Here is a 55,675-nt window from a genome sequence, read left to right as displayed (position 1 = left end):
TCTGCCGCCGCCAGCGCCCCGGGGTGCACTCCCAGATGCCGGTCTCGACGCCGTCGCTGCGCTCGACGCAGGTGACCGAAGTCACCGACACCGGCTCGCCCAGGGGGACCGCGACCGGAGTCGAGGTCTCCAGGGCGACCGTGGCGGTGTTCTTGAATTGCGTAATGCTCATGGATTGCACTCCAGCGGATGAATGATCCGGCGCCCCAGCGCCGGCTACTGCATGAAACTTTCCATGAAACCGGCCAGGCGGCTGGCCAGCTTGCGGCGCCAGGGGGCGGCATTGGGGTTGGCCAGCACCTGATCCTCGTGGACGAAACTACGCACGATCGCGTTGTAGCCCAGCCAGCGGCAGGGCTCGGGCTCCCAGGCACGGAGCGCGGCCAGCCCGCCTTCATGGATCACCCAGGGCTGCCGGACACGCGCGGTATCCTCGCGCAGGATCAGATCGGCCAGGGTGCGCCCGCCCAGGTGACTGGCCCCCACGCCCTCCCCGCCATAGCCGCCGGACAGCGCGATACCGTTGGCACGATCGCAGAGCATGTGCGGCCGGAAACGTCGCGGCATGCCCAGGTTGCCACCCCAGGAATGGCTGATACGGACCTTTTTCAACTGCGGGAACAGCTCACCGAACAGGTAGCGACGCAGCTCGATTTCCTGCCCGCTGAGGTTGAAGTCATGCCGCAGCCGGCCGGCGAAGCGATAACCGCCGCGGGCACCGAAGACCAGTCGATTGTCGGCCGAGCGCTGGCCGTAGGTGACCTGGCGGCTGCCTTCGCTGAAGGCCTGGCCGCGGTCGAGGCCGATTTCCTCCCAGGTGGCCGCCGGCAGCGGTTCGGTGGCCACCAGCAGGCTCTGCACCGGTAACTGGTAGCGGCCCAGCGGTGGCAGGGTCACCGAATAGCCCTCGACGGCCGGCACCACCCAGTGGCTGCGGACCTGGGCCTTGGCGGTGCGCAGCCCCCCGGGGCGCCAGTCGGTCACCGGCGTGTTTTCGTAGATCGGCACCCCCAGCCGCTCCACCGCACGGGCCAGCCCGCGGGCCAGCCGGGCCGGCTGGATCGTCGCCATGTGCGGCGAGAAGATCGCCCCGTACGGCCGGGCGATGCGAATCTGCCGGGCCAGCTCGCTGGGGCTCAGCCAGGTGTAGTCGGCTTCGTCCAGGCCCTGGCGGTGCAGGCCCTGCAGGTAGGCCCGCAAGCTGTGTTCCTGCTCGGGATAACGCGCGGCACAGTAGAGCACCCCGCCCTTGCGATAATCGCAGTCGATGGACTCCTGATCGATGACCGCTTTCACCTCGTCGGGAATGCCGTGCAGCAGATCGAAGGCGTCGCGCCGTTGCTGCGGCGACAATCCGGCCAGCAGGCGATCCTCGCCCAGCAGGTTGCCCATCAGCCAACCGCCATTGCGCCCCGAGGCCCCGAAGCCGGCGGTCTGCGCCTCGATCACCACCACCTTCAGCTGCGGGGCCTGGCGCTTGAGGTAGTAGGCGGTCCACAGCCCCGTGTAACCGGCACCGATGATCGCCACATCGACGTCCAGGTCCCGCTCCAGGCTGGGCCGTGGTGTCAACGGCTCATCGAGCTGATCCATCCATAAACTGATATTTCGCCAGACCGGCATGCAGCACTCCGCAACCTGTAACAGATGGCTGCGATGCTAGTCCGGCTGCTCAAGGCGTGTCTTGCGCGCGTGCACGCAAGGAAATTTGCCGGACATAGGCCTTGGGCGACAGGCCGGTGTGCTGGCGGAAACAGCTGTAGAAGGCCGAAAGCGAGTTGAAACCGGCGGCGAACGCCAGGTCGTCGATCCGCGCCGACGGCCCGGCCTGCTCCAGCGCCGCGAGCAGATGCCGCAGGCGGGCCTGGTTCACATAACGGTAGAAGCTCTGGCCGAGCACCTGGTTGAGCAGGTAGGAAATCTGGTTGCGGCTGTAGCCACTCTCCCTGGCCACCCGTTGCAGGTCGAGGCCGGGGTCGAGATAGGGTTGCTGGCGCTCGAAGTACTGCTGCAGGTCGTCCGCCATGAAGCTCAGTTGCCGGGGCGAAAGGCCCAGGCGGCTGGTCGCCGGACGCAATGGGCTCGCCTCGGGGCTGGCGGCCTGCTCATGCACCAGCGAGGCGTATTCATTGACCCGCCAGATCAGCCCGTCACGGACGGTGATCGCCTCGCTGGAACGAAACGACACCAGCCCCGCGCCACCGCGCAGGGTGAGCTTGTACTGGATGAACGCCGTGTTGCCGTCGAGACGGATCCGGTCGCTGTGTTCCAGCGCCTCACCGCAATCGCGGGGCATGCTGGCCTGTACGTAGTCACGCAACTCGCCCAGGCCCATCACGCGGTTCTGGAAGAAATCGTGGTACTGGACATCCGGGTGATACAGGGCCATGACGCCGTCCAGGTCGCGATGTTTCCAGCGCAGGTGGTAGCGCAGGACGATTTCGCCGGTGGCCCGGGTCTGCAGTGGACCGTCATCGTCGTCGAACATGGAGCGCTCGCAAGTGAAGGTTTCATGACATCGATCAAGTTACAGGAAAACAATCGCCCCACAGGCCGAAAAAACTCCCTGCGGGTGATGGACGGGTGCTATTTTTAGCACTCGGCTTTTTAACACAAGGCCAGGTCGGACCATGAGGTCCTGCCGTTCCTACCCGCGAGCACAAGGAAGCGCTCAATGACACAGGTGGGCAACATGAGCAAATTCTTCAGCAAGGTCACGTTTCCCAATGCCTGCCAACTGATGCGCTGGCATTTTCATCCGATGGGTTTCGAAGCCAGCATGGACGCGCCGGGCAGCATGGTCGCCCGACTGTTCGACCGGGCCAGCGGCGAGACCCTGATCGCCATCGCCGGCATCCCCTGTGCGACGGTGATGAATGCGGCCGATGTGGAACGCATCATCGAGGCGATCGAGGCCGAGCTGGAGTCCTTTGTACCCCCCCAGAACCTGCAGGTCCTGGCCTGATCAGTCACACGCTGTCGCCTCAACGACAGCTATCGCCAGCAGGCCGGCTCCCACGGGGTACAGCCGTGCCGGTGTGCCTACCTTGTCAGTGACACCACCGTTCACCTGGCGCGCCAATCGGCAAAAAACGCCTTGCCCGCCGCGATCCGATCGGACGCCTTCGGCGCATTCGCCGCCTGGGCATCCGGAGCGTCCAGAAACCAGTAGCAGTGCTTCACCGCCCGGGTGATGCCCACATAGGCCAGGCGCAGGATCTCGTCCTTCTGCGCGCTGTCATACGGCTCGGCATCGCCGTCCCGGCCCAGCCCGGCCATCCGGTAGACCTGGTTCTTGTACGGCGAACGCGTCAGGTGCAGGCAATCACCCAGGAGAAACACCGCATCCGCCTGCAGGCCCTTGGCGCTGTGGTAGGTCAGTTGCTTGAGCCGCCGCTGCTCGAAGGGCAAGCTAGAATCAGCATTAACTACAGCCTGAATATGTTTTTCAATCAACAACTTATCGCTACTTTTTCGAAACAGCATCAAGATACTGTCGCCGTTCCGATAGTGCTCTGCCAGGCGCCTGCCCAACTCCGCATCATCGCGCTCGAACACCTGCACCGGCCCCCCTTCCCTGGGCTCGCCGGCAGCCTTGGCCTTCTTCCCGGCGATGGCCGGCGCCGCGCGCACGATATGCTCGGCGGCATCGATGATGTGCTGGTGGCTGCGGAAGTTGTCGCTGAGCATCACCCGCGTGGTCGACGGCGATGGGAACTCCTTGCCGAACTCCATGAAGTACTTGGGCGAGCTGCCCCGCCAGCCGTAGATCGACTGCCAGTCATCGCCCACGCACAGCAATGAGGAGTGCTGGGCGCCACGCCCGACATGCAGTGCCGGACCGCGCCGGCGAATCTCCCGCAGGCTGGCGCGCAGCCAGGAAACGATCTGCGGCGAGACATCCTGGAACTCGTCGATCATCAGGTGCGACAGCGGTCGCAGCAGCTCGTCGCTGAGCAGCGCCTGGTTTTCCGGGCTGTTTTCACCAAACAGCGAGAACATCCGGTTGTAGGTCATGATCGGCGGCGACTGCGCCAGCAGGTGCGCTTCCAGGGCCTTCCAGAACAGGCTCAGGGCTTCGAAGAAGAACCGGTCCGGATCATCCCTGGCAAAGCTCATCCGGCCGACCGCCACGCTGACGTCCAGGCCAAGGTTCTCGATGAACCCGGCCGCCATGACAAAACAGTCGAGCAACGGCGCCGAGGCCAGCTCACCCTTGACCTTGTAGTCGAATCCCGGGCCGGCACTGGCATTATCGCCCAGGGACGCCAGTACGCGCTTGGCCGACTCATAACTATCCAGCCATATCAATGACTTACGACAGAAAGCTTGAAACAGGGTGCGCTTTACAGCCCACTCCGCACGCACCGTCAGGCGCGATCCCGGGCGGGTGATCTGCGGACTTTCGCGCGGGTCGAAGCCCAGCACCACCCAGGCATCCAACTGCTCGATGTAGCCGTGGCAATGGAACGGCGAGCCGTTGATCTCCAGGGTCTCGCGGTTCGGTTCGATGCCCTTGATCGGCCAGGCACCGGCGCGGAACCACAGGTCCTCGATGGTATCGCACAGTTCCTCATCGCGCCGGGAAGCCAGCTCGGTCACCGCCATGCGCTTCTGCACGTCAGGATGGTCCTGCTCCAGTTCCTTGAGCTGCAGGGCATGCTTGTACAGCGGCGCCAGAATCTCGCGAAAACGCGGATTGTCCCGCTGCAGGCGGTGGTAGCAGGCGTTGAGGTGTTGGCGCTGGGCGTCGTTGATCCGCAGGTCGAACGGGTTGCTGTCGCTTGCTTCGTCGTCGCCGGCCGTGCGTGTCCCCAGGTTCTCGAACGCCTGCAACTGGCCGAAACCCGGCAGGCCGCGAACCATCGGCAGGATTCGCGAGTGGAAAGTGCGCACCACCTCCCTGGCCTCGCGCAGGCCGAGCGGGCGCCCCCACAGGGCGAAGACCTCGATCAGCTTGGCAATGAAATCCTTGCGCGACTCGCGGGTGAAGGTCACCACGGTCAGCGAGTCGAGCTCGAAGCCCAGGTAATGGGTCAGCAACAGGATGCGCAGCACCAGCGAAGTCGACTTGCCCGCGCCAGCCCCGGCGATCACCGCAGTCGACGGGGTATCGCTGAAGATCATCTTCCACTGCGCCGCGCTGGGTTGCCCATGGGCAGGCAACCGTCGGGCGACGTCGGCCTTGATGCGTTTCTTCAACTCGCCGCTCAGCGGCAGGCGCCAGTCGTCGAACAGGTTGTCATCGACCCCGGGCGCCCGGTGCTCCGCAGGACGGGTATCACGGATCAGCAGAACCTGGCGGCCTTGCTCCAGGCCCTCGGCGTGCCCTTCCCGATAGCCGTACTCGACACCGGCGCTGTGGCCGCTGCGAAAGCCGTCCGCCTGGCCCTGCAACCAGGACGCCACGTGCTGCGCCCGCAGGCGGCTCAGGCCACCGCCCAACAGACGGGCCAGCAGGCGCCTGAACAGCGGCAACTGGGCCAGGGAGGAAAGTTCGGCAGGCGGTTCGGGGCTGTATTGCGACACGCTGACTCCAGGTCTGGGACTGTCCGGGCGAAAGGCCTATGGTCGCCCGATTGGACCAGCAGTTCTAGTCAATTGCTTTTCAATCAGCCATTTAGATGACGAAGTGAAAGAACAGACATCACTCTGCCACTGACCAATAATCGATTAAATCGATCATTATGAAGAACAATTTACGCTTTTTATCGATATTGCTTTGACCGATGATGAGTCCATCAACCACCGGTCATCGCGACACCAGCCCGCGACGAACCTGAACAGGAGCAGAATCATGCTGCAACTTCGACCTTTCAACAGCCTGGGCGGGGCCCATCATGGCTGGCTGAACGCACACCACCACTTCTCGTTCGCCGAGTACTACGATCCGCAACGCATGCACTGGGGCAACCTGCGGGTCTGGAACGACGACGTGATCGCCCCCGGCACCGGCTTCCCGACCCATCCGCACCGGGACATGGAAATCATCACCTATGTGCGTGAGGGCGCGATCAGCCACGAGGACAACCTCGGCAACAAGGGCCGTACCGAGGCCGGCGATGTGCAGGTCATGAGTGCCGGCACCGGCATCGCCCACAGCGAGTACAACCTGGAGTCGACACCGACCAAGATCTTCCAGATCTGGATCATCCCGCAACAGGCCGGTGCGGCGCCTTCCTGGGGCACCCGGCCGTTTCCCAAGGGCGAGCGTGGCGAAGGCTTCGTGACCCTGGCCAGCGGCCGGGAGGGTGATGAGCAGAGCTTGCGGATCCGCGCCGATGCACGGCTGGTGGCGGCCAACCTCAAGGCTGGCGAAAGCGCCGAGTACCCTCTGGGCAGCGCTCGCCGCGCGTACCTGGTGCCAGCCACCGGGGTGATCGAGGTCAACGGCCTGCGCGCCGAGGCCCGCGATGGCGTGGCCGTGGCCGAGGAAGAGGTGCTGCGGGTCACCGCGCTGCAGGACAGCGAGATCATCCTGGTGGATGTGGCTTGAGGCGGCGGTGACTGTACCGACGCTTTCGCGGCTGAATCCGACGCCCACAGGTTCTGTGCAGTACACAAAATATGTGTGCGCCCCGATCCACTGTGGGGGCCGGATTCAGCCGCGAACGGGCACAGGCATCAGGCCGGGGAAATCGCCCCGTCCACCAGCACCTGCGCCTCTTCCACCAGGCGCTTGAGGTGATCGTCGCCGATAAAGCTCTCGGCGTAGATCTTGTAGATATCCTCGGTGCCCGATGGCCGCGCGGCGAACCAGCCGTTCTCGGTCATGACCTTCAGACCGCCAATCGCCTGTCCGTTGCCCGGCGCATGGCTGAGAATCTGCCGAATCGGCTCCCCGGCCAACTGGGTCGAACTCACCTGCTGCGGCGACAGCTTGCCCAGCAGCGCTTTCTGCGCCGGCGTGGCAGCGGCATCGACCCGTACGGAGAACGGTTCGCCCAGTTCGTCGGTCAGGCCACGGAAGATCTGGCTCGGATCACGACCGCTGCGCGAGGTCATCTCCGCCGCCAGCAGCCCCGGAATCAGGCCGTCCTTGTCGGTGGACCAGACACTGCCGTCCTTGCGCAGGAACGACGCACCGGCACTCTCCTCGCCACCAAAGCCCAGGGAGCCGTCGAACAGCCCGTCGGCGAACCACTTGAAGCCCACCGGCACTTCGTACAGGCGACGGCCCAGGCGCGCCGCCACGCGGTCGATCAGGCCGCTGCTGACCACGGTCTTGCCCACGGCCGCCTCGGCGCGCCATTGCGGACGGTTCTGGAACAGGTAGTCGATGGACACCGCCAGGTAGTTGTTCGGCGCCAACAGGCCGCCAGAGGGGGTGACGATGCCATGGCGGTCATGGTCGGGATCGCAGGCGAAGGCGACGTCGAAACGCTCCTTCAGGCCGATCAGGCCCTGCATGGCATGGCTGGAGGATGGGTCCATGCGGATCTTGCCGTCCCAGTCGACGCTCATGAAACGGAAGGTCGGATCGACCTGGGTGTTCACCACCTCCAGGTTCAACTGGTAGTGATCGGCGATCGCCGACCAGTAGCGCACGCCGGCGCCGCCCAGCGGGTCGACGCCCAGGCGCAGATTGGCACTGCGGATGGCATCCATGTCGATGACATTGGCCAGGTCCGCCACATAGCTGTTGAGGTAGTCATGGCGGTGGGTGGTGGCGGCCTTGAGCGCGCGCGCGTAGCTGATGCGCTTGACCCCGGCCACCTGGTCGGCCAGCAGCTCGTTGGCCTTGGCCTCGATCCACTTGGTGATATGGGTATCGGCCGGGCCGCCATTGGGCGGGTTGTACTTGAAGCCGCCGCTTTCCGGCGGGTTGTGGGACGGGGTGATCACCACGCCGTCCGCCAGGCCACGGGTGCGACCGCGGTTGTAGCAGATGATCGCGTGGGACACCGCCGGCGTCGGGGTGTACTCGTCGCCCTGGGCGATCATGGTTTCCACGCCATTGGCGGCGAACACTTCCAGGGCACTGGCTCCCGCCGGGGTGGACAGTGCATGGGTGTCGATACCGACGAACAGCGGACCGTCGATCCCCTGGGCCTGGCGATACAGGCAGATGGCCTGGCTGATGGCCAGGACGTGCCATTCATTGAAACTCAGCTCGAACGAGCTGCCCCGATGTCCTGAGGTACCGAAGGCGACACGCTGGGTGGAGATCGTCGCATCGGGTTGGCCGGTGTAGTAGGCCGATACCAGTCGCGGGATATCTACCAGCAACTGTGCCGGTGCCGGTTTGCCCGCAAAAGGACTGAGTGTCATGCAAAACCTCTGGAAGTGAAGGGTACGGGGAAAGCGCGCAGTTTACTGGCAGTTCGACACCGCCGGTAAGCTATCTATCCCGTGGCGGGAAAGATTTTTATGAGAGGCACCCCCTTCGGGCAAAGGGGGCGCGGGAGGGAGAGTCGTGCAGCGCGAATCCGGCGTCAGGACGCCCTCGCCCGCTCCTGCTGATGGCCGCCACCCTGGCTGTATTGCAGGTCATGGCGCAGCTTGGCGATCAGCTCCGAAATGGCGCGGCTGCTATCGAGCTTCGAGGCGCAGATGCCGGTGACCATCAGGTCCACCCGCTCGGATTTCCTGTCGAACACCTTGACGGTGAGGGATTCATCCGCCCCGACACTGCACTGGCAGCGCGTCGGCAGAAAGCTGCTTTCAATGATATTGCGTAATTCAAGCGACGATAGCGATAGCATGGCGACTCTCTCCGTTATATGAGACTGCCAGTTTCGAAGCCGGGACGGTCATCGACCGCCTGCGGAGGGTTCACACATCACAAGCCCTGCAAGCGCCACCGCCCTGTCCTATCCTGAAAGGCGGGTGCACCAACACAGACTAGGCCGTTTCCCCGCCATGCGTGAGCGCTGTTCGTCCGACAGGCGCACCACTGGTCGAGTTAATAGCGAAATGCCGCTATTCGGCCGGCAAGAAAAAACCTTTGCCGAGGCGGCATTTGCCCTTATCTTCGCCAGTTGTTTGCGGTTGCACCGTGAAAACGGTGCGGACCACCCGCGTTGTATCTTTCCACCGAGGGCACGACCCCTCCTGACCCCAGGGCACAGAAAGCTCATGAATTCGACGACCATCGCCGCCACCTTCCTGCTGGCCATGACCACAGCCGCCAGTGCGGTCGCCGCCGACAAATCGGACCTGGCGCCCTTCCCCAAGGCGGAAGACGGCTTCACTCGCACGGTCATCCGTGTGCCGAAAATGACCAAGGACTCCGACCACCGGGTCGAGATCATCGCCGGCAAGGTCCTGCCCGTCGACTGCAACCAGAAACGCCTGACCGGCAACCTCGACGAGAAAAACCTGGAAGGCTGGAGCTATGCCTACTATCGCCTGGAAAGCGTCAGCGGCCCGGTTTCCACCCTGATGGCCTGCCCGCCCGGCACCAAGCCGAAAAAGGACTTCGTTCCGGTCGTCGGCAACGGCTACATGCTGCGCTACAACAGCAAGCTGCCGCTGGTGATCTACGCGCCGGACGATGTGCAGATCCGCTACCGGATCTGGAGCCCGTCCAAGCTGATCAAGAAAGCCGTCAGCGAATGACCCGCAGAGCCAGCCGATGATCACCTGCCACGTCAAATACGTCATCGATCCGTATCAACTGGCTGAGTTCGAGGCCTATTCCAAGGCCTGGATCGGTATCGTCCAACGCCTGGGCGGTACCCACCACGGCTACTTCCTGCCCAGCGAGGGCGCGAGCAATATCGCCTATTGCCTGTTCAGTTTCAGCTCGCTGGCCGAGTACGAACGTTATCGCCAGGCGGCCCTCAGCGACCCCGAGAGCACCGCCCTGGTCGCCTCGGTGGTGGAGAAGAAGTTCATTCTCAGCTACGAGCGCAGCTTCATGCGCCCACTGCTGTCCTGAGCCAGCCCGCTCAGGCAGGAATCGCCTGCGGCCTGACCAGGGCCGCACGCTCGACCACATGGCGCAGGCTGTCGAAATTGATGTTGGCACCGGAGTTGATCGCCACCAGCGTCTGCCCCCGGGCCCCACTACCCGCCACGTACTTCCTGATCCCGGCCACCGCCAGCGCGCCCGACGGCTCGGTGATGGAGCGGGTATCGTCATAGATGTCACGGATGGCGCTGCACAACTCGTCATTGCTGACCGTGATCACCTCGTCGACATGCCGCCGGCAGATCTCGAAGCCGTACGCACCGATCTGTGCCACCGCCACCCCGTCGGCGAAGGTCCCGACCTGCGGCAACACCACCCGCTCGCCGGCCTGCAAGGCCCTTTGCAGGCAATTGGAATGCTCCGACTCGACCCCGATGATCCGCACCTGCGGTCGCAGGTATTTGACGTAGGCGGCGATCCCGGCGATCAGGCCACCACCACCGACCGGGACGAAGATCGCGTCCAGGGTTCCCTGGTGCTGGTTGAGCAGTTCCATCGCCACCGTGCCCTGGCCGGCAATCACCTCGGGATCGTCGAATGGCGAGACGAAGGTGTAGCCTTTTTCCTGCGCCAGGGCCAAGGCATGCGTCAGGGCGAAGGGAAAGCTGTCGCCGTGCAGTACCGCCGTGGCTGCACGGCTGCGCACACCCTGCACCTTGAGCTCGGGCGTACTGGTGGGCATGACGATCGTCGCCTTGATCCCCAGGGTACGCGCCGCCAGGGCCACGCCCTGGGCATGATTGCCCGCCGATGCGGTGATCACCCCGCAGTTGCGCTGGGCTTCGCTCAGTTGCACCAGCTTGTTGTAGGCACCACGGATCTTGAAGGAAAAGGTCGGTTGCAAGTCCTCGCGCTTGAGCAGCACCTGGTTGCCCAATGCCTCCGACAACGCCGGGGCCGGTTGCAGGGGCGTGCAGATCGCCTGATGGTAGACCGGTGCCGCAAGAATCCTGCGGACATAGCGGCCCAGCAGTTCGTCATCGACGTTGGCGTGTTGGCTGGCGGTATCGGTGTTCATCTGGCTCTCCGGGTTGGCACTTGACCTCGGAGGCAGAAACGACAAACCCGCCTCGGAGGCGGGTTTGGGTAAACAGGTGCAGCTCAGCCCGCCGGATAAGGAATGGCGATAATAATAATGCTTGGCTGAGGCAGAACGTGGACGTAGGTCATGGCCCGAAACTATCCGGGAGCGATGGACAAGTCAATGGGGAAAATTCGCCGTGGCTTGCCTGAGATATACGAAACATATACGCTTCGTATATCAACTTCCTCAAGAGAACCCCATGGGTATCGTCAAGATCTCCGATGAACTGCATGAACAGGTCCGCATGGCCAGCGCCGCCATGGACCGCTCGATCAACGCCCAGGCCGAGTTCTGGATCAAGCTCGGCCTGCTGGCTGAACTCAACCCGCAACTGGGCTACAACGAGTTGGTCAATCGTCTGCTGCTGAACCGGGACGATCTCATCCGGGGGCGCAGCTGATGTCCGTCGGCCTGATCAAGAGCGAAACCGAACTGGCGCTGATGCGCGAGGCCGGGCGCCTGCTGGCGCAGGTCTTCAGCATGCTCGACGGCCTGGTGACCGCCGGCCTGTCGACCCTGGAACTGGACCGGCGGGTCGAGACCTTCATCCGCCAGGAGTTGCTGGCCCGCCCGGCGAGCAAGGGCCAGTACGACTACCCCTACTCCATCAACACCTCGATCAACGAAGTGGTGTGCCACGGCATGCCCGACGCCCGGGCGATCCTGCACGAGGGCGATATCGTCAATATCGACATCACCCTGGAAAAGAACGGTTTCATCGCCGATTCCAGCAAGATGTACCTGATCGGCGCCGTCAGCCCAAAGGCCCGGCGTCTGGTGGACAAGACCTTCGAGGCGCTCTGGGAAGGTATCCGGGTGGTACGCCCCGGCGCACGCCTGGGCGATATCGGCCATGCCATCCAGAAACACGCCGAAGGCAATGGCTACAGCGTCGTGCGCGAATACTGCGGGCACGGCATCGGCCGGCAGATGCACGAGGAACCGCAGGTGCTGCACTTCGGCCGACCGGGTACCGGCCTGGTGCTGCGCGAAGGCATGGTCTTCACCATCGAGCCGATGCTCAACCAGGGCAGCCCACGCACTCGTGGCCTGAAGGACGGCTGGACCGTGGTGACCCGCGACGGCAGCCTGTCGGCGCAGTGGGAGCACACCGTGGCGGTGACCCGTGACGGCTTCGAGGTGCTGACCCTGCAACCGGAACTTCAGGATTGTCCGACACCTCAGTGAAACCTCACGCAAACGCGATCAACTGACGCGGTCAGCCTTCCCGGCCAGACGATTGAGCCCCACGACCATCAACCCCGCCCCCGCCAGCATCGCCAGCAGGAACAACGGGTAGGATACCCACCACGGCGTGCCGGCGGTCATCATGCTGTATTCGGACATGCCACCGATGCTGGCGATCAGGTTCAGCGGCAGGAATACCACGTTGATCAGGGTCAGCTTGCGCAACAGGCCATTGGTGCTGTTGTTCATCAGGTTGCCACGGGCATCGATCAGCGCGGAAAACACGTTGGAGTAGATTTCCGCCTGCTTGTAGCACTGGTTGTTCTCGATGATCAGGTCGTCGATCAGGCCGATCGCCTGTTCGCCGAAGGCCTGCTTCTGCGCATGATTGCGCAGCCGCGTCAGCACCGCGCCGTTGCTGTGCAGGGCATTGATGTAATAGATCAGGCTCTCGCTGAGATTGAACATCTGGATCAGGTGGCGGTTTTCCATCGAGGCATAGAACTTCTGCTGCAGCTCGCGGGCAACCAGCTTGATCACCTTCAGGTGCCCGAGATAGTGGTGGATGTTGTTGAAGAGCATCTCCAGCAGCACGTCGAGCGGCGTGTTCAGCGCCTTGTGGCTGCCCAGGCCATCGAGCTGGGAGGCATCGGTGGCGATCACCAGCAGGCGCTCCTCGCACAGCAGCAGGCCGCAGGAGGACACTTCGAAGGACAGGCTGTCCGCTCCCGAGTAGTTCAGCGGGCGCTTCCAGATCAGGAACAGGTTGTCCGGGTGGAACTCGATACGCGAGATCTCGTCCGGGTCCAGGGCCGAGGCCAGGGCATGCTCGTCGAGCTTGAAATGACTGCGCAGCAGTTCCCGCTCGACCGCATCGGGGTTGCAGAACAACATCACCGCGGCCTCCAGGTGCGCGACAGCCTGCAAGGCCCCCTGCCGCAATTCGAAACGCCTGATCATCGCCGCCCTCCTACCAGGCCTGGCCGCGACGCTTGAGCTCAAGGCGCCGGATGAACTCCTCGAGCACCAGCCCATACAGGTCATCCTGCAGGTAGGCATCCTCGATCCCGGCATCCAGGTTCGGGTTGTCGTTGACCTCGATCACCACCACCTTGTCGCCGGACTGCTTGAGGTCGACCCCATACAGCCCGTCGCCGATCAGATTGGCCGTCCTGACCGCCAGGTCGACCACTGCCCGCGGCGCCTCGTGAATCGCCAGGGTGCGGCATTCGCCGTTGACGTCCTGGCCCTTGGCCTTGTGGTTGTAGATCTGCCAGTGTCCCTTGGACATGAAATACTGGCAGGCGAAGATGGGTTTGCGATTGAGCACCCCGATGCGCCAGTCGTACTCGGTGTAGAAAAATTCCTGGGCCAGCAACAGCACCGAATGCTCGAACAGTTCGGCGGTCGCCTCCAGCAAGGCCTGCTGGCTCTCGACCTTGATCACACCGCGGGAGAAACAGCCGTCGGGGATCTTCAATACCAGCGGAAAGCCCAGACGCTCCCCCACCCGCTCGAAATCTTCCGGTCGCTCCTTGTACAGGATCTCGGTCGCCGGCATGCCCAGGCCATGGCTCTTGAGCAGGTCGGTCAGGTAGACCTTGTTGGTGCAGCGCAGGATCGACGCCGGATCGTCCATCACCACCACGCCCTCGCTCTCGGCCTTCTTGGCGAACCGGTAGGTGTGGTTGTCGACGCTGGTGGTCTCACGGATCAGCAGGGCATCGTATTCGGCGATCCGCCCGTAGTCCTTCCTGCCGATCAGTTCGACATCGATACCCAACCCCTTGCCGACCCGGATGAAATTCTCCAGCGCACGGGCATTGGAAGGCGGCAGGGCCTCCTGGGGATCATGCAGGATCGCCATGTCGTAGCGGGCCAGGCGACGCGAGCGCGGCAGGCGCCAGATCCTGCGACTGAAACCGTCCAGCGCCTGGGCAAAGTGGTCTTCCTGGTCATCACGCAACTTGTGCAGCGTTCCGGCCTTTACGCCTTCGACATGCCAACCATTGGTCTTCTTGAAGTCCACCAGCAATAGAGGACAGGGAAATACTTCAAACAATTGCCGGGCAAGTTCCTGCAAGGGCTCGATAACCGTACTGCCAAAATACAGCGTCAGGGTAAAACCTTCGGTATCACGATAAAGATGATCACCCAATGCCCGGTCCAGGGTCTTGTCCAGATCATCCAGGGCTAACCCGTAAAGGGATTTGCGGGCCAACTCGCTGATGGTCTTCACCGACGGAATGACCCGATGCCCACGCGCCTCGGCCAGCAACGAGCAGTAGTAGCCGTGCCCCAGGTACTTGTAGCTGCGACACAGGTTGATCACCTGCACGCGCTTGCCCGGCTCACCGGCACGGGACTGTTCGAGGTACTCCTGGGCCGTGACGATATCCTCGCAGGGAAAGTACGAAGCCCAGTCTTCCTTGCGTTCGACAATAATAACCAGCTGACTGCCCAGATTATTCGACAAGGACAAATAAGTTTCTGGGGATATTGCTACCGGAAAACTTTGATCGGATACTTCGCGCCAATCACCTTGCACCGCTGACATAGAGATAGATCCGTTGAACAAGACACTTTCTATTAAGCACGAAGTTTCGGGAAAGTCCCGTTTCGTTACGCAACTTTTACGGTGGTTATATGGATCTTGTCTTTCGCCCTGCCACAACCGATGACTTGCCCGCCCTGCTGCAACTGGAGGAGCACTGTTTCACCAGCGACCGCCTGACTGCGCGCAGCTTCCACTGGATGATCAATCGCGCCCATGCCCGGCTGATCGTCGCCCAGCAGGCCGACGCTCGGCTGGCCGGCTATGCGCTGCTGCTGTTCCATCGCGGGACGTCCCTGGCACGCCTGTACTCCATCGCCATCGCGCCCCACGCCCGCGGCATCGGCCTGGGCAGGCAACTGCTGCAGCGCAGCGAAGCCTGCGCCCTGGACCACGATTGCGCCTACCTGCGACTGGAGGTCCGCACCGACAACGGCGCGGCGATCGCCCTGTACGAGCACAACGGCTATCGCCGTTTCGGCCTGATCAACGACTACTACGAAGACCACGCCGATGCCCTGCGCCTGGAAAAGCGCATCCTGCACCATCCGGCCAGGCGCGAGGCCCAGGTGCCCTACTACGCCCAGACCACCGAGTTCACCTGCGGCCCGGCCTGCCTGTTGATGGCGATGGCGGCCCTGCAGCCCGAACGCCCGGCCACTCGGCGCGAGGAGGTACAGCTCTGGCGCGAGGCGACCACCGTCTTCATGACCTCCGGCCACGGCGGCTGCAGCCCCCAGGGCCTGGCGCTGGCGGCCTGGCGGCGCGGTTTCGCGGTACGCCTGCAAGTGAGCATCGATGGCCCCCTGCTGCTCGACGGCGTGCGCAATGCGCATAAAAAAGCCGTCATGCGCCTGGTGCATGACGGCTTTGAAGAGGAACTGCGAGCGACCGATGTCGAACAGGTGCTCGCTGGCACCCTGGACCTGCCCCGCCTGCTGGCGGCCGGCGGCAAGCCACTGGTGTTGATCAGCAGCTACCGCCTGACCCGCTCCAAGGCACCGCACTGGGTGATCGTCACCGACTGCGACGAGGAGTTCGTCTACCTGCATGACCCGGATGTCGACCACAGCCAGCATCGCCAGCCGCTGGACTGCCAGCATCTGCCGGTCAGCCACGGCGAGTTCGACAAGATGAGCGCCTTCGGCCACCGCAAGCTGCGGGCCGCGGTGATCCTCTACTCCAGGCCGACCCTGTAGAGTGCGCCGTCATCGGCATCGGTCAGTACATACAAATAGCCGTCCGGCCCCTGGCGGACATCGCGTATGCGCGACTTCAACCCACTCAACAGGCGCTCCTCATGCACCACCTGGTCGCCATCGAACTGCAGGCGGATCAGTTCCTCGGCGGCCAGCGCGCCGATGAACAGGTTGTGCTGCCATTTCGGGAAACGGTCGCCGTCATAGAAAGCCATGCCGCTCAGGCCCGGGGATTTTTCCCAGACATGATGGGGAGGCACGGTGCCCTTGACCGTCTTGCCCTGGGCCTCGGGAATGGGCTGGAGCGAGTAGTTGATGCCATGGGTCGCCAGCGGCCAACCGTAGTTCTTGCCGCGCTCGATGATATTGATCTCGTCGCCGCCACGGGGCCCGTGCTCATGGGTCCACAGGGTACCGGTCCAGGGATTGAGGGCGGCGCCCTGCTGGTTGCGGTGGCCGAAGGACCAGATCTCGGGGCGTACCCCCTGCTGGCCGACGAAGGGGTTGTCGTCGGGCACCCGGCCATCGGGGAAGATCCGCACTACCTTGCCCTGCAGCTTGTCCAGGTCCTGGGCGGTCGAGCGCTGGTTGTTTTCGCCGAGGGCGATGAACAGGTAGCCATCACGGTCGAACACCAGGCGCGAACCGAAGTGGTTGCCCTCCGAAAGCTTGGGCTCCTGGCGGAAGATCACCTTGAAGTCGACCAGTTGCTTCAGATCCGCCGACAGCCGCCCACGCCCGACCGCCGTGCCGGCCTTCCCGCCTGCGCCACCGCCTTCGGCATAGGACAGATAGACCAGGCGATCCTCCTTGAACGACGGCGACAGCACCACGTCCAGCAAGCCCCCCTGGCCCTTGGCCCAAACCTCGGGAACGCCGCCCAACGGCGCCGAGAGCTTGCCGTCGGGGCTCACGACCCGCAGCCGCCCCGGACGTTCGGTGACCAGCATGCCCTGTTTGTCCGGCAGGAAGGCCAGCGCCCAGGGATGCTCCAGGCCGCCAACGATCTGCGTGGCAGTGACCGGCCCCAGCTCGGAGTCGACCGTCTGCGCCGCCAGGGCCGGCTGCAGCGGCAGGCTCAGCAAGGCGCCGGCGCAAAGCGCGGCTATCAGATTTTTTCGCAACATGGACAGTTCCTTACGGGGATAAAGAAGGGCCACGGCAACGTTCAACGCTGCGTGTTCGGAGTGCGGGTACCCGGCTGGATCGGCACCGCCATCGGTGCCTGCTGCTGGCGTGGGTAGCCGTTGCCGATCGCGCCGTTCTCGATGGTCGAGGGACGCGGCGTCGGCAGCGTGTTGGGCCCGCGCAGGGGCGGCGTGCTGGGTTCGGAGCCCTGGCGGCTGTTGGGGTTGGCGCGCCGGATCGGGCTGTTGTAGGGGTTGTCGCTGTTGGGCAGGTTCTGCGCCAGTTGCAGCGCGGCGGGCCGGCCGCCGTCCAGGGACGCCGCAACGGCGGGAATGGCGACGGTCAACAGGCCGGCTGCCAACCAGGGTGCCAGGCCGATTACCACTCTGTTCATGACGCCTCTCCTGATGCGATAGATTCATTCCCTTGATTGGATAGCACCCTGGCCCGCAGGTTCGAACCTGAGGGAAATTTCATATGACAGAATGCTTCAGCGCCGCGTCCGGCGCCCCTTCGGCGAAAGCCACAGGCCACCCGGGGGTGGAACTGGACTGCTGGCGCAACCCTCTCGTCGGCTCCCGAGCGCCTCCAGGCCCCCGGGAGCCTCGCCGGTTGCTACTGATTGGCGGGTTGACGCACCCTGTGCATTGGCAGCGATACCGCATAGGCCATCGCTTCTTCCCGGGTCTGGAACGAACCGAGTCGATCGGTCCCGGTGCACACCTTCCAGGGGCCACCGCCAACGCGGATCACATCATAGCCGTTGACATGCGTCTTCAAGAGCTGGGAAACGCTCATGGTCACCTCCTTTTCACGTCCAAAGATCCAAGGCGTTGCCCCGCCACCATACACCCGCCTGGCGCCAACGGCCCCTCCGTATGTCGGGCGCCGGACGGGGGTTGTATTGGAACGATAAGTCCCGCACGATGATGGCGTTTAGACATTTATCGCCGCGAGCAGGCAGGAACCGCCGTTGGGGATGATGAAATCATCAGCACCCCTGCCTCGTGGAGACGCCCTCATGAACAACCGCCCGCTGCAACCCCACCAATACCTGTGCGCGGAGGAACGGGCGGCCATCGCGGAGATCGAGGCGACCACCAGCATCCTGCGGCTGGTCACCCGCGTCACCCAGATGCGCTTCGCCGCCATCGCCAAGTTCACGGACACCGAATGGATCACCTGCTCCGTATACGATCCGAGCAACCTGGGCATCGAACTCGGTGAAAGCGCCCTGGTGGAAACCACCATCTGCAACGAATTCAAGCTCAATCCGCAGGCGCTGCTGGTGCCCGAAATCAGCAAGCACGAGCGTTTCGCGATCAGGCCGATCGTGAAGCGGTTCGAGCTGGAAAGCTACGCAGGCGTGCCGATCTTCCTGCCCGATGGCCGAATGTACGGCGCCTTGTGCGCCCTGGACTCCACGGCGGTGCCCCTCGAGGACCCCGATGTCGGCGAGACGCTGGGACTGTTCGCGCGCCTGGTGGGCTGCATCTTCTTCTCCAACCTGGTCGAGCCGGGCGCAACGCCGTCCGGATGACGTTCAGGCGCAGACCGGCGTACAACTGTCATCGCACCTATGCGACAATAGGCGCAATGTCCGGTCTCAACCCCCGCATTCATCGCCCAACCATTGGGCCACAGCCTGCAGATGCTGCTGTCGCCCCATGCCTGTTGGTCCAACTCAAGCTCCGACTGGAGCGGGCTGGAAAGACTCAAGATTGGTATCGAGTCGGTATCGGCTGAACGATCCAGCTGCGCAAGCTATTGATAGGTAAGTATTTTGATCTCCACAGCTAACATCACCATGCAATTCGGCCCCAAGCCGCTGTTCGAGAACGTTTCGGTCAAGTTCGGCAGCGGCAACCGCTACGGTCTGATCGGCGCCAACGGCTGCGGCAAGTCGACCTTCATGAAGATCCTCGGCGGCGACCTCGAGCCGTCCAGCGGCCAGGTCATGCTGGAGCCCAACGTGCGCCTGGGTAAACTGCGCCAGGACCAGTTCGCCTACGAGGAATTCACCGTGATCGACACGGTGATCATGGGCCACGAGGAGCTGTGGAAGGTCAAGGCCGAGCGCGATCGCATCTACTCGCTGCCGGAGATGACCGAAGCTGACGGCATGGCCGTCGCCGAGCTGGAAACCGAATTCGCCGAAATGGACGGCTACACCGCCGAATCCCGCGCCGGCGAACTGCTGATGGGCCTGGGCATCCCCCTGGAACAGCACTTCGGCCCGATGAGCGAAGTCGCTCCCGGCTGGAAGCTGCGGGTGCTGCTGGCCCAGGCGCTGTTCTCCGATCCGGAAGTGCTGTTGCTCGACGAACCGACCAACCATCTGGACATCAACACCATCCGCTGGCTGGAAAACATCCTGACCCAGCGTAACAGCCTGATGATCATCATTTCCCACGACCGGCACTTCCTGAACAGCGTCTGCACCCACATGGCCGACCTGGACTACGGCGAGCTGCGCCTGTTCCCGGGCAACTACGACGAATACATGACTGCCGCGACCCAGTCCCGCGAGCAGTTGCTGGCCGACAACGCCAAGAAGAAAGCCCAGATCGCCGAGCTGCAGACCTTCGTCAGCCGCTTCTCGGCCAACGCCTCGAAGGCCAAGCAGGCCACTTCCCGGGCCAAGCAGATCGACAAGATCCAGTTGGCCGAGGTCAAGCCCTCGAGCCGCGTCAGCCCGTTCATCCGCTTCGAACAGACCAAGAAGCTGCATCGCCAGGCAGTCACTGTCGAGCGCATGGCCAAGGGCTTTGACGGTACCACGCTGTTCAAGGACTTCAGCTTCACCGTCGAAGCCGGCGAGCGCGTGGCGATCATCGGCCCGAACGGTATCGGCAAGACCACCCTGCTGCGCACGCTGATGGGCGAACTGACCCCGGATGCCGGCAGCGTGAAGTGGACCGAATCGGCCGAACTGGGCTACTACGCCCAGGACCACGCCCATGACTTCGAAGACGACGTCACCCTGTTCGACTGGATGAGCCAGTGGACCCAGGGCGGCGAGCAACTGGTACGCGGCACCCTGGGCCGCATGCTGTTCTCCAACGACGAGATCCTCAAGTCGGTCAAGGTCATCTCCGGGGGTGAACAGGGCCGCATGCTGTTCGGCAAGCTGATCCTGCAAAAGCCCAACGTGCTGGTGATGGACGAACCGACCAACCACCTGGACATGGAATCGATCGAGGCGCTCAACCTGGCGCTGGAAAACTACCCGGGCACGCTGATCTTCGTCAGCCACGACCGCGAGTTCGTCTCGTCCCTGGCTACGCGCATCATCGAGCTGAGCCCGAATGGCGTAACCGACTTCAGCGGCACCTACGACGACTACCTGCGCAGCCAGGGCGTGCTGTTCTAAGAGGCTCCCGACCGCTGCCATGCTCCCCGTGGCAGCGGTTATGCACTGATGAGTCAAAGACCGTTGGCTGCCCAATCGCGGTGAGGACGCCGCAAAAATTAGTTAGCCTGCTTTCATTTATCCCGGCATGCCGCCATGATGGAGTTCTCCAACCGCCCGCCCGCGAACGAGCCTCCATGTCAGCCCAGCAACCGCCCCGCCAGCCCGGCAACCTGACCGTCACCCTGCAAATCGTCTCCATCGTCTTCTACACCTTCGTCGCCTTCCTCTGCATCGGCCTGCCGATCGCGGTACTGCCCGGCTATGTGCATGAACAGCTGGGGTTCAGTGCGGTGATCGCCGGCCTGACCATCGGCTCGCAGTACCTGGCTACCCTGCTCAGCCGCCCCATGGCCGGACGCATGGCCGACAGCGTCGGGACCAAGCGCGCGATCATCTACGGACTGGTGGGCATCTGCCTGAGCGGCGGACTGACCCTGCTGTCGACGCTGATCCAGCAGTGGCCCCTGGCGAGCCTGATCATCCTGATCCTCGGGCGCCTGCTGCTCGGCACAGCCCAGGGCCTGATCGGCGTCGGCACCATCAGTTGGGGGATCGGCCAGGTCGGCGCCGACCAGACCGCGCGGGTGATTTCCTGGAACGGCATCGCCTCCTACGGCGCCATCGCCATCGGTGCGCCACTGGGGGTACTGATGGTCGCCGACTACGGTTTCGCCAGCCTCGGCATCGCCCTGTCGGCCCTGGCCGCCGGCGCCCTGCTGCTGATCCGCAACAAGCCCTCGGTACCGGTGATCCGCGGTGAACGCCTGCCGTTCCGGGCGGTGTTCGGCCGCATCGCCCCCTACGGCACCAGCCTGACCCTGGCGTCGATCGGCTACGGCACCCTTACCACCTTCATCACCCTGTTCTACCTCAGCCGCGGCTGGACCGGCGCCGCCTACTGCCTGACCGTATTCGGCAGTTGCTTCATCCTTGCGCGGCTGTTCTTCATCGGCAGCATCAACCGATTCGGCGGTTTCAAGGTGGCCATCGCCTGCATGAGCATCGAAACCCTCGGCCTGGTGCTGCTCTGGCTGTCACCCTCCACCGGCTTCGCGCTGGCCGGCGCGGGCCTGGCGGGGTTCGGCTTGTCTCTGGTGTACCCGGCCATCGGCGTCGAAGCCATCCGCCAGGTGCCCACCAGCAGCCGCGGCGCGGGGTTGAGTGCCTATGCGGTGTTTTTCGACCTGGCGCTGGCGATCGCCGGCCCGCTCATGGGCGCGGTCGCGTTGAACCTGGGATATGCGTGGATCTTCTGCTGTGCGGCGCTGCTGTCGATCATCGGCCTGTCGGTCACCGTGCTGCTGGCACGGCGCCCGACAGCCGGATGAGTCACTGATCGGCGGTCTGCATGCCGGCGCGGTTCGGCACGCTCAGGGTCTTGCTGAAGAAGCGCCCGGCCTCGGAGATCAGATCGCGGTGGATATCCGCCCGGTTGACACCTTCGGGGTCGGTACACAATCCCGGCGTGGCGTGCAGCTGTTCCTCGCTGCAGGGCGCCATGAACACGAAGTGTCCTGCCCCGGCGATCAGCTTGAACTGCGGCGCCACCGGCAGCTTGCGCGCCAGGGCCGCGGCGTTCTTGTCGGGGAACACCAGCTTGTCGCCATCGCCGCTGTACATCAGCACCGGCACGTGCACGTCGGCCAGCGTGTGCCGGCCGAACATCAGGCCCAGTGGCGCCATCAGCATCAGCGCATGGACCCGTGGGTCGGCCACCGGCTGCAGGTCATCGCGGTCGACGATCAGTTCGCCCTTGGTGGTGCAGGCGTCCTTGTCGTCCGGAAACTCCTGGCAGTAGCGCCGCAGGCGATCGAGGTTCGGCTGTGCGCCGGAGAGGATCAGGGCGGTCTCGCCGCCGGCGGAATAGCCGATCACCCCGACCTGATCGGCCTCCACGAACGGCGACAGCATCGGGTCGCCGAGGGTGGCGGTGATCGCCTCGGAAATCTGCATCGGCCGGCCGTAGAGGTTGCTCAAGGTACCCAGCCGGCTGTGGTCCTTGTAGTTGTCGCCGGGGTGCAGCACCGCGACCACGACGAAGCCCTTGCGGGCCAGCGAGGTTGCCAGGTCATGCAGGGCCAGCGGCGTGCCGGTGTTGCCGTGGGATAGCATCAACAGTGGATAGCGGCCAATGGCGATCCGCGAGTCCTCGCTGGCCTGGATGGTGTAGCCGCCGATCTTGCTCCACTGCTCACGGCCGGTGGAGGGGTAGAAGACAATCGCCTTCATCGGCTGCAGATCCAGCGGATCGAGAAACGTCAGACGATGAAAACCCACGCTCCAATGAGCCGCGGGAGCCGCCTGCACCGTCGTGAAGCCTGCGGCCAGGCAAATCAGCAATACTGCACAAAGACGCATCATCGGGATGCCCACCTTTGTCGAGTCACTACACACCAAAATCTCTGTCATTCCTTGAAACTGAAGCACTGCACCGGGCTTCGACCGACTCTTCGCAGTTTTCCAGAGCGCCTGTGCGGATGGTTTTTGCACAAGATGGGCCAAACCTGCGCAGACAACGCAAAAAACTCCGTACCCGATCATTCATCATGATCAGAGTACAGAGTTTAGTGTTTGTTACCGGAAGTTTCTTGCGCGTTTACAAAAGCTTTACGCGGCGGCGAACAAGGTGTCGTTTATCCGCGCCTGGGCGTCGCTCATGGCCTTGGTGCGCACTTCTTCACCATAGCCCAGACCGTGGGCGCGAACGAACTCGATGTCGGTGATGCCGAGGAAGCCGAACAGTACTTTCAGGTAGTCTTCATGGCCTACACCGGTCGGCAGGCCTACATGCAGGCCACCGGAAGTCGAGACGATCACTACCTTCTTGCCACCGGCCAGGCCTTCAGGGCCGTTTTCGGTGTAGCGGAAGGTCTTGCCGGCCACAGCGATACGGTCGATCCAGGCCTTGAGCTGGGTCGGCACGCTGAAGTTGTACATCGGCGCGGCAATGACGATGGCGTCCGCGGCCAGGAACTCTTCCAGGGTCGAAGCGCTCAGTTCGGCTTCGTGGCGCTGGGCCGCATCGCGCAGTTCGGCAGCAGTGCCGCCGGCAGCCAGGGTCAGGCTGGAGAAGTGGCTGATGGCATCGGCGGCCAGGTCACGGTAGGTCACCACGCTCGAAGGCTCGGCGGCCTGCCAGGCCTTGACCACGCTTTGGCTCAGTTGGCGCGAAGCCGAGTTGTCACCCAGGATGCTGGAATCGATGTGCAAGAGTTTCATGCGGGATCTCCAAGTGAGGATCGCCACTTGGCGATCGAGTTGGAATAATCCTACTTGCGAAGCCAATAAATGATTAGCCGCTCAAAATGCGATAGATTGTCCTACCCATAGAACGACCGGAACTTCACACCATGCAAGACCTCAACGATCTCTACTACTTCGCCAAGGTCGTGGAAGCCGGTGGTTTCGCCGCCGCCGGGCGCCTGCTGGGGATTCCCAAGTCCCGGCTGTCGCGGCGGATCGCCGAACTGGAAGAGCGCCTGGGCGCCCGCCTGCTGCAGCGCACCACCCGACAGTTGAAGCTGACCGCGGTGGGCGAACGTTACCTGCGCCATTGTCAGGCCATGCTGCTGGAGGCGGAGATGGCCGACGAGGCCGTGGCCAGCATGTCCAGCGAACCTCGTGGACGGCTGCGGGTGTCGTGCCCGATCGGCCTGGCCCAGGTGTTCATGCCCCGGGTGATTGCCAGCTTCCTGGCGGCGCACCCGCTGGTGCAACTGGAGGTGGTGATGGTCAACCGTCGGGTCGATCTGGTCACCGAAGGCATCGACGTCGCTCTGCGGGTTCGTGAACATGGCGACGAGGACCCGTCGCTGGTCACGCGGCGACTGCGCCAGGCCCAGACCTTCATGCTCGCCACCCCGGCCTTTCTGCAGCAGCACCCGATCGACAGCGTCGACGACCTGCTGAACGCCCCCGCCCTCGGCGCCCTGGAGGCCGACCGCCAGGTCCATCTCAGCCTGCTGGACGAACGCGGGCAGAAGCGCGAGCTGGCGCTCGAAGCCCGGCTGGGCGTGGACGACTTCATTGTCCGCAAGGCCTGCGCCCTCGCCGGCCTGGGCTTCACCGTGCTGCCCATGCTCTACTGCGAGGAAGAACTGGCCAATGGTACCTTCGTGCGCATCCTGCCCGAATGGTCACTGCCGGGCGGCTGGCTGCAGGCGGTCTACCCGCACCGTCGCGGGCTGCTGCCGGCCGTACGGGCGTGGATCGACCACCTGGCCGAAGCCTTCAGGGAATGTGGAGACAGAGCACTATGAAAGGAGCCAGCATGAACCAGGAGGCCGTCGCGCGCTTCTGCCTCGACCTGCCCGGCGCACGGGAAGACTACAAATGGGGCGGCGTCAGGGTGTTCTCGATCGCCGAGACCAAGATGTTCGCGCTGCTCAACCTGAGTGGCGACACACTGTCGCTCAAGGTTGGCAAGGAACTGTTCCTCGGTTATGTCGACCGCCCCGGAATCCGTCCCGCACCCTATCTGGCGCGGGCTTTCTGGATCAGCATGAACGCGCCCTACCCGCTGGGCGCCGAGGAACTGCAGGAGCTGCTGCGCCGTTCCCACCAACTGGTGGTCGCCAAGCTGCCCAAGCGCAGTCAGGTCGGCCTGCTGCTGTAGCGCTACCCTACAGAAAGGACAGATGCGCCAGGGTGGCGTCGAGAAACAGCCGATCGATCCAGAAAACCTGGTGCAGCAACACGATCAGCCAGAACACCACCTGGAACGACAGCTTGCGGGTTTTGTGCCGGAACGCCTGCTGGGCGATCAGTGCCCCCGGCCAGCCGCCCAGCAGCTCGACGCCATGCAGGACCTTCTCCGGTATGCGCCAGGCGTCATTGCGCGCCTTGCGCTTGTCGTTCCAGTACAGAACGAACGCCAACAGGCTGGCGCTGCCGTAGAGCCACAGCGGCCAACTCGTCCCGCTGCCCAGCCACAGGCGCAGCGCGCCGAAACCGGGCAAGACGCAGAGCAGCAGCCCCAGCAGCACCTTGAGCTTGAGCTGGCGGACCCGGCCCGTGGGCGCTGGCCGGCCATTGCCGGGAGTGTTCGGCTTGCTCATCCCTTGGTCGACCAGTCGACCCAACCGAACTGCCAGGTGGCCAGGATCACCAGGCCGAAGACGATCCGATACCAGGCAAACGCCGCGTAGCTGTGGCTGGCGATGAACTTCAGCAGGCCGCGCACGGCGATCATGGCGAACACGAAGGAAGTGACGAAGCCCACCGCGAACACCGGCAGGTCGGCCATCTGGAACTGATGGCGGAAACCATAACCGGAGTACACCGCGGCGGCGACCATGGTCGGCATGGCCAGGAAGAACGAGAACTCGGTGGCGGTCTTGCGCGACAGGCCGAACAGCAGGCCGCCGATGATGGTCGCACCGGAGCGGGAGGTTCCCGGAATCATCGCCAGGCACTGGGCGAAGCCGACTTTCAGGGCGTCCTGCCAGCGGATCTCATCCACCGTTTCGGCATGCACCGTGTGCTCGCGCCGCTCGGCCCAGAGGATGACCACACCACCCACCACCAGCGCCGAGGCCACGGTGATCGGGTTGAACAGGTAAGTGGCGATCACTTCCTTGAACAACACCCCGAGAATCACCGCCGGCATGAACGCCACCAGCAGGTTGAGGGTGAAACGCTGGGCACTGCGCTCCCTGGGCAGGTCCAGGACCACGGTGAAGACCTTCTGGCGAAACTCCCAGACCACCGCGAGGATCGCGGCCAACTGAATGATGATGTTGAAGGCGATTGCCCGTTCACCGCCAAAACCCAGCAGATCGGCCACGATGATCTGGTGGCCGGTGCTGGAAATCGGCAGGAATTCCGTCAGGCCCTCGACAATCCCCAGTATCAACGCCTGTGCGGCGGTCCAAAAATCCATCATTCCCCCTCAAGGCCCGCTCCCGCAGGCCCTACAAAAATCGAAAAGCGTGATTCGCCATCTCGGCGATCCACTGGCAAGCCTGCTGCGCAGTTCGTCGGCAAACCGTGAAAAATGCCTGAAAAATCAAACAGCAACTCAGGTTTGTCGAGATTGGGCCGAAATCCTATCAGACATGCCTGTTTATCGCTGCCTCGATAGTAGCCATAAGCATAGTGGGCACTGTGGGCTAAACCTGCTGGTATAAGCTGCATGACAGCAGGACAACAAGAAAAAAAGGAACGGTGGTCTTATGAATAGCTTGCGCAGTGTGTCGATCAGCCGACGCTTGTGGCTCATCCTGGTCCTGGCGGTAGCCATGCTGCTGACCCAGGGCCTGCTGATGCTCAAGCAGACCCATGACAACCTTTACCAGGCCAAGGCCCTGAAAACCCAGCACGTGGTCCAGACCGCCAGCGGCATCCTCGCCTACTACCAGGGGCTGGAAACCGCCGGCACCCTCAGCCGCGATGCCGCGCAGAAACAGGCGCTGAGCGTCATACGCGGGCTGCGTTACGACCAGAACGACTATTTCTGGATCAACGACCTGCGCCCGGTCATGGTCATGCACCCGGCCAACCCCAAGCTCGAGGGCCAGGACCTGTCCGGCATCAAGGACCCCGATGGCTATGCGCTGTTCAACGAGATGGTGATTCTGGCCAAGGCCAAGGGCCGCGGCATGATCGATTACCGCTGGCCGAAGCCGGGCGCCAGCGCTCCGGTGCAGAAAACCTCCTATGTGCAGTTGTTCGAGCCCTGGGGCTGGATCATCGGCTCAGGCGTGTACATCGACGATGTGCAGGCCGAGTTCTACGAGCAGGTGCGCAATGCCTCGCTGGTCGGCCTGGCGATTGCCGTGCTGGTGAGCGTGCTGGTCCTGCTGATCGGCCGCAGCATCGTCCATCCGCTGCGGGAAACGGTCCAGGCCATGGCCAACATCGCCAGCGGCGAAAGCGACCTGACCCGCACCCTCGATACCCACGGCCAGGACGAAGTGACCGAACTGGCCCGCCACTTCAACGCCTTCACCAGCAAGCTGCGTGGCGTGGTCAGCCAGTTGCAGGTTTCGGCCAGTGAACTCGGCCAATCCTCCAGCGACCTGGGTAACAGCGCCATCGAATCCCAGACCCGCAGTCAGCAGCAATCGCAGCAGATGGAAATGGTGGCCACGGCGATCAACGAGGTGACCTATGGCGTGCAGGATGTCGCCAAGAACGCCGAACAGGCCGCCAGCGAGGTGCGCGATGCCGAAGGCCAGGCCCGCCAGGGCCAGTTGAACATCGACAACAGCCTGCAGCAGATCGACCAGTTGTCCGCCACCATCGCCCAGGCGGTCGAGGTGATCCGCACCCTGGCGGCGGAAAGCACGCAGATCGGCAGTGTCCTGGAAGTGATCCGCGCCATCGCCGAGCAGACCAACCTGCTCGCCCTCAACGCCGCCATCGAGGCCGCACGGGCCGGTGAACAGGGCCGCGGCTTCGCCGTGGTGGCCGACGAGGTGCGCTTGCTGGCCCAGCGTACGCAGAAATCCACGGCGGAGATCCAGGCGATGATCGAACGTCTGCAGAATCACTCCGAAGCGGCGGTGAAAGTCATCGGCGACAGCAGCCGTGTCTCGCAGCAGACCATCGAACTGGCCGGGCTGGCCGGCGAAAGCCTGAATGCCATCAGCCAGGCGTTGCGCAACCTCAATGGCCTCAATGCCTCGATTGCCAGCGCCACCCTGCAACAGGCCCACGTGGTCGAGGAGATCAACCAGAACGTCACCGAGGCGGCGGGCCTATCCCACACCACTGCCCTGGCGGCCGAACAGTCGAGCACCGACAGCGACCGGCTCAAGGTGCTGAGCGAACAGCTCAACGGGTTGCTGCGCCAGTTCCGTATCTGACCGCAGAGCCTGTTCGCGGATCAGTCCGGCCCCGACAATTTTGCGGCGCACACAAGACCAGTGCTCACCGCGATGCCTTGTGGGGCCGGCGTCCAGGCTTATCCGCGAACAGGTCGCGGGAGAGAAGCGCAATCGCGCTGCGGCCCTCCCTTCTCCCTGCCACTCTGGGTACAATCCGCCCCTTTCCCTTCGATCCAGAGGTCTCCCATGTCCGGGCTTGAACTGTTCGCCGCCGCCCTCGGCGTGATCGCCGTCTGGCTGACGGTCAAACAGAATCCCTGGTGCTGGCCGATCGGCCTGGTCATGGTGCTGCTCTACAGCTGGATATTCTTCGATGTGAAGCTCTACTCGGACATGCTGCTGCAGGTGGTCTACGCCGTGCTGCAGCTCTATGGCTGGTGGCAATGGACCCGCGGCGGCATCGTGCACCAGGGCCGCGAGGTGTCCAGCCTTGGCCCGCAAGCCCTGCTGGGCGGCCTTGCCGTCGGTGCCTTGGGCAGCCTGCTGCTGGGCGCTGCCATGGCCACCTGGACCGACGCCGCACAACCCTGGCTCGATGCCGCACTGACCGCCTTCAGCCTGGTCGCACAGCTGTGGATGGCGCAGAAACGCATCCAGTGCTGGCCACTGTGGATCGCCGTCGATGTGATCTTCGTCGGCCTGTTCATCTACAAGGACCTGTACCTGACCGCCGCCCTCTATGGCCTGTTCACCCTGCTGGCCGTGCAGGGCTGGCGCGAATGGCGTACCGACCCGGCGTTGCAGGCATGAAGGTGGTGGTGCTGGCGGGCCCCGAATCCAGCGGCAAGAGCTGGCTCTGCGAGGCCCTGCAGGCACGCTTCGGCGGCCTGCTGGTGGGTGAATACGTGCGTCATTTCATCGAGCGGGAACAGCGCGACACCTGCCTGGCCGACATCCCCGCCATCGCCCGCGGCCAGTTGGCCTGGGAGGACGAGGCGCGGGCACGGCAGCCTTCGCTGCTGATTCTCGATACCCACCTGCTGAGCAACATCCTCTGGAGCCAGACCCTGTTAGGCGACTGCCCCGCCTGGCTCGAACCGGCCCTGCTCGCCCGGTATTACGACCTGCACCTGCTGCTCAGCCCCGACGGCGTCGAATGGACCGATGACGGTCAGCGCTGCCAGCCCGACCTGGAGGAACGCCGGGCGTTCTTCGAGGCCAGCCGGCAATGGCTGACCCGGCACCGGCAGACGGTCGAGGTGCTCGGCGGTGATTGGCAGCAAAGGCACCGCCAGGCCATGGGTGCGGTCGAGAAGCTGCTGGGACGCTGACTCCGGCCAACGCCGCAAAAGGCCCGGCCCCGCAGCCGCAGTGTCCACTCATGAAACACCCTGCACCGCCGCAAACGACCAGATTCAACAGCTTGGGGCCCTTGCACGGCCATGTGTCAAGCCACTGATACAGCTGTCTGAAAGCCCCATTCCACGGGGCTTTGCCACCTCTCCAGCGCTCTCCCGGCACGGACCTGTTTCAAAGCTGAAACAGGCAAACAACGTCACCTGCCCGACAGCCCTGGCAACCCATTGATACAGAAGAAAAAACGAAAAGCGGCACAGCTTCTGCTCTTTCCTTCCCAACGCTGAACAGGGCCAGCGCACTGAAGAAGGAACACTGCCGTGGGGATGACAAGAACAGCTTTAACCCGCACCTTGCTGATCGGTTGCGCCATTGGCTCGCTGTTCAGCCTGACCGCCGAGGCCGGTGGCAACAACGGCGTGATCGTCCTCGAGCGCACCGTCCAACCGCAAATGTACGGCCGCCCGCCCCTGCAGCCTGATCCGAATCCGACTACGGTCAATGCCAACCCCTCTGCCCGTGTCATCTCGCTGACCAACGGCATGGAACTGAGCGACGGTGATATCGCCGGCATCAGCACCGGCGCAACCGTTAACCGTGTGATCACGGTCCATACCGAGCACATGCCCGGCCTGAGCAACCCCAACGGCCTGCCGGGCCTGTCCTCCGGACACGGTGGCGGCAGCGGTGCCAGCATCGCCAATACGGTCAATCGCGGGCTGTCGGCCGGCATGGGTGCCCTCAACGCCATCGGCAAGGGGCAATGAAATGAAGCGCACCCTGCTTTTTCTCGCCCTGTTCAGCAGTTTCACCGCCTACGCCGACAGTGGCGTGACCGCCAATGACAATGCCGTGATCAACAACTCCGGCCAGCAGTACAAGGGCAGCCTCATGGTCAACCAGGCCGCCGGCGACCAGCAGCAACAGATCAACAGTCGTGCGATCGCCATCGGCACCGACGCCAGCGCATCGACCGCCCTGACCCAGAAGCTCAGAACCCCGGCCAGCACGGCGATCAACGCCAAGGCGGCCATCCAGGGCAACGCCTTCAGCAATGGCACCGGCATGGTGGGCGTCAACCAGTCCGCCGGCGCCAACAACCAGATGATCAACGCCGTGCGCATCAGCATCAGTGCTGCGCCGCAGAGCGTCGATGACAGCGCCCTGTCGCAACAGAACGTGGCGCTGTCACCCAACTCCGGTTCATCCGGCACCCCAGGCAGTCGCCAGGTCGTTACCAGCGACCAGGCCTTCACCGGCAGCCGGGGCGTGATTCAGGTGAACCAGAGCGCGGGGGTGGGGAACCGCATGGCCAACACCCTCAGTATCCGGGTCGCCGACTGACCCGAGCAGTGCAATTAGAAAGTACCAACACTTAACCAACTAATAAGCACGGAGATACATCATGAAACCTACAATGGCTCTCAAACCACTGGTGTTCGCACTGGCCGCAGTCATGGCAATGGCCGCCCAGGCAGGCGGCAACAACCACGGCCATGGTCACCATGGCCCCAAAGGTCCTGACCTCGGCACCCTGCTGCAGATCACCGCCGGCGCCGGCGCCGCCGTGATCGACACCCAGTACAGCCACAACAACGCCGTGATCAACCAGGGCACCAGGAACAACGCCAGTGCCAATGACTCGCTGAACGGCTCGAGCGGCAACATGGGCGCCAACGTTGCAGCCGGCGACGGCAACCAACAGGACAACGCCGCCGCACTGGCCACCGCCGACGAAAGTTTCATCTTCGGTACCGCCGTCTCGGCCAGCAGCGCCACCCAGACCAACACCAACAACGTCGTGCTCAACCAATCGACCCAGAACAATGCGTCGATGAACAACTCCGGCAACAATGGCTCCGGCAACATGGGCGTCAACATCACCGCCGGCAACTTCAACCAACAGAAAAACAACCTGGCCATCGCCGTCTCCGGTGGCCGCGTAGCCACCGCCGCCGCCGCCGCCAACCAGACCGAAAGCGGCCTGCTGGTGACCAACAGTGGCGTGCAAGCCTATGAGAAAGAAACCCTCAAGGGCACCATCGATCTCAAGGGCAGCTACAAGGGCACCGGCTCCGGCACGATCAAGGGTGACGACGATCATCATGGCCATGGCTACAAGGGTGGTCATGACAACGATGACCAGAAGTTCACCTTCAAGGAACAAGGCTCTGTTGAACTGGCCGGCTACTGGACCCAGCAAGTGCTCACTCCCAACGGCTGGAAAAACGTTGTCACCAACAACGCCAGCATGAACAACTCGGCCAACCACATGTCCGGCAACGCTGGCATCAACGTTTCGGCCGGGGTGGGCAACCAGCAAAGCAACTCGCTGTCCATCGCCGCCGGTTGCAAAGCCTGCATGTAGTCGCGACAGCAGAGAGCCCCGGAAACGGGGCTCTTTTTTCCGCACCTGAAGGCGTATCGACCATGCGTATTCTCGTCCTTGCCTTGCTGATCGGCCTTTGCGACCTGACCCAGGCCGCCACCATGGCGGTCCCCGGCCTGCCCGGCGCCAGCGTCTTCTACAAGAACGTACAGAGCATCCGCGAACGGCGTTTCGCCAACCTGGTCCAGCAGAAAACCGATTTCAGTTGCGGCGCCGCCGCCCTGGCCACGGTGCTGCGCCAGGCCTACTGGCTGGATGTCGACGAGGAGCAGGTGATCAAGGGCATGCTGACCACTTCCGATGCGGAACTGGTCAAGACCCACGGTTTCTCCATGCTGGACATGAAGCGCTACGTCGAGAGCATCGGCATGCGCGCCCGCGGCTATCGCATACCCGCCGACAAGCTGACCAGTGTCAGCATTCCGGTGGTGGTGCTGATGGATATCCGCGGCTACAAGCATTTCGTGGTGATGCAGCGCGCGGACAAGGACTGGGTGTACATCGGCGACCCGGTGCTTGGCCACAAGCGCTACGCTGCCGCGGATTTCGCAAAGGGCTGGAATGGCATCGTGTTTGCCATCGTCGGCCCCGGCTATGACAAGACCAACGCTCTGCTGGCCCCGCCGGCCCCGCTCACGGCGAAAGACAAGCTGGATACCTTCAATCCGGTCAAAGACGCCGAGCTGATGGATTTCGGCTTTATCCAGAGCGATTTTTTCTGAAGTGCAGTAACGAGTAAGGGAGCAGGAAGCCCCGGGAGCAACAGATGAAAACTCCACACTGGCTGGTCGTGAGTTGCCTGGCATTCGCCTGCCTGCCCGCACAGGCGACATCACCCTTCAAACCCATCGAAATCAAGGATCAGGAACTGTCCGAGCTGCGTGGCCGTTATGTCATGCCGGGACGCATCATCAGCTTCGGCGTCGTGATGCAAAGCAGTTGGAAAAACGCCAGTGGCGACATCATCGGCGCAACCACCAGCCTGCAGATCCAGCAATCGACGGTCAAACCGCAGTTCTACGTTTCCACCTACAGCACCCAGGGCAACGGCTCCCCTACCGCCCCGGGCTCCGGCACGGTGGTTGGCGGCAACGGTTTCACCACCTCGGCCGGCGTGACCCAGGTGGTCCGTGCCGCCGGCGATGGCAACAGCGCCTACAACAATGTCGCCATCAACGTCAGCGAAGCCAACCAGGCCCCCGTCAGCGGCCAGCAGGTCGGACAGATTCTCAACAGCGGCGGTAGCATCAGCGGCTCTGGCGCGGCCGGCAATATCACGGTTTCCGCGGTCTCCGGCGGCATTCAGATGGCGATCGCGGCCAGCAACAACCAGGGCCATTCGCTGCAGCAGATCGCCCAGGGTGGCGTCCTGCAGTCCACCGCCCTGCTCGGTGGCCAGAACCTGGTCCACAACATGACTCAACTCAATGTGGTATTGCAGAACAACCTGCAGACAGTGGGAGCCTTGGACTGCAACCTGACCCAACTCAAAGGCCTACGCAACATGGGATTCTGAACTACGCTCACTTTCGACCATTGGAAGTCAGTAAGGGATGGCTAATTTCATGTACCGATCGTTTTCTCTGCGGGCGGCAATTTGTGTGGGGACACTTTTCCCGGCAGCGATGTTGCAAGCGGCACCTGACGCCGAGGTGGAGGCCCTGAAACAGGAACTTCTGGAGCTCAAACAGCGTTACGTTCAACAGCAACAGGCGCTTTCGGTGCTGGAACAGCGGGTTCGACAGGTCGAGGACCAGCCGGCGGCGCCGCCGCCCAAACGCCTGGTCAAATCGCCGGCCGACCTGAGAAAGGGCCAGGCGGTGGCGGGGGCCAGCGCCAATGCCCCAGGTGCCGCGGCAGGGACCTCCGGGGCCTCCTATGGCCAGTCGCTCAAGGATGATTCGGCACCGGCCCAGAGTGTTTCCGACCTGTACAACGAAGCCAGCGGCTTCTTCGGCAATGGCAAGTTCAGTGTCGAAACGGGCATCACCTATTCGCGTTATGACACCCGGCAGCTGACGCTGAACGGTTTCCTCGCACTGGATTCGATTTTCCTCGGCACCATCAACCTCGATCGGATCAAGGCCGATACCTGGACGCTGGATCTGACGGCTCGCTACAACTATGAAAACCGTTGGCAGTTCGACATTAACGCTCCGGTCATCTATCGCGAGTCCACCTATCAATCCGGCGGTGGCAACGGTGGCAGCGCCGCCTCGACCGTGGAAGACACCGTGACACGCGACCCGACACTCGGTGACGTGAACTTCGGGGTGGCCTACAAATTCCTCGATGAAACGGAAAGCCTGCCGGATGCGGTGGTCAGCGTCAGGCTCAAGGCGCCGACCGGCAAAGACCCTTTCGGCATAAAATTTGTCCAGTCGCCAAAGAGCAGCAGCCTGTTCGTGCCTGAGGACCTGCCCACCGGCAATGGCGTCTGGGCGCTCACCACCGGCCTCTCGCTGGTCAAGACATTCGACCCGGCGGTACTGTTCGGCACGTTCGCCTACACCCACAACTTCGAGGACTCCTTCAGCGACATCAGCGCCCAGCAGGGCGTCACGCAGCCAGGCAAGGTCAGTATCGGCGACAGCTACCAGTTCGGTGCGGGCGTTGCCTTCGCCTTGAACGAAAAGATGAGTATGTCGTTCTCGGTGTCCGACCTGGTGCAACGCAAAAGCAAACTCAAGCCCGATGGGCAGAGCTGGCAAAGTGTAGTGGGCAGCGACGCCAACGCCGGCTATTTCAACGTCGGCATGACCATCGCCGCCACGCCGAACCTGACCATCGTTCCACAATTGTCCCTGGGCATGACCCCCGACGCCCCGGACTTCAGCTTCAGCCTGAAATTCCCCTACTACTTCTGATCCAGCCTGATGGCGCCCTCTGCCCCGGCCATCGCCGTGGCAGAGGCGCCTGTGAACGGCGCCATACCTGCCTGGGCAGCCTCCAGTGCCTAGCGAATCTGATGCTTGTGCAGCAGCCGGTAGAACGTCGGCCGGGAAATCCCCAGCACCTTCGCGGCGATACTCATGTTGTCGCCATGCCGATTGAGCACATCGCACAACGCCTGGCGCTCGGCCTGATAGAGGTAATCCTCCAGGGTACCCATGGCCAGCTGGGCACTGGATTCGCTGGCCAGGCCCAGGTCACCGGCCTCGATCTGCCGCCCCTCGGCCAGCACCAGGCCACGCCGGACCCGGTTGGCCAGCTCGCGCACATTGCCCGGCCAGCCATGGTTGCCCATGGCGACCAGCGCCTCCTCGCTGAAACTGCGCGGTCGCCGCCCGGTTTCCTGGCTGTAGAAATGGGAGAAATGGTTGGCCAGCATCCGCACGTCACCGTGGCGTTCACGCAGCGGCGCCGTCACCACCTGCAGTACATTCAGGCGGTAATAGAGATCCTCGCGAAAGCGCCCGGCAGCGATCGCGGCTTCCAGATCGACGTGGGTCGCAGCCAGGACCCGCACATCGACCGGGATCGGTTGGCTGCCGCCCACCCGCTCGATGTGTTTTTCCTGGAGAAAGCGCAACAGGTTGGCCTGCAGCTCCAGCGGCAGGTCGCCGACTTCGTCGAGAAACAGCGTCCCGCCATTGGCTGCCTCGATGCGCCCGACCTTGCGCTGGTGCGCTCCGGTAAAGGCGCCCTTCTCGTGGCCGAACAGTTCGGACTGGATCAGGTGCTCGGGAATCGCCCCGCAGTTGATCGCCACGAAGGGCTTGGCGTGGCGCTGTGACTGACGGTGCAGGGTGCGGGCGACCAGTTCCTTGCCGGTCCCGCTTTCACCCCGGATCAACACCGGCGACTCGGTCGGCGCCAGTTTTCCGAGGAGCTTGCGCAACTCGCGGATCGACCGGCTGTCGCCGAGCAACTCGTGCTCCGGCGGTTCGACAGGGGCCGGCCCCTGCCCGCGCAGGCGCGCCATGCCGAAGGCGCGACCCAATGTCACCTGTACGCGGGAAACGTCGAAGGGCAAAGTATGAAAATCGAAGAACCACTCGCAGACGAAGTCACCCACGTTCTGCAGACGCAGGACTTCCTGGCTGAGCACCGCGATCCATTCGGTGCCGCTGCGACTGATCAGGTCCTTGACCGCATCGGGGCGCTCCAGATGAAACGGTTGCAGGCGCAACAGGCCGATATCGCAGGGCCGATCGACCGCCGCCTCGAGCTCGCAACTGTCGACATCCCAGCCAATGCTGCGCAGGCCGGGAAGCAACTGGTGGCAGTCGTTGCAGGGATCGACCACCAGGAGACGCCTTAGCGGTGTGGCTTCTTGCATGACAGCTCCCTGGCGCCTGAATTATAAAATTTTATTAGAAACAGTAATTTGGCAAACCTGGCTGTAACACTAGCAAGAAATTGACGCTAACTTGTACCGATTGAGCATAAGGGCGAAAGCCGATCGAACGCGCCAAACATAACGGTGAAACCATTTCGGTATTCGAGAGTCTTGTTGGAGGCACTGAAAAAAAGTTGAAAAAAACTGTATTTCCCGTGTGACCTGATGCCCCTCAGCGGACATCAGTACAAGTAACCAGCCGCGACGGTGCGCCCAGCCGACGGCTGACACACTGTTTGGGCATACTTGAGAGAAGACCCCATGAACGCCCCGCTCCGTTTCAACGAAGCACTCCTGATGGCCGGCAACGCATTCAAACCCTTCCAATGCGTGGCCTGGACAGCACAAGACAAAGGCGACCTGAGCCTGACCGTAATCGATCGCACCAACAACAGCATCGACCGCCGGCAGATCTCTTGCAGTGACTATTCGAACCTGGCGCAGTTGAAATCCGTTCTGGAACAGGCCCGTGCCGAATTGAGCAAGAAGGGCTACGACTTGCAGCCCTGGACTTTCTCGGCCTGATTCTCGATCTTTAAAGCGATAAGCTTCGCGGGCAAACCCTGCCCCTACAGTAACCGAGCAAGACACGCCGCAATATCTGCAGGAACGTGGCTTGCCCGCGAATGCGATCAAATGGACACAACGTTGGTAGCTGAAGTTAGAGCAGCTCGATGTGCCGATAATCGGCCCCGAGTTCACTGGCCAGTTGCCGCGCCCGCCCCAGGCGAATCGGCCCCTTCTCCAGGTCGACCAGTAATGTCGGGCAATTGAATGGCGCCAACCCCGTCCAGGCCTTCAGGCGCCCATCGGTCAAGACCAATACCCGCTGCCGCTCCTCGGCAAAACGCCGCTGCCTGACGGCCAACCAGTGGCCGGCCTCCTGCAAGGCCGCCAGCAACGGCGTTCCGCCGCCCGCCCCCAGGTTCTCCAACCAGCCCGCCAGGCCACTGGAGGCCTTCAGCCCCTGGACCTGCCACTGCGGCCGGCTGCCACTGGCGGTCAACAATGCCAGGCGTGCCCGCTGGCGATAGGCATCGTCGAACAACTGCGCGAGCAGCCCCTTGGCATCGCTCAGGGCCTGATGTCGACGGGTGGAAGCCGATGCATCGACGATCACCAGCCACAATTCGTGGGCCGTACTGCTGCGCAAGCGAAAACGCAGATCGCGGCGGGCCTTCGGCCGCCCGCCCAGTAGCGTCCCGAGCCAATCGATCGCCCCGCTCGCCGCACCCCGGGCCGCACCCTGGCGGCCTCCGGGAACCTCACCCGCGCCGGTTCTGGCATTCGCCCCCGGCTTGAGTCGAGGGCGAATGCCTAGGGCTTTTTTGGCCAGCTCGGAATGTCCCGACGAGCCCCCATGGCCATGGCCTTGGCCGGCAGTTCACCCCATTGCCCCTGGGCCTGCTCCGTGCCCGGCGCCGGATCGGGGCGGTTCTGTGGCGCGCCGGCAGGAGGGCTTGACGAGGTTGCGGGCGAGTTCTCGCGACGCCGATGACGCAAGGCAAACTCGGCGACCGCCTCGATATCCTCGTCGGCGATCTGCCGCGCTCCCCGCCAGGCGGCGTGGGCACGGGCCGCCCGCAGCCAGACCAGGTCGGCGCGCAGGCCATCGACCCCGGCGGCAAAACAGCGCTCGCTGATCGCGGCCATCGCCCGATCATCCAGGTCGATTTCCAGCAACAACGCCCGGGCCCGTTCGCAACGCTCGCGCAGCACCTGCTGTTGTGTTGCCCACTGGTCGCAGAAGGCCTGCGGGTCGCTGTCGAAATCCAGCCGGCGCCGAATGATCTGCGTCCGCTCGGCCGGTTCCGGCTGGCCGCTCAGGGCGACATTCAGGCCGAAACGGTCGAGCAATTGCGGGCGCAGCTCGCCTTCCTCGGGGTTCATGGTACCGATCAGCACGAAGCGCGCCGCATGCCGATGGGAAATGCCGTCGCGCTCCACCAGGTTGGTGCCGCTGGCCGCCACATCGAGCAGCAGGTCCACCAGATGATCGGCCAGCAGGTTCACCTCATCGACATACAACACGCCGCCGTCGGCCTTGGCCAGCACGCCGGGGGAAAACTGCGCGCGGCCCTCCCCCAGTGCCGCGTCCAGGTCGAGGGTGCCGACCAGGCGCTCCTCGGTGGCCCCCAGGGGCAAGGTGACGAACTGCCCGCTGGCCAGCAGGTCGGCCAGGCCACGGGCCAGGGTCGACTTGGCCATGCCGCGCGGCCCCTCGATCAGCACGCCGCCGATCTTCGGGTCGATGGCGGTCAGGCACAGCGCCAGCTTCAGCGCATCGGCACCGACCACCGCCGACAGCGGGAAATGCGGGGAGTCAGTCATGGTGCATAGTCCTCAGGCATCTTCTTCAATATCCAGCAGCAGGTTTTCCAGCGCCTCGCGGTAGTCCCCCGGCTCACGCCACAGCCCGCGCTGCTGGGCTTCCAGCAGGCGCTCGGTCATGTCGCGCAAGGCATGGGGGTTGTGCTCGCGGACGAACGCGCGGGTGTCGGCATCCAGCAGGTAGGCATCGGCCAGCAACGCGTACTGGTGATCGTCGATCAGCTGGCTGGTGGCATCGAAGGCGAACAGATTGTCGACCGTCGCCGCCAGCTCGAAGGCACCCTTGTAGCCATGGCGCTTGACCCCGTCGATCCACTTGGGGTTGGCCGCCCGCGAGCGGATCACCCGGTTCAACTCCTCCTTGAGCGTGCGGATCTTCGGCAGGTCCGGCTGGCTGTGGTCGCCATGATAGCTGGCGGCGGTTTTGCCACTGAGGCTTTCCACCGCCGCCAGCATGCCACCCTGGAACTGGTAGTAGTCGTTGGAATCGAGCAGGTCATGCTCGCGGTTGTCCTGGTTCTGCAACACGGCCTGGACCTGGCTCAGGCGTCGGGCGAACGGCGCCCGGGCCGCGGTACCCTCGTCGGAGCCGCCATAGGCGTAGCCACCCCAGTTCAGGTAGACCTCGGCGAGGTCCTCGCGGCTCTGCCACAGGCGCCCGTCGATGGCATTCTGCACACCCGCGCCATAAGCGCCCGGCTTGGCGCCGAAGATCCGCCAACCGGCCTGGCGTGCGGCCTGCTCGGCATCCAGGCCCTGCGCCTGCAGTTGCTCGCGCTCCTGGCGAACGCGGGCCGCCAGGGGGTTCAGGTCCTCGGGTTCGTCCAACGCCGCCACCGCCTGCACCGCCGCGTCGAACAGGCGGATCAGGTTGGCGAAGGCGTCACGGAAGAACCCGGAAACCCGCAGGGTCACGTCCACCCGAGGGCGGTCCAGCAGGCTCAGCGGCAGGATCTCGAAGTCGTCGACCCGCTGGCTGCCGGTGGCCCAGACCGGCCGCACGCCCATCAGCGCCATGGCCTGGGCGATGTCGTCGCCGCCGGTGCGCATGGTCGCCGTGCCCCAGACCGACAGGCCAAGCTGACGCAGGTGGTCGCCGTGGTCCTGCAGATGTCGCTCGAGAATCAGGTTGGCCGACTGGAAACCGATGCGCCAGGCCGTGGTGGTCGGCAGGTTGCGTACGTCCACGGAAAAGAAATTGCGCCCGGTAGGCAACACGTCCAGTCGCCCGCGGCTCGGTGCACCACTGGGACCGGCCGGGACGAAGCGCCCGTCGAGGGCGGCAAGCAGGCCCTGCATTTCCGCCGGCCCGCAAGCATCGAGCCGCGGCGCCACCTGTTCGAGCAGCCCGTCGATGATGCTGCGCACATCGGCCCATGCCTCGCTGTCCGGCAGCTCGGCGAGCCCCGCCAGGGCCTGCTCGATCAAGGCTGCGGCATACAGTTCCAGGCGCTCGCGACTGTCGCCGGCGGTGCGCCAGGTGGCCGCGCCGAGGTCGCGCAGCGCCTCCGGACGGCAGCCGGTCCAGGGTTCGGCCAGGTTACAGTCGAGCGGGTCGAAGCCCAGTTCGAAGGCCTTGGCCAACGCCCGCAGCAGGCTCGACCGGGCACCTCGCCCGTCACCGCGGGGAATACGCAGCAGGGCCAGCAGGGTATCGATGCGCAGCCGTCCCTGCGGCGACTCGCCGAACACGTGCAGGCCATCGCGGATCTGCGACTCCTTGAGGTCGCAGAGGTAGGTGTCCAGGCGCGGCAGCCAGATCGCTGCGTCGGCATCGCTGTCGAGCCCGGCATCCAGCTGCAGCTCGCGGTCGATCTGCGTCTCGCGTACCAGTTTGAGGATGTCGCGCTGCAACTCCCGGGCCCGGCGTGGGTCGAGCAGTTGCGCTTCGTAGTATTCGTCGGCAAGCAGTTCCAGGTCGCGCAACGGGCCGTAGGTTTCGGCACGGGTCAGCGGCGGCATCAGGTGATCGATGATCACCGCCTGGGTCCGGCGCTTGGCCTGGGCCCCCTCGCCCGGGTCGTTGACGATAAACGGATAGATATTCGGCAGCGGCCCCAGCAGCGCATCCGGCCAGCAGTGCTGCGACAGACCGACCCCCTTGCCCGGCAGCCACTCCAGGTTGCCATGCTTGCCGACATGGATCACGCCGTGGGCACCATAGCGGTGGCGCAACCAGAAATAAAACGCCAGGTAGCCATGGGGCGGCACCAGGTCCGGATCGTGGTAGACCGCACTCGGGTCGACCTGATAACCACGGGCCGGCTGGATGCCGACGAAGGTCAGCCCCAGGCGCAGCCCGGCGACCATCATCCGCCCGTCGCGGCACATCGGGTCGTTTTCCGGCTGCCCCCAGCGAGCCAGTATCGCCTGGCGGTTGGCCTCGGGCAATTGCTCGAACAGGGCCTGGTATTCGGCCAGCGCCAGGCTCTGCCGGCAGGGTCGCAGATCGAGGCTGTCGAGATCGTTGCTGACGCCGCCGAGCAGGGCCTGGATCAGGCCGGTGCCACTCTCGGGCAGTTCGGCAACCGGGTAGCCCTGCGCCTGCAAGGCCCGCAGGATATTCAGCGCCGCGGCCGGCGTGTCCAGGCCGACACCGTTGCCGATGCGGCCGTCACGGGTCGGATAGTTGGCCAGGACCAGGGCGATGCGCTTGGCGCCGTTGTCCAGCCGTGCCAGGTCGACCCAGCGCCGCGCCAGTTCGGCGACGAAGTCCATGCGCTCGGGCTGGGCCCGGTAGCAGACCACGTCGCTCTGGCTGCGCTCGCTGCGCCAGGCCAGGTCCTTGAAGCTGATCGGCCGGCTGATGATCCGTCCGTCCAGTTCCGGCAAGGCGATGTGCATCGCCAGGTCCCGCGGCCCCAGGCCCTGCTCGCTGGCCTGCCAGCCGGGCTCGTTGTCCTGGGCGCAGATGGCCTGGATCACCGGAATGTCACGGCGGAACGGCCGCAGGTGCGGCGCCTCGGGGGTCGACTGGGCAAAACCGGTGGTATTGAGGATCACCGCCGCCGACACTTCGTCCAGCCAGTCCTCGACCGTCGCCAGGCAGGCCGGCTCCTTGAGGCTGGCCACGGCGATCGGCAACGGGTTCAGCCCGGCCGCCTGCAGGCGCTGGCAGAACACATCGACGAAGGCGGTGTTGGCCGCCTGCAGGTGCGAACGATAGAACAGCAGCGCCGCTACTGGTTGGTCGGCCTGCCAGTCGGTACGCCAATCCGCCAGTCGCGCATCGACCACGCGGGGGTGGTAGATCGCCGTGCGCGGCAAGGCGCGAGGCTCGTGCCACGGGTAATCGCGCCCCAGCCAGGTACTGGCCAGGCAATTGAACAGTTGCAGGGCGTTACCCAGCCCCCCCTGGCGCAGGAAATGCCAGAGCCGTTCGGCCTCGGCCGCCGGGACGTTGCCCAGGGCGCTCAGTTCCGGGTCGGGACGGTCATCGCCCGGCACCAGGATCAGCGCCACGCCGCGCTCGGCCAGTTGCACCAGGCGCTCGATGCCGTAGCGCCAATAGCCGATCCCGCCGTGCAACGACAGCAGGATCACCTTGGCGTGTTGCAGCACCTGGTCGACATACAGGTCGACCGAGGCATGATTCTGCACCTGCATCGGGTTGGCCAGGCGCAGGCTGGGGTAATCGTCCGGCAGTTGCTGCGCCGCTTCGGCGAGCAACGCCAGGCTGGAATCACCGCTGCACAGGATCACCAACTCGGCGGGGGTCTGTCCCAGGTCGGCAATGTTGTCGTCCGACACGAAACCGCCGGGCTGGGTCCTGAGCAGGTGCATGGGGTCAGACCGTCAGCGCCGCGCGCAGGGTCGACTCGAGCAGGGCGGCATCCAGTTCCTGACCGATCAGCACCAGGCGGGTGACACGCGGCTCGTCAGCGCCCCAGGCACGGTCGAAGTGCTTGTCGAAACGGGTGCCCACGCCCTGGATCAGCAGGCGCATCGGCTTGTTCGGGATCGCCGCGAAGCCCTTGACCCGCAGGATGCCGTGCTTGACCACCAGTTGCGTCAGGGCATCGAGCAGCAGGCTTTCATCGGCTTGCGGCAGGTCGATGGAGATCGAGTCGAAGGCATCGTGGTCATGATCGTCGTGATCATCGCCGTCGTGGTGGTGATCGTGGTGGCTGTGACGGCTGTCGATATGTTCTTCGGAGCCGGCACCCAGGCCGAGCAGCACGTCCAGCGGCAGGCGACCGCTGCTGGCCTCGACGATCTTCACCGCCGGTGGCAGTTCCTCGGCCACTTCCAGGCGGACCTTGGCCAGGTCTTCGGGGGCGATCAGGTCGGTCTTGTTGAGAATCACCAGGTCGGCGCTGGACAACTGGTCGGCGAACAGTTCGTGCAGCGGCGACTCGTGGTCCAGGTTCGGGTCGAGCTTGCGCTGGGCGTCCACCTGGTCGGGGAAGGCGGCGAAGGTACCGGCGGCCACCGCCGGGCTGTCGACCACGGTGATCACCGCATCGACGGTGCAGGCACTGCGGATTTCCGGCCACTGGAACGCCTGGACCAGCGGTTTGGGCAACGCCAGGCCGGAGGTTTCGATGAGGATGTGGTCCAGATCGCCGCGCCGTGCCACCAGTTCGCGCATCACCGGGAAGAACTCTTCCTGCACGGTGCAGCACAGGCAGCCATTGGCCAGTTCGAAGACGCGACCGACCGCCTCTTCCTCGGTGCAACCGATCGAGCACTGCTTGAGGATTTCACCATCGATGCCGAGTTCGCCGAATTCGTTGACGATCACCGCGATGCGGCGGCCCTGGGCGTTGTCGAGCATGTGGCGCAACAAGGTGGTCTTGCCCGAGCCGAGGAAGCCGGTGACGATGGTGACAGGAAGCTTGGCCAGTGTTTTCATCGGGATGCCCCTTGGCAAAAATAGCGGGCATACGGGACGAGAACCGCTGCCGGAACAGGCGCGGGTAGGTTCGCCACCGGATCACCCCGCCCGGTTTAAGTGAAATTCTGTCACGAGGCAGGTCTCCTGGCTTGCGGGCGGGTGTTCGGCAGTCGCCCGATCACCGGGTCTTGCGCCTTCCCGCCCCAAGGGGCAGTGGCCAGGCAAGACTATCAAACCGCTCACAGTTGCGGGGGCAGCCGCGGCTTGCCGCGTTCCCATCTTAGCTTCGGCCGGATGCCGAAGAACCTCGAACCTGCAAGGCTACGCAGTGCGCGGGAGCAGGTCAATCTCGACGGCCGCTGTGGTTTAATTGCGCCCCCTTTCACCCTGCCCGTTTCAAGGAAGCCCCGCCCATGAGTGCCACCGGCACCACCACCGTCCTGGTCATCGGTTATGTCTGGCCCGAACCCCGTTCCTCGGCCGCCGGTGGGCACATGATGCAGATTCTCGAAAGCTTCCTCGAAGCCGGCTGGCACATCACCTTCGCCAGCCCCGCCAGCGTCGGCGAGCACAAGGCCGACCTGCAGAGCCTGGGAATCGACGAACAGGCCATCGAGCTCAACAACAGCAGCTTCGACACCTTCATCACCGCCCTGCAGCCGGATGTGGTGCTGTTCGACCGCTTCATGATGGAGGAGCAGTTCGGCTGGAGGGTCGAGAAGCACTGCCCCGACGCCATCCGCGTGCTGGAAACCTCCGACCTGCAAAGCCTGCGCGACGCCCGCCAGCAGCAGCTCAAGGAACGCCTGAAGGCCGATCCGGACCCGAACGACTTCAGCACGCTGTTTGCCCCCGACCTGCCGCAGGTGTTCCAGCAGATGAGCGAAACCGATCAGGCCCAGCGCGAGATCGCGGCGATCTACCGCTCGGACCTGAGCCTGATGATCTCCGATGTCGAGATTCGCCTGTTGACCGAGCAGTTCCGGCTGCCGCCGGCGCTGCTGCACTGGTGCCCGCTGATGCTCGATCAGCCCGCTGCCTTTCGGCCGTTCGAGGAGCGCGCGCATTTCCTCAGCATCGGCAACTTTCGCCACGCACCGAACTGGGACGCGGTGCTCTGGATGAAAACCACCCTCTGGCCGCTGATCCGCCAGCAATTGCCGAGCGCGCAACTGCACGTCTACGGCGCCTATACACCGCCCAAGGCCACCGCCCTGCATAACCCGACCCAGGGCTTTCACGTGCTGAACTGGGCCGAGGATGCCTTGCAGGTCATGAGTGCGGCGCGCATCTGCCTGGCACCGTTGCGCTTTGGCGCCGGGATCAAGGGCAAGCTCGCCGATGCCATGCTCTGCGGCACGCCAAACGTCACCACGCCGATCGGTGCCGAAGCCATGCACGGCGACTTGCCCTGGCCCGGCGCCATCGAGACCCGCGCCGAAGCCCTGGCCGCGGCCGCCGTGCAGCTCTACCAGGACCCGGCGGCCTGGCGGCAGGCCCAGGCCGCCGGCCACGCCTTGCTGGCCGCCCGCTACGACCGGCGCCAGCACGGCCCGGCCCTGGTGGCGCGTATCGAGCAATGCCGGCAGCGACTGGCACAACATCGGCGCGACAACTTCACCGGCGCCATGCTGCGGCATCACCATCACAAGAGCACCCAGTACATGGCCCAGTGGATCGAGGCGAAAAACCGCAAGGCCTGAGGCCTCATGTCGAAGGCAGGAACAACCGGGCGATCTCGATCAGTTGCGGCCCCCGATCCGGCGCCAGCACCAGGGCCGAACGCGGCGGCAACAGCCGGCCCTCCGGCGAACGGGCGGGTTTCCTGGCGAAGTTCACCGTGATCAGGGTGCCGTCGCTGAACGAGGTACGCTGAACCAGGCGATCGGCCGAAAACACCTGGAAATCGCTCAGCCGCTCGGTGAACAGCCTTTCGTGCAACGGCCGGAACACCTTGTCATAGGCCCGAATAAACGGCAGATCGCGGGCCAGCACCTGGTCGTTGAGGTGATACAGGGGCGGCACCATGTACAGCAACTGCAGCAACGCCGTGGTTTCCCGCTCGCTGGAGAACTTCAGCGAGCCATATTCCCAATGGTGGGTGCTGACCAGGCTGTCGTGGAACACCAGCTGATACAGCGGCAGGCGAAACTGCGCCGAGGTGACGAAGCGGGCGACCGCCGGCTTGAGCGGTATCGGCTTGAAATACAGGTCCGGGGTCTCCGGCGGCCAGTACCCGCCACGGTAGAACGGCGACTGCTTGTTCTTGCCGATATCCGGGTCCATCCAGGCGAACGGCTGGGTGGCGATGCCATGGCTGTAGGCGATGCTGGGCACATAGAAGGCCACCCCACCCTCGCTGCCGGTGACCAGCCCCAGCTCGGTGCCGGGAAACTGCAAGCGGCGCCTGCGCGCCTCGGCATCCTCGCGCTCGCTGGTTTCCCGGCCCGGGGTATAGTCCCTGAACTCGGGACCGGCGGCATCGACATCGAGAAAGTAGCTGTTCAGGCGGGCGCCACGGGCAACCGCACTGATACGCCGTTGCGCATAGGGTTCGACCACCCGGGAATTGACATAGACCCCACGGCCATTGAAGCCGCGCAGCTTTTCCCCCCGGCTGTCGCGATAGCCCGCCGCCGCCAGTTCGTCGCCCATCTGCGCCGTGGCCCAGGTGGCCCGCAGGTTGGAGGGATGCGCACTGCCGTAGCTGTCATACACCGCCACCAGATAACCGGCAGCCTTGGCCGCCTCCACCGCCTCGGGGTGCCACAGCGCATCGCGCCAGTCGTCCGCCCCCAGCCAGGCCCGGCTCAGGCCGGCCTTGCGCAGCGCCTCCACGGTCTCCAGCGACAGACCGCCGCCCCAGCGCCGGGGCGATGCCAGCCAGGGGCCGAACGCGTCGAGCAACTGCCCGCGGACCTGCTGCCCCCAGGCCACATTCGCCGCCGGATCGTGATTGCCCGGCAGCGGCTCGACCGGCACCAGTGGCAACGCCGCCTGCAATGCCGTATTGAGCGCACGGGTCACCTCGCGCCGACGAAACAGCGACACCCCGCTCTTCCAGTCACCGGCCTCCTGCAACGCGGCCTCGAAACTTTCCCGTGCCGGTGGGTCGAACGCCGCCCACAACCTCGATGCCAGGTGCCGATGATCCTGGCGACGCGCGGCAAAAAACCTCAGGAACGCCGGCCAGTCCTTGATATCCGCAGTTTTCAGCGGCCCCGCCCCCCACAGATAGATATGCGCGGCCCCGCCAAGCCGGGCGACCAGCGGCTGCCGGGCAATTTTCTGTTTCAGCGAAACCAGGCGGTGACGGGCCTCCAGCCACTGGCGATAGAAACGCGCGCCATACAACGGATCGGCCGGGCCGACCCTGATGCTGACCGTGAAGGGCGCGTCCCCGGCCAACCGGTTGAACTCGTGACTGATCCGCGGCAACGGTCGCGAATCCTGCTCGATCATGCCGAAACGGGTATCGAAGGGCGTTTCGATCAGCCAGGTGATCGAGTGGTCGCCCCGCAACTCACTCCAGAAGGGCATCGACAGCAGGCCGTTGAGGGCATCCGGCTCATAGCGGCGCAACAGCCAGTCCAGCCACTGGCGATCGTCAGCGGGGACATAGGCGCCCTCCCCGAACGGCAGAGCATAGGCCTCGATGGCTGCGGCCTCCAGGGGCCGCGGCCACTCCAGCAGCCCCGGCTGATCGGCGCGGATCGACAGGCGCAAGGCGTCCTGCTCGATCCCGGCCTCGACCCGGAAGCGATTGGCACCGTGGCTGATACGCCAGCTGCGCCCGGTCAATCCGTCGGCCCGGGCACTGTCGGAAAAGGCCGGCGCGCTCAGTACCGAGACCTGGCCATCGTCACGGTGCAGGGTGACCTGCAGGGTCGCCGGATCGACGCTGAACACTCCGCCGCTGTAGGGCAGGTCGACCGGCAACTGCCCGAAAACCGGCAGGCTGGACAGACACAGGGCCAGCGTCAGGAACAGGCGACGAAATCGATCAATAGCGGGTACGGGGCGCATGGCGTTCCACAGAGGTATCCCAGGAATTTTGAGAGCCTGCGGACACTAAACGACATCGCCCTCCTTCTCCGTAAGAACGGTCTCTTAGCGACACCTGAAATATCGCCAAATCGCTGCTACCAGGATCTGTCCTACGAACCCAGCGGGCGACGCAGCAGGTAGGTATCCATGATCCACCCCTTGCGTTGCCGGGCAGCCTCACGCAATTCACGGATCTGTCCGTGCACTTCATGCAACTTGCCGCTCACCAGCAGCTCGTCCTCGGTGCCCAGGTAGGCTCCCCAGTAGATGTCCAGGGTCTGGTCGACGAACTGGCCGAAGGCACAATGGGCATCGAGCATCACCACCACATTGTCCAGGTCGGCCGCTTCCAGGCGCCGGCCAGTGGTGATACGGATCGGTTCGCCGATGCGGTTCAACGGGATTCGATGCCGCGCCGCCAGCGCCTGCACGCTGCTGATCCCGGGGATCACCTCGACCTCGAACGCCGGGCCGCCAAGCGCCACTACCCGCTCCAGTACCCGCAGGGTGCTGTCATACAGGCCCGGCTCGCCCCAGATCAGAAAGGCGCCGCACTCGTTCTCGCCCAGTTCCTCGTCGATCAGCCGGGCGAACAATCCGGCGCGCTGCGCATGCCAACGCTCGACCCCGGCTTCATAGGAATCTTCATCGTCCTCTCGCAGCGGGTCGCTGACCTGCACCAGGCGATAACCCGGCTGTTCGATGTAGCGCTCGCAGATCTCCCTGCGCAGGTTCACCAGCTCTGCCTTGGCCCGTCCCTTGTCCAGCAGGAAGAACACCGAGGCGCGATTCAGGGCCCTGATAGCCTGCAGGGTGATCTGCTCCGGGTGGCCGGAACCGATACCGATCAATAGAACGCTCTTCACCGTTTTGCTCCTGGAAATGGGCACGATAGACGCCGTCCAGCCTGTTTCAGCTTATCCGAAACCTGGCGCAAGGTTGGCAGATGGCCGACGAAGGAGGCATTATCGAGCAGCAATAATAATAAAAGCGCTTCCAATGACTCGAACGACCCGTATCACCGATCCCTCCTATGAACTGATGGATGACCATAACGGCCTCTCCATCATCTACCGCCAGCACGGCTTCCCGTGCCCGCTGGTACGTTGGCATTTCCACAAGGAATACGAGCTGCACCTGATCGTCGCCAGCTCCGGCAAGGTCTTCATCGGCGACTACATCGGCAACTTCCATCCCTACACCCTGTTCCTCACCGGCCCCAACCTGCCCCACAACTGGATCAGCCAGGTGGCCGAAGACGAGGTGGTGCCCAAGCGCGACATGCTGGTGAACTTCACCGACGAACTGTTCGAGGAAGGCCACCAGATCTTCGCCGAGCTGAAAACCCTGGCGCCGCTGCTGGAACGGGCCCAGTACGGTATCGAGTTCCGCTGCAAGGACACCATCGGCCAGGCCGCGCAACTGATGCAACGCATCGCCGACTCCCAGGGCGTGACGCGCCTGGGGCACTTCCTGATCCTGCTGGAACTGCTCAGCACCTGCGACGACTACCAGTTGCTCTCCGGCGTCACCACCCCGCAACTGGCCGACGAAAACAATATCGACCGCACCAACCGCGCCGTCGACTACATTTTCGCCCACTACGCCCGGGAACTGCCGCTGGAAGAAGTCGCCGACTACCTGGGGATGAAGCCCACCTACTTCTCCCGGGTGTTCAAGCAGGCCACCGGGCGCTGCTTCGTCGAGTTCGTCAATCGCCTGCGCATCAGCAAATCCTGCGAACTGCTGGTCGATGGCGACAAGCCGGTCACCGATGTCTGCTTCGAGTCCGGTTTCAACAACATTTCCAACTTCAACCGGCGCTTCCAGCAGCTCAAGGGCATGACCCCCTCGCACTATCGCCGCCTGGCCGTCCAGCGCCTGACCGAACAGAACCTCGGTTGACCCCCTTCGGGCGCCCCGCTCGGGGCGCCCCCGGCCGATTGCGCAAAATCCTGTACGGATTTACCCCCGCCCGCCTACCCCGGAACACCCGGCCTTGAGCCTTCGTACGGAGGTTTCAACGAGACGCGCCCTACCCATCGAGTGCAAAAAAGTATCGATCACAGTGTCTTCAAGGATTTGTCTGGCTGGCGATTGAGGGCTGTAATCAGCCACAGATTCTTCCGGGGCACAGGAAGACACAACAACAATAAACCGACCTTCGACCGCCACCGGGCGCCAGAAGAGGAGTGTTCGATGAAAGCCATAGCAAAAGCTCTGCTCGTCTCCACCTGCCTGACCGCCAGCAGCGTCAGCTTCGGCGCCCAGACCCTGACCATCGCCACCGTCAACAACAGCGACATGATCCGCATGCAGAAGCTGTCGAAGACTTTCGAGGCCGAGCACCCGGACATCAGGCTGAACTGGGTGGTACTGGAAGAAAACGTGCTGCGCCAGCGCCTGACCACCGACATCGCCACCCAGGGCGGCCAGTTCGACGTGCTCACCATCGGCATGTACGAAGCCGCACTCTGGGGCGCCAAGGGCTGGCTGGAGCCGATGAACAACCTGCCCGCCACCTACGACATCGATGATGTGTTCCCCTCGGTACGTGATGGCCTGTCGGTCAAGGGCACCCTGTTCGCCCTGCCGTTCTACGCCGAAAGTTCCATGACCTACTACCGCACCGACCTGTTCAAGGACGCCGGCCTCACCATGCCCGAGCGGCCGACCTGGGAGCAGTTGGGCGAATTCGCCGCCACGCTCAATCACCCGGACAAGGAGCAATACGGCATCTGCCTGCGCGGCAAGGCCGGTTGGGGCGAGAACATGGCGCTGATCACCACCGTCGCCAACGCCTATGGCGCCCGCTGGTTCGACGAGAAGTGGCAGCCGGAATTCACCGGCCCCGAATGGAAGAACGCCCTGAACTTCTACGTCGGCACCATGAAGAAATCCGGCCCGCCCGGCGCGTCGAGCAACGGTTTCAACGAAAACCTGGCGCTGTTCAACAGCGGCAAGTGCGCGATCTGGGTCGATGCCAGCGTCGCCGGCTCGTTCGTCACCGACAAGACCCAGAGCAAGGTCGCCGACCATGTCGGCTTCACCTTTGCCCCGCACCAGGTCACCGAGAAAGGCTCGGCCTGGCTCTACTCCTGGGCCCTGGCGATTCCCACCAGTTCCAAGGCCAAGGACGCGGCGAAGACCTTCAGCGCGTGGGCCACTTCCAAGGAATACGCGGCCCTGGTGGCCAAGGAAGATGGCATCGCCAACGTCCCGCCGGGCACCCGGGCCTCGACCTACAGCGACGCGTACATGCAGGCCGCGCCGTTCGCGAAAATCACCCTGGAATCGCTCAAGGTGGCCAACCCGAAAGACCCGAGCGCCAAGCCGGTGCCCTACGTCGGCATCCAGCTGGTGACCATCCCCGAGTTCCAGGCCATCGGTACCCAGGTCGGCAAGCTGTTTTCCGCCGCACTGATCGGCCAGACCACGGTTGACCAGGCCCTGGCCTCGGCCCAGCAGAGTACCGAACGCGAGATGAAACGCGCGGGCTACCCCAAGTAGACGCTGACCTGCAGGCGCCGGGCCTGCCCGCGAAGATCTCGGTCCAGGCAACACGCCATGCCAGGAACACCGAGTCGCACCCTTCGCGGGCACGCCCTGCTGCTGCACAAGATCCGCTCCCTGACCCCAAGCGGTTTTGAAGACCATGAATACCACCACTGCAAAAGCCCATATGGACCGTCCCCAGCCGCTGCGCAAAAGCCGTCTGCGCAACCCCGGCTGGTTTCTGGTCAGCCCCTCGGTAGCCCTGTTGCTGCTGTGGATGATCGTACCGCTGGGCATGACCCTGTACTTTTCGCTGATCCGCTACAACCTGCTCTACCCTGGCGAAAACCAGTACGTGGGCCTTGAGAACTTCAGCTACTTCCTCACCGACTCGGGCTTCCTGCCCGGCGCCACCAATACCCTGTTGCTGGTGGGCAGCGTGCTGCTGATCAGCGTGGTGTTCGGTGTACTGATCTCGGCCCTGCTGGAAGCCAGCGAGTTCCTCGGCCGCGGCATCGTCCGGGTACTGCTGATCTCGCCGTTCTTCATCATGCCCACGGTCGGCGCGCTGATCTGGAAGAATCTGCTGTTCCATCCGGTCTCGGGCGTGCTCGCCGCGCTGTGGCGGCTGTTCGGCGCCGAGCCGGTGGACTGGCTGGCGCACTACCCGTTGCTGTCGGTGATCATCATCGTGTCCTGGCAATGGCTGCCCTTCGCCATCCTGATCCTGATGACCGCCATGCAGTCCCTCGACCAGGAACAGAAGGAAGCCGCGCGCCTGGACGGTGCCGGCCCGCTGGCGATCTTCTGGCATCTGACCCTGCCACACCTGGCCCGGCCGATCGCCGTGGTGGTGATGATCGAGACCATCTTCCTGCTGTCGGTGTTCGCCGAGATCTTCACCACCACCAACGGCGGCCCCGGCTATGCGTCGACCAACCTGGCGTACCTGATCTACAACCAGGCGCTGGTGCAGTTCGACGTCGGCATGGCCTCCGCCGGCGGCCTGATCGCCGTGGTCATCGCCAACATCGCCGCGATCATCCTGGTGCGGATGCTCGGCAAGAACCTGACAGACAAGCCCTGAGGCCCGCGCCATGACGACCCTGACCCTCAAACAATCACGCCGCCTGCAGAGCGTGCTGCTCGGCATCCTGGCCTGGGCCCTGGCCCTGCTGATCTTCTTTCCGATCTTCTGGATGGTGCTGACCAGCTTCAAGAGCGAAATCGACGCCTTCGCCACGCCGCCGCAGTTCATCTTCAGCCCGACCCTGGAGAACTACCTGCATATCCAGGAACGCAGCGGCTACCTGCGCTTCGCCTGGAACTCGGTGGTGGTGTCGTTCAGCGCCACCGCCCTGTGCCTGCTGATCGCGGTACCGGCGGCCTACTCCATGGCGTTCTACGAAACCCAGCGGACCAAGCGCACCCTGCTGTGGATGCTCTCGACCAAGATGCTGCCACCGGTGGGCGTGCTGATGCCGATCTACCTGCTGGCCAAGTCGTTCGAGCTGCTCGACACCCGCCTCGCGCTGATCGTGATCTACACCCTGATCAACCTGCCGATCGTGATCTGGATGGTGTACACCTACTTCAAGGACATCCCCCGGGACATCCTCGAAGCCGCCCGTCTCGACGGCGCCACGCTGTTGCAGGAGATGCTGCGGGTGCTGCTGCCGATCAGCAAGGGCGGCCTGGCCTCGACCATGCTGCTGTCGCTGATCCTGTGCTGGAACGAGGCGTTCTGGTCGCTGAACCTGACCTCCTCCAACGCCGCGCCGCTGACCGCGCTGATCGCCTCCTACTCCAGCCCCGAGGGGTTGTTCTGGGCCAAGTTGTCCGCCGTCTCGACCCTCGCCTGCGCACCGATCCTGATCTTTGGCTGGATCAGCCAGAAACAGCTGGTCCGCGGCCTGTCCTTCGGTGCCGTGAAGTAATGACCCCAACACGGACCGGTGTTCTGCCAAACAATCGAGGAGCCACATCATGGCCAACCTGAAAATAAGACATCTGCAAAAAGGCTTCGAAGGTCTGTCCATCATCAAGGGCATCGACCTGGAAGTGCGCGATCGCGAATTCGTGGTCTTCGTCGGCCCGTCGGGCTGCGGCAAGTCGACCCTGCTGCGGCTGATCGCCGGCCTTGAGGAAGTCACCTCCGGCACCATCGAGCTGGACGGCCGCGACATCACCGAAGTCAGCCCGGCCAAGCGCGACCTGGCGATGGTGTTCCAGACCTACGCCCTGTACCCGCACATGAGCGTGCGCAAGAACATGTCCTTCGCACTCGACCTGGCCGGCGTGGCCAAGGCCGAGGTCGAGCGCAAGGTCAACGAGGCCGCGCGCATCCTCGAACTCGGCCCCCTGCTGGAGCGCAAGCCCAAGCAACTCTCCGGCGGCCAGCGCCAGCGCGTGGCCATCGGCCGGGCCATCGTGCGCAACCCGAAGATCTTCCTGTTCGACGAACCGCTGTCCAACCTCGATGCCGCGCTGCGGGTGCAGATGCGCCTGGAGCTGGCGCGCCTGCACAAGGAACTGCAGGCGACCATGATCTACGTGACCCACGACCAGGTCGAGGCCATGACCCTGGCCGACAAGGTGGTGGTGCTCAACGGCGGGCGCGTCGAGCAGGTCGGCTCGCCCCTGGAGCTGTACCACTCGCCGGTCAACCTGTTCGTCGCCGGCTTCCTCGGCACGCCGAAGATGGGCTTTCTCAAGGGCAAGATCAGCCGCGTCGACGCCCAGGGCTGCGAAGTCGAACTGGAGGCCGGCACCCGCATCAGCCTGGCCCAAAGCGGCGCCAGCCTCAGCGTCGGCAGCCCGGTGACCCTCGGCATCCGACCGGAACACCTGGAAATCGCCAAGCCCGGCGACTGCGTCCTGCGGGTCACCGCCGATGTCGGCGAGCGCCTGGGCAGCGACACCTACTGCCACGTCCGTACCCGTTCCGGCGAGGCGCTGACCATGCGTATCCGCGGCGACCTGGCCAGCCAGTACGGCGAAACCCTCGACCTGCACCTGGACAGCGCCCACTGCCACCTTTTCGATGCCGACGGTGTGGCGCTGCCCCGCGCGCTGCGTGCCGCGGCCTGATCAAGAGAACCCGCAATGAACCTGAACAAACAGAACCTGCACAACCTGTCCCCCCAGGTCGCACTGCCCGGCTATGTGGCGAGCGACACCCGGCAGGGCATCGCCCATATCGGCGTCGGCGGCTTCCATCGCGCCCACCAGGCCTACTACACCGATGCGCTGATGAACCTCGGCGAAGGTCACGAGTGGAGCATCTGTGGCATCGGCCTGCGCCCCGAGGACCAGGGCGTACGTGACGCCCTGGCGGCCCAGGACCACCTCTACACGCTCTACGAACTGGGGGACGGCGACGACACCGAAACCCGCGTCATCGCCTCCATCAGCGGCATGCTGCTGGCCCAGGACGGTGCCCGGGCACTGATCGACAAGCTGGCCTCGGCCGAGATCCGCATCGTTTCGCTGACCATCACCGAAGGCGGCTACTGCATCGATGACAGCACCGGCGAGTTCATGAGCCACCTGCCGCAGGTCCGGCACGACCTCAGCCATCCGGACTCCCCCCGGACGGTCTTCGGCTTTCTCTGCGCGGCCCTGGCGCAGCGGCGGGCCAACGGTATTGCGGCCTTCACCCTGATGTCCTGCGATAACCTGCCGCACAACGGCGCGGTGACCCGCAAGGCGCTGCTGGCCTTCGCCGCGCTGCGCGACGCCGGCCTGCACGACTGGATCGCCGCCAACGTGAGCTTCCCCAACGCCATGGTCGACCGCATCACGCCGATGACCAGCTCGGCGCACCGCCTGCAACTGCATGACGAGCACGGGATCGACGATGCCTGGCCGGTGGTCTGCGAACCCTTCGTGCAGTGGGTGCTGGAAGACAAGTTCAGCAACGGCCGCCCGGCCTGGGAGAAGGTCGGCGTGCAGTTCACCGACGACGTCACGCCCTATGAGGAGATGAAGATCAAGCTGCTCAACGGCAGCCACCTGGCCCTCACCTACCTGGGTTTTCTCAAGGGCTACCGTTTCGTCCACGAGACCATGAACGACCCGCTGTTCGTCGCCTACATGCGCGCCTACATGGACCTGGACGTCACCCCGCAACTGGCCCCGGTGCCGGGGATCGACCTGGGCGACTACAAGAACACCCTGGTCGAGCGTTTCTCCAACCAGGCGATTGCCGACCAGTTGGAGCGGGTCTGTTCCGACGGTTCGTCGAAGTTTCCCAAGTTCACCGTGCCGACCATCAACCGGCTGATCGCCGATGGCCGCGACACCGAACGCGCCGCCCTGGTGGTGGCCGCCTGGGCCCTGTACCTCAAGGGCGTCGACGAAAACGGCGTGCGCTACCGCATTCCCGATCCACGGGCCGAGTTCTGCCAGGCGATGGTCACCGATGACAACCTGATCGTGCAACGCCTGCTGGGCGTGGAGGAAATCTTCGGCACTGCGATTCCCCAGTCCGAAGCCTTCGTCGCTGCCTTCAAGTCGTGCTACGACAGCCTGCGGGAAGTGGGGGTGAGCAAAACCCTGGAGCGCCTGCTGGCGAGAACCTGATCCCATTGCCCTGTAGGAGCCAGGCTTGCCCACGAGGGGTC

The 55,675-nt window shown here is 64.0% G+C and carries 52 protein-coding genes, 1 pseudogene and 1 riboswitch (1 of these 54 cut by a window edge); of the genes and pseudogenes, 30 read left to right on the top strand and 23 right to left on the bottom strand.

The features are described from left to right. The 3 genes in view from ACMGT0_RS15295 to ACMGT0_RS15285 are tightly spaced (at most 49 nt apart) and all read right to left on the bottom strand, a layout consistent with a single transcriptional unit that may run on beyond the window. On the bottom strand, window positions 1–172 hold the 5' portion of the coding sequence (locus tag ACMGT0_RS15295; RefSeq protein ID WP_416773291.1) for a cupin domain-containing protein. It extends 170 nt beyond the left edge of the window; only the first 172 of its 342 coding nucleotides appear in the window; its start codon is at window positions 170–172; its stop codon lies beyond the left edge, outside the window. 44 nt (window positions 173–216) lie between these two features. Next, window positions 217–1,623: an NAD(P)/FAD-dependent oxidoreductase gene (locus ACMGT0_RS15290; protein ID WP_416773289.1), complete on the bottom strand. Its 1,407-nt coding sequence runs from the start codon at window positions 1,621–1,623 to the stop codon at window positions 217–219. 49 nt (window positions 1,624–1,672) lie between these two features. Then, on the bottom strand, window positions 1,673–2,488 hold the full coding sequence (locus ACMGT0_RS15285) for an AraC family transcriptional regulator (protein ID WP_054059439.1): 816 nt from the start codon (window positions 2,486–2,488) through the stop codon (window positions 1,673–1,675). 186 nt (window positions 2,489–2,674) lie between these two features. Between ACMGT0_RS15285 and ACMGT0_RS15280 the strand changes: the two genes are divergently transcribed. Continuing rightward, complete coding sequence (locus tag ACMGT0_RS15280; RefSeq protein ID WP_054059438.1) at window positions 2,675–2,965, top strand: DUF1652 domain-containing protein; 291 nt, start codon at window positions 2,675–2,677, stop codon at window positions 2,963–2,965. A gap of 101 nt (window positions 2,966–3,066) precedes the next feature. Here the strand turns inward: ACMGT0_RS15280 and ACMGT0_RS15275 are convergent, their stop codons facing one another. After that, window positions 3,067–5,529 carry a UvrD-helicase domain-containing protein gene (locus tag ACMGT0_RS15275; protein WP_416773286.1) on the bottom strand — a complete coding sequence of 821 codons (2,463 nt, stop codon included), beginning with the start codon at window positions 5,527–5,529 and terminating at the stop codon, window positions 3,067–3,069. Window positions 5,530–5,797: 268 nt separating this feature from the next. On the opposite strand from ACMGT0_RS15275, the gene ACMGT0_RS15270 reads away from it, so the two are divergent. Then, on the top strand, window positions 5,798–6,496 hold the full coding sequence (locus tag ACMGT0_RS15270) for a pirin family protein (protein WP_416773284.1): 699 nt from the start codon (window positions 5,798–5,800) through the stop codon (window positions 6,494–6,496). 128 nt (window positions 6,497–6,624) lie between these two features. Here ACMGT0_RS15270 and pgm read toward each other — a convergent pair whose 3' ends face one another. Together pgm and ACMGT0_RS15260 are read right to left on the bottom strand one after the other, a co-directional pair. Continuing rightward, window positions 6,625–8,271, bottom strand: a complete 1,647-nt coding sequence (gene pgm, locus ACMGT0_RS15265; RefSeq protein WP_054059435.1) for a phosphoglucomutase (alpha-D-glucose-1,6-bisphosphate-dependent) — start codon at window positions 8,269–8,271, stop codon at window positions 6,625–6,627. A gap of 164 nt (window positions 8,272–8,435) precedes the next feature. Beyond that, on the bottom strand, window positions 8,436–8,705 hold the full coding sequence (locus tag ACMGT0_RS15260) for a DUF1652 domain-containing protein (RefSeq protein WP_054059434.1): 270 nt from the start codon (window positions 8,703–8,705) through the stop codon (window positions 8,436–8,438). 373 nt (window positions 8,706–9,078) lie between these two features. On the opposite strand from ACMGT0_RS15260, the gene eco reads away from it, so the two are divergent. Then, window positions 9,079–9,561 carry a serine protease inhibitor ecotin gene (gene eco / locus ACMGT0_RS15255; RefSeq protein WP_054059433.1) on the top strand — a complete coding sequence of 161 codons (483 nt, stop codon included), beginning with the start codon at window positions 9,079–9,081 and terminating at the stop codon, window positions 9,559–9,561. Between the two features lie 16 nt (window positions 9,562–9,577). Then, window positions 9,578–9,883 (top strand): NIPSNAP family protein, encoded by a 306-nt coding sequence (locus ACMGT0_RS15250; RefSeq protein ID WP_416773281.1) that lies wholly within the window; start codon window positions 9,578–9,580, stop codon window positions 9,881–9,883. Between the two features lie 10 nt (window positions 9,884–9,893). Here the strand turns inward: ACMGT0_RS15250 and ilvA are convergent, their stop codons facing one another. Then, on the bottom strand, window positions 9,894–10,934 hold the full coding sequence (gene ilvA / locus ACMGT0_RS15245; protein ID WP_416773280.1) for a threonine ammonia-lyase, biosynthetic: 1,041 nt from the start codon (window positions 10,932–10,934) through the stop codon (window positions 9,894–9,896). Window positions 10,935–11,199: 265 nt separating this feature from the next. On the opposite strand from ilvA, the gene ACMGT0_RS15240 reads away from it, so the two are divergent. Then, on the top strand, window positions 11,200–11,400 hold the full coding sequence (locus ACMGT0_RS15240; RefSeq protein ID WP_054059431.1) for a ParD-like family protein: 201 nt from the start codon (window positions 11,200–11,202) through the stop codon (window positions 11,398–11,400). After that, window positions 11,400–12,188, top strand: coding sequence for a type I methionyl aminopeptidase (gene map, locus ACMGT0_RS15235; protein WP_273820697.1), 789 nt, complete (start codon window positions 11,400–11,402; stop codon window positions 12,186–12,188). The genes ACMGT0_RS15240 and map overlap by 1 nt, the downstream gene beginning before the upstream one ends. A gap of 18 nt (window positions 12,189–12,206) precedes the next feature. On the opposite strand, the gene ACMGT0_RS15230 is transcribed toward map, so the two are convergent. Then, window positions 12,207–13,148, bottom strand: a complete 942-nt coding sequence (locus tag ACMGT0_RS15230; RefSeq protein ID WP_416773278.1) for a magnesium transporter CorA family protein — start codon at window positions 13,146–13,148, stop codon at window positions 12,207–12,209. 10 nt (window positions 13,149–13,158) lie between these two features. Then, window positions 13,159–14,745: a RimK family protein gene (locus ACMGT0_RS15225; RefSeq protein ID WP_054062287.1), complete on the bottom strand. Its 1,587-nt coding sequence runs from the start codon at window positions 14,743–14,745 to the stop codon at window positions 13,159–13,161. Window positions 14,746–14,834: 89 nt separating this feature from the next. Here ACMGT0_RS15225 and ACMGT0_RS15220 point away from each other — a divergent pair, with 89 nt between their 5' ends. Continuing rightward, the gene (locus tag ACMGT0_RS15220) at window positions 14,835–15,941 is read left to right on the top strand and encodes a GNAT family N-acetyltransferase/peptidase C39 family protein (protein WP_054059427.1); all 1,107 of its coding nucleotides are present in this window, start codon (window positions 14,835–14,837) and stop codon (window positions 15,939–15,941) included. Here ACMGT0_RS15220 and ACMGT0_RS15215 read toward each other — a convergent pair. The 3 genes from ACMGT0_RS15215 to ACMGT0_RS15205 all read right to left on the bottom strand — a co-directional run bounded on the left by ACMGT0_RS15215 (window position 15,920) and on the right by ACMGT0_RS15205 (window position 17,867). Continuing rightward, the gene (locus ACMGT0_RS15215) at window positions 15,920–17,068 is read right to left on the bottom strand and encodes a PQQ-dependent sugar dehydrogenase (protein ID WP_054062288.1); all 1,149 of its coding nucleotides are present in this window, start codon (window positions 17,066–17,068) and stop codon (window positions 15,920–15,922) included. The genes ACMGT0_RS15220 and ACMGT0_RS15215 overlap by 22 nt on opposite strands. 41 nt (window positions 17,069–17,109) lie before the next feature. Next, window positions 17,110–17,463, bottom strand: coding sequence for a hypothetical protein (locus ACMGT0_RS15210; RefSeq protein ID WP_416773275.1), 354 nt, complete (start codon window positions 17,461–17,463; stop codon window positions 17,110–17,112). 221 nt (window positions 17,464–17,684) lie between these two features. Next, window positions 17,685–17,867: a hypothetical protein gene (locus ACMGT0_RS15205; protein WP_054060094.1), complete on the bottom strand. Its 183-nt coding sequence runs from the start codon at window positions 17,865–17,867 to the stop codon at window positions 17,685–17,687. Window positions 17,868–18,090: 223 nt separating this feature from the next. On the opposite strand from ACMGT0_RS15205, the gene ACMGT0_RS15200 reads away from it, so the two are divergent. The 4 genes and pseudogenes from ACMGT0_RS15200 (at window position 18,091) to ACMGT0_RS15185 (ending at window position 21,812) form a co-directional block, all read left to right on the top strand. Beyond that, window positions 18,091–18,609: a GAF domain-containing protein gene (locus tag ACMGT0_RS15200; RefSeq protein ID WP_416773273.1), complete on the top strand. Its 519-nt coding sequence runs from the start codon at window positions 18,091–18,093 to the stop codon at window positions 18,607–18,609. Between the two features lie 5 nt (window positions 18,610–18,614). Next, window positions 18,615–18,840 (top strand): annotated as a pseudogene (locus ACMGT0_RS15195) (site-specific integrase); the annotation flags it as partial. A 12-nt stretch (window positions 18,841–18,852) separates the two neighbouring features. Continuing rightward, window positions 18,853–20,442, top strand: coding sequence for an ABC-F family ATPase (locus ACMGT0_RS15190; protein WP_081006056.1), 1,590 nt, complete (start codon window positions 18,853–18,855; stop codon window positions 20,440–20,442). Window positions 20,443–20,618: 176 nt separating this feature from the next. Continuing rightward, on the top strand, window positions 20,619–21,812 hold the full coding sequence (locus ACMGT0_RS15185; RefSeq protein WP_054060118.1) for an MFS transporter: 1,194 nt from the start codon (window positions 20,619–20,621) through the stop codon (window positions 21,810–21,812). 1 nt (window position 21,813) lies between these two features. Here the strand turns inward: ACMGT0_RS15185 and ACMGT0_RS15180 are convergent, their stop codons facing one another. Continuing rightward, window positions 21,814–22,845, bottom strand: coding sequence for an alpha/beta hydrolase family protein (locus ACMGT0_RS15180; RefSeq protein ID WP_273820692.1), 1,032 nt, complete (start codon window positions 22,843–22,845; stop codon window positions 21,814–21,816). A 246-nt stretch (window positions 22,846–23,091) separates the two neighbouring features. Beyond that, a complete protein-coding gene (locus ACMGT0_RS15175; RefSeq protein WP_054060120.1) occupies window positions 23,092–23,703 on the bottom strand; it encodes an FMN-dependent NADH-azoreductase in 612 nt (203 codons plus the stop codon). 131 nt (window positions 23,704–23,834) lie between these two features. Here ACMGT0_RS15175 and ACMGT0_RS15170 point away from each other — a divergent pair, with 131 nt between their 5' ends. Both ACMGT0_RS15170 and ACMGT0_RS15165 read left to right on the top strand, forming a co-directional pair. Continuing rightward, window positions 23,835–24,743 carry a LysR substrate-binding domain-containing protein gene (locus tag ACMGT0_RS15170; RefSeq protein ID WP_054060121.1) on the top strand — a complete coding sequence of 303 codons (909 nt, stop codon included), beginning with the start codon at window positions 23,835–23,837 and terminating at the stop codon, window positions 24,741–24,743. An 11-nt stretch (window positions 24,744–24,754) separates the two neighbouring features. Beyond that, complete coding sequence (locus ACMGT0_RS15165; RefSeq protein WP_054060122.1) at window positions 24,755–25,099, top strand: MmcQ/YjbR family DNA-binding protein; 345 nt, start codon at window positions 24,755–24,757, stop codon at window positions 25,097–25,099. 7 nt (window positions 25,100–25,106) lie between these two features. On the opposite strand, the gene ACMGT0_RS15160 is transcribed toward ACMGT0_RS15165, so the two are convergent. Continuing rightward, window positions 25,107–25,541 carry a DUF1294 domain-containing protein gene (locus tag ACMGT0_RS15160; RefSeq protein WP_054060123.1) on the bottom strand — a complete coding sequence of 145 codons (435 nt, stop codon included), beginning with the start codon at window positions 25,539–25,541 and terminating at the stop codon, window positions 25,107–25,109. Next, entirely contained in the window at window positions 25,538–26,365 is an 828-nt protein-coding gene (locus tag ACMGT0_RS15155; RefSeq protein ID WP_416773270.1) for an undecaprenyl-diphosphate phosphatase, read from the bottom strand. The genes ACMGT0_RS15160 and ACMGT0_RS15155 overlap by 4 nt, the downstream gene beginning before the upstream one ends. A 292-nt stretch (window positions 26,366–26,657) precedes the next feature. Here ACMGT0_RS15155 and ACMGT0_RS15150 point away from each other — a divergent pair, with 292 nt between their 5' ends. The 9 genes from ACMGT0_RS15150 (at window position 26,658) to ACMGT0_RS15110 (ending at window position 34,865) form a co-directional block, all read left to right on the top strand. Next, window positions 26,658–28,292, top strand: a complete 1,635-nt coding sequence (locus tag ACMGT0_RS15150) for a methyl-accepting chemotaxis protein (RefSeq protein ID WP_054060124.1) — start codon at window positions 26,658–26,660, stop codon at window positions 28,290–28,292. A gap of 207 nt (window positions 28,293–28,499) precedes the next feature. Further along, complete coding sequence (pnuC, locus tag ACMGT0_RS15145; RefSeq protein WP_054060125.1) at window positions 28,500–29,063, top strand: nicotinamide riboside transporter PnuC; 564 nt, start codon at window positions 28,500–28,502, stop codon at window positions 29,061–29,063. After that, on the top strand, window positions 29,060–29,584 hold the full coding sequence (locus ACMGT0_RS15140) for an AAA family ATPase (RefSeq protein WP_416773486.1): 525 nt from the start codon (window positions 29,060–29,062) through the stop codon (window positions 29,582–29,584). Before pnuC ends, ACMGT0_RS15140 begins: the two co-directional genes overlap by 4 nt. Window positions 29,585–29,929: 345 nt before the next feature. Continuing rightward, window positions 29,930–30,376: a hypothetical protein gene (locus ACMGT0_RS15135; RefSeq protein ID WP_416773268.1), complete on the top strand. Its 447-nt coding sequence runs from the start codon at window positions 29,930–29,932 to the stop codon at window positions 30,374–30,376. Between the two features lies 1 nt (window position 30,377). Further along, on the top strand, window positions 30,378–30,953 hold the full coding sequence (locus ACMGT0_RS15130; RefSeq protein ID WP_273820687.1) for an adhesin: 576 nt from the start codon (window positions 30,378–30,380) through the stop codon (window positions 30,951–30,953). A 61-nt stretch (window positions 30,954–31,014) separates the two neighbouring features. After that, complete coding sequence (locus tag ACMGT0_RS15125) at window positions 31,015–31,977, top strand: hypothetical protein (RefSeq protein ID WP_054060129.1); 963 nt, start codon at window positions 31,015–31,017, stop codon at window positions 31,975–31,977. A 62-nt stretch (window positions 31,978–32,039) separates the two neighbouring features. Further along, the gene (locus tag ACMGT0_RS15120; RefSeq protein ID WP_054060130.1) at window positions 32,040–32,720 is read left to right on the top strand and encodes a C39 family peptidase; all 681 of its coding nucleotides are present in this window, start codon (window positions 32,040–32,042) and stop codon (window positions 32,718–32,720) included. A gap of 44 nt (window positions 32,721–32,764) precedes the next feature. Further along, entirely contained in the window at window positions 32,765–33,514 is a 750-nt protein-coding gene (locus tag ACMGT0_RS15115; protein ID WP_416773265.1) for a hypothetical protein, read from the top strand. A 49-nt stretch (window positions 33,515–33,563) separates the two neighbouring features. Further along, entirely contained in the window at window positions 33,564–34,865 is a 1,302-nt protein-coding gene (locus tag ACMGT0_RS15110) for a hypothetical protein (protein WP_273820685.1), read from the top strand. A gap of 89 nt (window positions 34,866–34,954) precedes the next feature. Here the strand turns inward: ACMGT0_RS15110 and ACMGT0_RS15105 are convergent, their stop codons facing one another. Continuing rightward, window positions 34,955–36,280 (bottom strand): sigma-54 dependent transcriptional regulator, encoded by a 1,326-nt coding sequence (locus ACMGT0_RS15105; protein WP_054062296.1) that lies wholly within the window; start codon window positions 36,278–36,280, stop codon window positions 34,955–34,957. 321 nt (window positions 36,281–36,601) lie between these two features. On the opposite strand from ACMGT0_RS15105, the gene ACMGT0_RS15100 reads away from it, so the two are divergent. After that, window positions 36,602–36,865 (top strand): hypothetical protein, encoded by a 264-nt coding sequence (locus ACMGT0_RS15100; RefSeq protein WP_017906965.1) that lies wholly within the window; start codon window positions 36,602–36,604, stop codon window positions 36,863–36,865. Between the two features lie 136 nt (window positions 36,866–37,001). Here ACMGT0_RS15100 and ACMGT0_RS15095 read toward each other — a convergent pair whose 3' ends face one another. From ACMGT0_RS15095 to cobW, 4 genes are read right to left on the bottom strand one after another with little or no spacing between them, the layout of a single operon-like run. Further along, window positions 37,002–37,655: a vWA domain-containing protein gene (locus tag ACMGT0_RS15095; protein ID WP_081006057.1), complete on the bottom strand. Its 654-nt coding sequence runs from the start codon at window positions 37,653–37,655 to the stop codon at window positions 37,002–37,004. A gap of 2 nt (window positions 37,656–37,657) precedes the next feature. Beyond that, complete coding sequence (locus ACMGT0_RS15090) at window positions 37,658–38,671, bottom strand: ATP-binding protein (RefSeq protein ID WP_054062297.1); 1,014 nt, start codon at window positions 38,669–38,671, stop codon at window positions 37,658–37,660. 12 nt (window positions 38,672–38,683) lie between these two features. Continuing rightward, window positions 38,684–42,454: a cobaltochelatase subunit CobN gene (cobN, locus tag ACMGT0_RS15085; RefSeq protein WP_416773262.1), complete on the bottom strand. Its 3,771-nt coding sequence runs from the start codon at window positions 42,452–42,454 to the stop codon at window positions 38,684–38,686. Between the two features lie 4 nt (window positions 42,455–42,458). After that, window positions 42,459–43,526, bottom strand: a complete 1,068-nt coding sequence (gene cobW, locus ACMGT0_RS15080) for a cobalamin biosynthesis protein CobW (RefSeq protein ID WP_054062299.1) — start codon at window positions 43,524–43,526, stop codon at window positions 42,459–42,461. 98 nt (window positions 43,527–43,624) lie between these two features. Continuing rightward, a riboswitch (cobalamin riboswitch) is annotated at window positions 43,625–43,833 on the bottom strand. Window positions 43,834–43,921: 88 nt separating this feature from the next. Between cobW and ACMGT0_RS15075 the strand changes: the two genes are divergently transcribed. Continuing rightward, on the top strand, window positions 43,922–45,211 hold the full coding sequence (locus tag ACMGT0_RS15075; protein ID WP_416773260.1) for a glycosyltransferase: 1,290 nt from the start codon (window positions 43,922–43,924) through the stop codon (window positions 45,209–45,211). Between the two features lie 4 nt (window positions 45,212–45,215). On the opposite strand, the gene ACMGT0_RS15070 is transcribed toward ACMGT0_RS15075, so the two are convergent. Further along, window positions 45,216–47,534, bottom strand: coding sequence for a glycoside hydrolase (locus ACMGT0_RS15070; protein ID WP_416773259.1), 2,319 nt, complete (start codon window positions 47,532–47,534; stop codon window positions 45,216–45,218). A gap of 131 nt (window positions 47,535–47,665) precedes the next feature. After that, a complete protein-coding gene (gene cobF / locus ACMGT0_RS15065) occupies window positions 47,666–48,421 on the bottom strand; it encodes a precorrin-6A synthase (deacetylating) (protein WP_054060684.1) in 756 nt (251 codons plus the stop codon). Window positions 48,422–48,554: 133 nt separating this feature from the next. On the opposite strand from cobF, the gene ACMGT0_RS15060 reads away from it, so the two are divergent. The 6 genes from ACMGT0_RS15060 (at window position 48,555) to ACMGT0_RS15035 (ending at window position 55,634) form a co-directional block, all read left to right on the top strand. Next, window positions 48,555–49,460 carry an AraC family transcriptional regulator gene (locus ACMGT0_RS15060; RefSeq protein ID WP_054060685.1) on the top strand — a complete coding sequence of 302 codons (906 nt, stop codon included), beginning with the start codon at window positions 48,555–48,557 and terminating at the stop codon, window positions 49,458–49,460. A 294-nt stretch (window positions 49,461–49,754) separates the two neighbouring features. After that, complete coding sequence (locus tag ACMGT0_RS15055) at window positions 49,755–51,065, top strand: ABC transporter substrate-binding protein (RefSeq protein ID WP_054060686.1); 1,311 nt, start codon at window positions 49,755–49,757, stop codon at window positions 51,063–51,065. A gap of 145 nt (window positions 51,066–51,210) precedes the next feature. After that, a complete protein-coding gene (locus ACMGT0_RS15050) occupies window positions 51,211–52,137 on the top strand; it encodes a carbohydrate ABC transporter permease (protein ID WP_054060687.1) in 927 nt (308 codons plus the stop codon). A 10-nt stretch (window positions 52,138–52,147) separates the two neighbouring features. Then, window positions 52,148–52,987, top strand: coding sequence for a carbohydrate ABC transporter permease (locus tag ACMGT0_RS15045; protein WP_054060688.1), 840 nt, complete (start codon window positions 52,148–52,150; stop codon window positions 52,985–52,987). A gap of 49 nt (window positions 52,988–53,036) precedes the next feature. Next, window positions 53,037–54,140 (top strand): ABC transporter ATP-binding protein, encoded by a 1,104-nt coding sequence (locus ACMGT0_RS15040; protein ID WP_054060689.1) that lies wholly within the window; start codon window positions 53,037–53,039, stop codon window positions 54,138–54,140. A gap of 15 nt (window positions 54,141–54,155) precedes the next feature. Then, window positions 54,156–55,634, top strand: coding sequence for a mannitol dehydrogenase family protein (locus ACMGT0_RS15035; RefSeq protein WP_054060690.1), 1,479 nt, complete (start codon window positions 54,156–54,158; stop codon window positions 55,632–55,634). Window positions 55,635–55,675: the final 41 nt, after the last annotated feature.

The organism is Pseudomonas sp. RHF3.3-3 (assembly GCF_048069595.1).
Taxonomy (GTDB): domain Bacteria; phylum Pseudomonadota; class Gammaproteobacteria; order Pseudomonadales; family Pseudomonadaceae; genus Aquipseudomonas; species Aquipseudomonas fuscovaginae_B.
Note: the sequence above shows the minus strand (reverse complement) of the source record. Positions and strands in the feature narration are given on the sequence as shown.

Excerpts from the sequence above, each read along its gene's own strand:
- ACMGT0_RS15290 (WP_416773289.1), bottom strand. The coding sequence starts at position 1,623 with ATGCCGGTCTGGCGAAATATCAGTTTATGGATGGATCAGCTCGATGAG.
- ACMGT0_RS15285 (WP_054059439.1), bottom strand. The coding sequence starts at position 2,488 with ATGTTCGACGACGATGACGGTCCACTGCAGACCCGGGCCACCGGCGAA.
- ACMGT0_RS15280 (WP_054059438.1), top strand. The coding sequence starts at position 2,675 with ATGACACAGGTGGGCAACATGAGCAAATTCTTCAGCAAGGTCACGTTT.
- ACMGT0_RS15270 (WP_416773284.1), top strand. The coding sequence starts at position 5,798 with ATGCTGCAACTTCGACCTTTCAACAGCCTGGGCGGGGCCCATCATGGC.
- pgm (WP_054059435.1), bottom strand. The coding sequence starts at position 8,271 with ATGACACTCAGTCCTTTTGCGGGCAAACCGGCACCGGCACAGTTGCTG.
- ACMGT0_RS15260 (WP_054059434.1), bottom strand. The coding sequence starts at position 8,705 with ATGCTATCGCTATCGTCGCTTGAATTACGCAATATCATTGAAAGCAGC.
- eco (WP_054059433.1), top strand. The coding sequence starts at position 9,079 with ATGAATTCGACGACCATCGCCGCCACCTTCCTGCTGGCCATGACCACA.
- ACMGT0_RS15250 (WP_416773281.1), top strand. The coding sequence starts at position 9,578 with ATGATCACCTGCCACGTCAAATACGTCATCGATCCGTATCAACTGGCT.
- ilvA (WP_416773280.1), bottom strand. The coding sequence starts at position 10,934 with ATGAACACCGATACCGCCAGCCAACACGCCAACGTCGATGACGAACTG.
- ACMGT0_RS15240 (WP_054059431.1), top strand. The coding sequence starts at position 11,200 with ATGGGTATCGTCAAGATCTCCGATGAACTGCATGAACAGGTCCGCATG.
- map (WP_273820697.1), top strand. The coding sequence starts at position 11,400 with ATGTCCGTCGGCCTGATCAAGAGCGAAACCGAACTGGCGCTGATGCGC.
- ACMGT0_RS15230 (WP_416773278.1), bottom strand. The coding sequence starts at position 13,148 with ATGATCAGGCGTTTCGAATTGCGGCAGGGGGCCTTGCAGGCTGTCGCG.
- ACMGT0_RS15225 (WP_054062287.1), bottom strand. The coding sequence starts at position 14,745 with ATGTCAGCGGTGCAAGGTGATTGGCGCGAAGTATCCGATCAAAGTTTT.
- ACMGT0_RS15220 (WP_054059427.1), top strand. The coding sequence starts at position 14,835 with ATGGATCTTGTCTTTCGCCCTGCCACAACCGATGACTTGCCCGCCCTG.
- ACMGT0_RS15215 (WP_054062288.1), bottom strand. The coding sequence starts at position 17,068 with ATGTTGCGAAAAAATCTGATAGCCGCGCTTTGCGCCGGCGCCTTGCTG.
- ACMGT0_RS15210 (WP_416773275.1), bottom strand. The coding sequence starts at position 17,463 with ATGAACAGAGTGGTAATCGGCCTGGCACCCTGGTTGGCAGCCGGCCTG.
- ACMGT0_RS15205 (WP_054060094.1), bottom strand. The coding sequence starts at position 17,867 with ATGAGCGTTTCCCAGCTCTTGAAGACGCATGTCAACGGCTATGATGTG.
- ACMGT0_RS15200 (WP_416773273.1), top strand. The coding sequence starts at position 18,091 with ATGAACAACCGCCCGCTGCAACCCCACCAATACCTGTGCGCGGAGGAA.
- ACMGT0_RS15185 (WP_054060118.1), top strand. The coding sequence starts at position 20,619 with ATGTCAGCCCAGCAACCGCCCCGCCAGCCCGGCAACCTGACCGTCACC.
- ACMGT0_RS15180 (WP_273820692.1), bottom strand. The coding sequence starts at position 22,845 with ATGATGCGTCTTTGTGCAGTATTGCTGATTTGCCTGGCCGCAGGCTTC.
- ACMGT0_RS15175 (WP_054060120.1), bottom strand. The coding sequence starts at position 23,703 with ATGAAACTCTTGCACATCGATTCCAGCATCCTGGGTGACAACTCGGCT.
- ACMGT0_RS15170 (WP_054060121.1), top strand. The coding sequence starts at position 23,835 with ATGCAAGACCTCAACGATCTCTACTACTTCGCCAAGGTCGTGGAAGCC.
- ACMGT0_RS15165 (WP_054060122.1), top strand. The coding sequence starts at position 24,755 with ATGAACCAGGAGGCCGTCGCGCGCTTCTGCCTCGACCTGCCCGGCGCA.
- ACMGT0_RS15160 (WP_054060123.1), bottom strand. The coding sequence starts at position 25,541 with ATGAGCAAGCCGAACACTCCCGGCAATGGCCGGCCAGCGCCCACGGGC.
- ACMGT0_RS15155 (WP_416773270.1), bottom strand. The coding sequence starts at position 26,365 with ATGGATTTTTGGACCGCCGCACAGGCGTTGATACTGGGGATTGTCGAG.
- ACMGT0_RS15150 (WP_054060124.1), top strand. The coding sequence starts at position 26,658 with ATGAATAGCTTGCGCAGTGTGTCGATCAGCCGACGCTTGTGGCTCATC.
- pnuC (WP_054060125.1), top strand. The coding sequence starts at position 28,500 with ATGTCCGGGCTTGAACTGTTCGCCGCCGCCCTCGGCGTGATCGCCGTC.
- ACMGT0_RS15140 (WP_416773486.1), top strand. The coding sequence starts at position 29,060 with ATGAAGGTGGTGGTGCTGGCGGGCCCCGAATCCAGCGGCAAGAGCTGG.
- ACMGT0_RS15130 (WP_273820687.1), top strand. The coding sequence starts at position 30,378 with ATGAAGCGCACCCTGCTTTTTCTCGCCCTGTTCAGCAGTTTCACCGCC.
- ACMGT0_RS15125 (WP_054060129.1), top strand. The coding sequence starts at position 31,015 with ATGAAACCTACAATGGCTCTCAAACCACTGGTGTTCGCACTGGCCGCA.
- ACMGT0_RS15120 (WP_054060130.1), top strand. The coding sequence starts at position 32,040 with ATGCGTATTCTCGTCCTTGCCTTGCTGATCGGCCTTTGCGACCTGACC.
- ACMGT0_RS15115 (WP_416773265.1), top strand. The coding sequence starts at position 32,765 with ATGAAAACTCCACACTGGCTGGTCGTGAGTTGCCTGGCATTCGCCTGC.
- ACMGT0_RS15110 (WP_273820685.1), top strand. The coding sequence starts at position 33,564 with ATGTACCGATCGTTTTCTCTGCGGGCGGCAATTTGTGTGGGGACACTT.
- ACMGT0_RS15105 (WP_054062296.1), bottom strand. The coding sequence starts at position 36,280 with ATGCAAGAAGCCACACCGCTAAGGCGTCTCCTGGTGGTCGATCCCTGC.
- ACMGT0_RS15100 (WP_017906965.1), top strand. The coding sequence starts at position 36,602 with ATGAACGCCCCGCTCCGTTTCAACGAAGCACTCCTGATGGCCGGCAAC.
- ACMGT0_RS15090 (WP_054062297.1), bottom strand. The coding sequence starts at position 38,671 with ATGACTGACTCCCCGCATTTCCCGCTGTCGGCGGTGGTCGGTGCCGAT.
- cobN (WP_416773262.1), bottom strand. The coding sequence starts at position 42,454 with ATGCACCTGCTCAGGACCCAGCCCGGCGGTTTCGTGTCGGACGACAAC.
- cobW (WP_054062299.1), bottom strand. The coding sequence starts at position 43,526 with ATGAAAACACTGGCCAAGCTTCCTGTCACCATCGTCACCGGCTTCCTC.
- ACMGT0_RS15075 (WP_416773260.1), top strand. The coding sequence starts at position 43,922 with ATGAGTGCCACCGGCACCACCACCGTCCTGGTCATCGGTTATGTCTGG.
- ACMGT0_RS15070 (WP_416773259.1), bottom strand. The coding sequence starts at position 47,534 with ATGCGCCCCGTACCCGCTATTGATCGATTTCGTCGCCTGTTCCTGACG.
- ACMGT0_RS15060 (WP_054060685.1), top strand. The coding sequence starts at position 48,555 with ATGACTCGAACGACCCGTATCACCGATCCCTCCTATGAACTGATGGAT.
- ACMGT0_RS15055 (WP_054060686.1), top strand. The coding sequence starts at position 49,755 with ATGAAAGCCATAGCAAAAGCTCTGCTCGTCTCCACCTGCCTGACCGCC.
- ACMGT0_RS15050 (WP_054060687.1), top strand. The coding sequence starts at position 51,211 with ATGAATACCACCACTGCAAAAGCCCATATGGACCGTCCCCAGCCGCTG.
- ACMGT0_RS15045 (WP_054060688.1), top strand. The coding sequence starts at position 52,148 with ATGACGACCCTGACCCTCAAACAATCACGCCGCCTGCAGAGCGTGCTG.
- ACMGT0_RS15040 (WP_054060689.1), top strand. The coding sequence starts at position 53,037 with ATGGCCAACCTGAAAATAAGACATCTGCAAAAAGGCTTCGAAGGTCTG.
- ACMGT0_RS15035 (WP_054060690.1), top strand. The coding sequence starts at position 54,156 with ATGAACCTGAACAAACAGAACCTGCACAACCTGTCCCCCCAGGTCGCA.